This is a genomic window from Mesorhizobium sp. M0664 (genome assembly GCF_040320565.1).
In the GTDB taxonomy this organism is placed as follows: Bacteria; Pseudomonadota; Alphaproteobacteria; order Rhizobiales; family Rhizobiaceae; genus Mesorhizobium.
In genome coordinates this window covers 1-55,182 of record NZ_JAMYPW010000034.1, presented here as the reverse complement: position 1 = coordinate 55,182, position 55,182 = coordinate 1, and the positions used below count along the sequence as shown (strand labels likewise).

Annotated in this window: 58 protein-coding genes, 1 tRNA gene and 2 pseudogenes (1 of these 61 only partly in view); 39 read left to right on the top strand and 22 right to left on the bottom strand. The window is 61.7% G+C overall.

What is annotated here, in order from left to right; translation table 11 throughout:
• The 3 genes in view from pcsA to NKI39_RS24310 are tightly spaced (at most 35 nt apart) and all read right to left on the bottom strand, a layout consistent with a single transcriptional unit that may run on beyond the window.
• Positions 1-769, bottom strand: the 5' portion of a protein-coding gene (pcsA, locus tag NKI39_RS24320) for a phosphatidylcholine synthase (RefSeq protein ID WP_502893794.1). 8 nt of this gene lie to the left of the window's left edge; only the first 769 of its 777 coding nucleotides appear in the window; the start codon lies at positions 767-769; the stop codon falls past the left edge of the window.
• Positions 770-804: 35 nt separating this feature from the next.
• Positions 805-1,419, bottom strand: coding sequence for a DUF1326 domain-containing protein (locus NKI39_RS24315; protein WP_352502444.1), 615 nt, complete (start codon positions 1,417-1,419; stop codon positions 805-807).
• Between the two features lie 14 nt (positions 1,420-1,433).
• Positions 1,434-2,330: a DUF2182 domain-containing protein gene (locus NKI39_RS24310; RefSeq protein ID WP_352834944.1), complete on the bottom strand. Its 897-nt coding sequence runs from the start codon at positions 2,328-2,330 to the stop codon at positions 1,434-1,436.
• A gap of 103 nt (positions 2,331-2,433) precedes the next feature.
• Between NKI39_RS24310 and NKI39_RS24305 the strand changes: the two genes are divergently transcribed.
• Positions 2,434-3,642, top strand: coding sequence for a UbiH/UbiF family hydroxylase (locus NKI39_RS24305; RefSeq protein ID WP_352834942.1), 1,209 nt, complete (start codon positions 2,434-2,436; stop codon positions 3,640-3,642).
• Positions 3,643-3,863: 221 nt separating this feature from the next.
• Entirely contained in the window at positions 3,864-4,187 is a 324-nt protein-coding gene (hspQ, locus tag NKI39_RS24300) for a heat shock protein HspQ (RefSeq protein ID WP_023675043.1), read from the top strand.
• Between the two features lie 124 nt (positions 4,188-4,311).
• Here the strand turns inward: hspQ and NKI39_RS24295 are convergent, their stop codons facing one another.
• Positions 4,312-4,941 (bottom strand): invasion associated locus B family protein, encoded by a 630-nt coding sequence (locus NKI39_RS24295; RefSeq protein WP_352448908.1) that lies wholly within the window; start codon positions 4,939-4,941, stop codon positions 4,312-4,314.
• Positions 4,942-5,172: 231 nt separating this feature from the next.
• Between NKI39_RS24295 and NKI39_RS24290 the strand changes: the two genes are divergently transcribed.
• Complete coding sequence (locus tag NKI39_RS24290; protein WP_352834939.1) at positions 5,173-6,993, top strand: extracellular solute-binding protein; 1,821 nt, start codon at positions 5,173-5,175, stop codon at positions 6,991-6,993.
• A gap of 23 nt (positions 6,994-7,016) precedes the next feature.
• A complete protein-coding gene (locus NKI39_RS24285; RefSeq protein ID WP_352471875.1) occupies positions 7,017-7,694 on the top strand; it encodes a DsbA family oxidoreductase in 678 nt (225 codons plus the stop codon).
• A gap of 6 nt (positions 7,695-7,700) precedes the next feature.
• On the opposite strand, the gene NKI39_RS24280 is transcribed toward NKI39_RS24285, so the two are convergent.
• A complete protein-coding gene (locus NKI39_RS24280; protein WP_352613631.1) occupies positions 7,701-8,135 on the bottom strand; it encodes a hypothetical protein in 435 nt (144 codons plus the stop codon).
• A gap of 624 nt (positions 8,136-8,759) precedes the next feature.
• On the opposite strand from NKI39_RS24280, the gene NKI39_RS24275 reads away from it, so the two are divergent.
• Both NKI39_RS24275 and mgtE read left to right on the top strand, forming a co-directional pair.
• Positions 8,760-10,649, top strand: a complete 1,890-nt coding sequence (locus NKI39_RS24275; protein ID WP_352682747.1) for an ABC transporter ATP-binding protein/permease — start codon at positions 8,760-8,762, stop codon at positions 10,647-10,649.
• 268 nt (positions 10,650-10,917) lie between these two features.
• On the top strand, positions 10,918-12,282 hold the full coding sequence (mgtE, locus tag NKI39_RS24270) for a magnesium transporter (RefSeq protein ID WP_352682750.1): 1,365 nt from the start codon (positions 10,918-10,920) through the stop codon (positions 12,280-12,282).
• 57 nt (positions 12,283-12,339) lie between these two features.
• Here the strand turns inward: mgtE and gor are convergent, their stop codons facing one another.
• From gor to rpiA, 3 genes are all read right to left on the bottom strand, one after another.
• Positions 12,340-13,728, bottom strand: coding sequence for a glutathione-disulfide reductase (gene gor / locus NKI39_RS24265; protein ID WP_352682751.1), 1,389 nt, complete (start codon positions 13,726-13,728; stop codon positions 12,340-12,342).
• A 117-nt stretch (positions 13,729-13,845) separates the two neighbouring features.
• Positions 13,846-14,424 (bottom strand): DUF2059 domain-containing protein, encoded by a 579-nt coding sequence (locus NKI39_RS24260; protein WP_352448901.1) that lies wholly within the window; start codon positions 14,422-14,424, stop codon positions 13,846-13,848.
• Positions 14,411-15,142, bottom strand: coding sequence for a ribose-5-phosphate isomerase RpiA (gene rpiA, locus NKI39_RS24255; protein WP_023675034.1), 732 nt, complete (start codon positions 15,140-15,142; stop codon positions 14,411-14,413). Before rpiA ends, NKI39_RS24260 begins: the two co-directional genes overlap by 14 nt.
• Positions 15,143-15,286: 144 nt before the next feature.
• On the opposite strand from rpiA, the gene NKI39_RS24250 reads away from it, so the two are divergent.
• The 6 genes from NKI39_RS24250 to NKI39_RS24225 all read left to right on the top strand — a co-directional run bounded on the left by NKI39_RS24250 (position 15,287) and on the right by NKI39_RS24225 (position 19,836).
• Entirely contained in the window at positions 15,287-15,970 is a 684-nt protein-coding gene (locus NKI39_RS24250; RefSeq protein WP_352834936.1) for a phosphoglycolate phosphatase, read from the top strand.
• Positions 15,971-16,072: 102 nt separating this feature from the next.
• Positions 16,073-16,147, top strand: a tRNA-Val gene (locus tag NKI39_RS24245).
• Positions 16,148-16,213: 66 nt separating this feature from the next.
• Positions 16,214-16,540 carry a DUF6538 domain-containing protein gene (locus tag NKI39_RS24240; protein WP_352766595.1) on the top strand — a complete coding sequence of 109 codons (327 nt, stop codon included), beginning with the start codon at positions 16,214-16,216 and terminating at the stop codon, positions 16,538-16,540.
• 534 nt (positions 16,541-17,074) lie between these two features.
• Entirely contained in the window at positions 17,075-18,814 is a 1,740-nt protein-coding gene (locus NKI39_RS24235; protein WP_352834933.1) for an adenylate/guanylate cyclase domain-containing protein, read from the top strand.
• 167 nt (positions 18,815-18,981) lie between these two features.
• Positions 18,982-19,233 carry a PepSY domain-containing protein gene (locus tag NKI39_RS24230; RefSeq protein WP_352834930.1) on the top strand — a complete coding sequence of 84 codons (252 nt, stop codon included), beginning with the start codon at positions 18,982-18,984 and terminating at the stop codon, positions 19,231-19,233.
• A gap of 126 nt (positions 19,234-19,359) precedes the next feature.
• A complete protein-coding gene (locus tag NKI39_RS24225; protein ID WP_352724802.1) occupies positions 19,360-19,836 on the top strand; it encodes a hypothetical protein in 477 nt (158 codons plus the stop codon).
• Between the two features lie 11 nt (positions 19,837-19,847).
• Here NKI39_RS24225 and NKI39_RS24220 read toward each other — a convergent pair whose 3' ends face one another.
• Together NKI39_RS24220 and NKI39_RS24215 are read right to left on the bottom strand one after the other, a co-directional pair.
• Positions 19,848-21,740: a L,D-transpeptidase family protein gene (locus NKI39_RS24220; RefSeq protein WP_352834928.1), complete on the bottom strand. Its 1,893-nt coding sequence runs from the start codon at positions 21,738-21,740 to the stop codon at positions 19,848-19,850.
• A 219-nt stretch (positions 21,741-21,959) separates the two neighbouring features.
• A complete protein-coding gene (locus NKI39_RS24215) occupies positions 21,960-22,706 on the bottom strand; it encodes a 3-oxoacyl-ACP reductase family protein (RefSeq protein WP_352834926.1) in 747 nt (248 codons plus the stop codon).
• A 98-nt stretch (positions 22,707-22,804) separates the two neighbouring features.
• Here NKI39_RS24215 and NKI39_RS24210 point away from each other — a divergent pair, with 98 nt between their 5' ends.
• On the top strand, positions 22,805-23,419 hold the full coding sequence (locus tag NKI39_RS24210) for a TetR/AcrR family transcriptional regulator (protein ID WP_352471884.1): 615 nt from the start codon (positions 22,805-22,807) through the stop codon (positions 23,417-23,419).
• Between the two features lie 33 nt (positions 23,420-23,452).
• Here the strand turns inward: NKI39_RS24210 and NKI39_RS24205 are convergent, their stop codons facing one another.
• Positions 23,453-24,361: an alpha/beta hydrolase gene (locus NKI39_RS24205; protein ID WP_352766589.1), complete on the bottom strand. Its 909-nt coding sequence runs from the start codon at positions 24,359-24,361 to the stop codon at positions 23,453-23,455.
• Positions 24,362-24,408: 47 nt separating this feature from the next.
• Here NKI39_RS24205 and NKI39_RS24200 point away from each other — a divergent pair, with 47 nt between their 5' ends.
• Positions 24,409-24,861, top strand: coding sequence for a MarR family winged helix-turn-helix transcriptional regulator (locus tag NKI39_RS24200; protein ID WP_254817243.1), 453 nt, complete (start codon positions 24,409-24,411; stop codon positions 24,859-24,861).
• A 27-nt stretch (positions 24,862-24,888) separates the two neighbouring features.
• On the opposite strand, the gene NKI39_RS24195 is transcribed toward NKI39_RS24200, so the two are convergent.
• A complete protein-coding gene (locus NKI39_RS24195) occupies positions 24,889-25,500 on the bottom strand; it encodes a pyridoxamine 5'-phosphate oxidase family protein (protein ID WP_352766587.1) in 612 nt (203 codons plus the stop codon).
• A 159-nt stretch (positions 25,501-25,659) separates the two neighbouring features.
• Between NKI39_RS24195 and NKI39_RS24190 the strand changes: the two genes are divergently transcribed.
• A complete protein-coding gene (locus tag NKI39_RS24190) occupies positions 25,660-26,088 on the top strand; it encodes a nuclear transport factor 2 family protein (RefSeq protein WP_352766586.1) in 429 nt (142 codons plus the stop codon).
• A 24-nt stretch (positions 26,089-26,112) separates the two neighbouring features.
• Here NKI39_RS24190 and NKI39_RS24185 read toward each other — a convergent pair whose 3' ends face one another.
• Positions 26,113-26,466 (bottom strand): gamma-butyrobetaine hydroxylase family protein, encoded by a 354-nt coding sequence (locus tag NKI39_RS24185; protein ID WP_023717628.1) that lies wholly within the window; start codon positions 26,464-26,466, stop codon positions 26,113-26,115.
• Between the two features lie 199 nt (positions 26,467-26,665).
• Here NKI39_RS24185 and moaA point away from each other — a divergent pair, with 199 nt between their 5' ends.
• Together moaA and NKI39_RS24175 are read left to right on the top strand one after the other, a co-directional pair.
• Positions 26,666-27,661, top strand: a complete 996-nt coding sequence (gene moaA / locus NKI39_RS24180; RefSeq protein WP_352568644.1) for a GTP 3',8-cyclase MoaA — start codon at positions 26,666-26,668, stop codon at positions 27,659-27,661.
• A 55-nt stretch (positions 27,662-27,716) separates the two neighbouring features.
• A complete protein-coding gene (locus tag NKI39_RS24175; protein WP_352834924.1) occupies positions 27,717-28,190 on the top strand; it encodes a hypothetical protein in 474 nt (157 codons plus the stop codon).
• Between the two features lie 51 nt (positions 28,191-28,241).
• Here NKI39_RS24175 and NKI39_RS24170 read toward each other — a convergent pair whose 3' ends face one another.
• Both NKI39_RS24170 and NKI39_RS24165 read right to left on the bottom strand, forming a co-directional pair.
• Positions 28,242-28,649: a hypothetical protein gene (locus tag NKI39_RS24170; protein ID WP_352834921.1), complete on the bottom strand. Its 408-nt coding sequence runs from the start codon at positions 28,647-28,649 to the stop codon at positions 28,242-28,244.
• Between the two features lie 48 nt (positions 28,650-28,697).
• A complete protein-coding gene (locus NKI39_RS24165; protein WP_352834918.1) occupies positions 28,698-28,970 on the bottom strand; it encodes a hypothetical protein in 273 nt (90 codons plus the stop codon).
• Positions 28,971-29,166: 196 nt separating this feature from the next.
• Here NKI39_RS24165 and NKI39_RS24160 point away from each other — a divergent pair, with 196 nt between their 5' ends.
• The 11 genes from NKI39_RS24160 to NKI39_RS24110 all read left to right on the top strand — a co-directional run bounded on the left by NKI39_RS24160 (position 29,167) and on the right by NKI39_RS24110 (position 37,235).
• Positions 29,167-29,523, top strand: coding sequence for a hypothetical protein (locus NKI39_RS24160; RefSeq protein ID WP_352448884.1), 357 nt, complete (start codon positions 29,167-29,169; stop codon positions 29,521-29,523).
• 122 nt (positions 29,524-29,645) lie between these two features.
• Positions 29,646-30,566, top strand: a complete 921-nt coding sequence (locus tag NKI39_RS24155) for a DMT family transporter (protein WP_352613655.1) — start codon at positions 29,646-29,648, stop codon at positions 30,564-30,566.
• A gap of 58 nt (positions 30,567-30,624) precedes the next feature.
• Positions 30,625-31,254 carry a molybdenum cofactor guanylyltransferase MobA gene (gene mobA, locus NKI39_RS24150; protein ID WP_352834916.1) on the top strand — a complete coding sequence of 210 codons (630 nt, stop codon included), beginning with the start codon at positions 30,625-30,627 and terminating at the stop codon, positions 31,252-31,254.
• Entirely contained in the window at positions 31,251-31,760 is a 510-nt protein-coding gene (gene mobB, locus NKI39_RS24145; RefSeq protein ID WP_352471893.1) for a molybdopterin-guanine dinucleotide biosynthesis protein B, read from the top strand. Before mobA ends, mobB begins: the two co-directional genes overlap by 4 nt.
• Positions 31,761-31,972: 212 nt before the next feature.
• Positions 31,973-32,755: an ABC transporter substrate-binding protein gene (locus NKI39_RS24140; protein WP_352471894.1), complete on the top strand. Its 783-nt coding sequence runs from the start codon at positions 31,973-31,975 to the stop codon at positions 32,753-32,755.
• Between the two features lie 118 nt (positions 32,756-32,873).
• On the top strand, positions 32,874-33,587 hold the full coding sequence (locus NKI39_RS24135; RefSeq protein WP_352471895.1) for an ABC transporter permease: 714 nt from the start codon (positions 32,874-32,876) through the stop codon (positions 33,585-33,587).
• Positions 33,584-34,411, top strand: a complete 828-nt coding sequence (locus NKI39_RS24130) for an ABC transporter permease (protein ID WP_352471897.1) — start codon at positions 33,584-33,586, stop codon at positions 34,409-34,411. The genes NKI39_RS24135 and NKI39_RS24130 overlap by 4 nt, the downstream gene beginning before the upstream one ends.
• 64 nt (positions 34,412-34,475) lie before the next feature.
• Positions 34,476-35,345, top strand: coding sequence for an NAD(P)-dependent oxidoreductase (locus tag NKI39_RS24125; RefSeq protein WP_352834913.1), 870 nt, complete (start codon positions 34,476-34,478; stop codon positions 35,343-35,345).
• A 9-nt stretch (positions 35,346-35,354) separates the two neighbouring features.
• On the top strand, positions 35,355-36,059 hold the full coding sequence (locus tag NKI39_RS24120) for a DNA alkylation repair protein (protein WP_352502420.1): 705 nt from the start codon (positions 35,355-35,357) through the stop codon (positions 36,057-36,059).
• Positions 36,019-36,600: a GNAT family N-acetyltransferase gene (locus tag NKI39_RS24115; protein WP_352834911.1), complete on the top strand. Its 582-nt coding sequence runs from the start codon at positions 36,019-36,021 to the stop codon at positions 36,598-36,600. Before NKI39_RS24120 ends, NKI39_RS24115 begins: the two co-directional genes overlap by 41 nt.
• A 62-nt stretch (positions 36,601-36,662) precedes the next feature.
• On the top strand, positions 36,663-37,235 hold the full coding sequence (locus NKI39_RS24110) for a DUF3299 domain-containing protein (protein WP_352834908.1): 573 nt from the start codon (positions 36,663-36,665) through the stop codon (positions 37,233-37,235).
• 350 nt (positions 37,236-37,585) lie between these two features.
• Here the strand turns inward: NKI39_RS24110 and NKI39_RS24105 are convergent, their stop codons facing one another.
• The 4 genes and pseudogenes from NKI39_RS24105 to NKI39_RS24090 form a co-directional block, all read right to left on the bottom strand.
• Complete coding sequence (locus NKI39_RS24105) at positions 37,586-38,077, bottom strand: Lrp/AsnC family transcriptional regulator (RefSeq protein ID WP_023675006.1); 492 nt, start codon at positions 38,075-38,077, stop codon at positions 37,586-37,588.
• Positions 38,078-38,278: 201 nt separating this feature from the next.
• Positions 38,279-38,896: pseudogene (locus tag NKI39_RS24100) on the bottom strand (uracil-DNA glycosylase family protein); the annotation flags it as partial.
• Positions 38,897-38,909: 13 nt separating this feature from the next.
• A complete protein-coding gene (locus NKI39_RS24095; protein WP_352540524.1) occupies positions 38,910-39,521 on the bottom strand; it encodes a glutathione S-transferase in 612 nt (203 codons plus the stop codon).
• A 41-nt stretch (positions 39,522-39,562) separates the two neighbouring features.
• The gene (locus NKI39_RS24090) at positions 39,563-40,186 is read right to left on the bottom strand and encodes a thermonuclease family protein (RefSeq protein WP_352834905.1); all 624 of its coding nucleotides are present in this window, start codon (positions 40,184-40,186) and stop codon (positions 39,563-39,565) included.
• Positions 40,187-40,261: 75 nt separating this feature from the next.
• Between NKI39_RS24090 and NKI39_RS24085 the strand changes: the two genes are divergently transcribed.
• A complete protein-coding gene (locus tag NKI39_RS24085; RefSeq protein WP_352774127.1) occupies positions 40,262-41,776 on the top strand; it encodes a sensor histidine kinase in 1,515 nt (504 codons plus the stop codon).
• A 4-nt stretch (positions 41,777-41,780) separates the two neighbouring features.
• On the opposite strand, the gene NKI39_RS24080 is transcribed toward NKI39_RS24085, so the two are convergent.
• Positions 41,781-42,779: a nicotinate-nucleotide--dimethylbenzimidazole phosphoribosyltransferase gene (locus NKI39_RS24080; protein ID WP_352834958.1), complete on the bottom strand. Its 999-nt coding sequence runs from the start codon at positions 42,777-42,779 to the stop codon at positions 41,781-41,783.
• A 198-nt stretch (positions 42,780-42,977) separates the two neighbouring features.
• Between NKI39_RS24080 and NKI39_RS24075 the strand changes: the two genes are divergently transcribed.
• Both NKI39_RS24075 and NKI39_RS24070 read left to right on the top strand, forming a co-directional pair.
• Positions 42,978-43,211, top strand: coding sequence for a DUF1289 domain-containing protein (locus tag NKI39_RS24075; protein ID WP_352471906.1), 234 nt, complete (start codon positions 42,978-42,980; stop codon positions 43,209-43,211).
• Positions 43,212-43,224: 13 nt separating this feature from the next.
• The gene (locus NKI39_RS24070) at positions 43,225-43,929 is read left to right on the top strand and encodes a TIGR02281 family clan AA aspartic protease (RefSeq protein WP_352834903.1); all 705 of its coding nucleotides are present in this window, start codon (positions 43,225-43,227) and stop codon (positions 43,927-43,929) included.
• Between the two features lie 8 nt (positions 43,930-43,937).
• Here the strand turns inward: NKI39_RS24070 and dusA are convergent, their stop codons facing one another.
• Both dusA and NKI39_RS24060 read right to left on the bottom strand, forming a co-directional pair.
• Positions 43,938-44,930: a tRNA dihydrouridine(20/20a) synthase DusA gene (gene dusA / locus NKI39_RS24065; RefSeq protein ID WP_352471908.1), complete on the bottom strand. Its 993-nt coding sequence runs from the start codon at positions 44,928-44,930 to the stop codon at positions 43,938-43,940.
• Between the two features lie 163 nt (positions 44,931-45,093).
• Complete coding sequence (locus tag NKI39_RS24060) at positions 45,094-45,765, bottom strand: GntR family transcriptional regulator (protein ID WP_023674997.1); 672 nt, start codon at positions 45,763-45,765, stop codon at positions 45,094-45,096.
• Positions 45,766-45,905: 140 nt separating this feature from the next.
• On the opposite strand from NKI39_RS24060, the gene NKI39_RS24055 reads away from it, so the two are divergent.
• From NKI39_RS24055 to NKI39_RS24020, 8 genes and pseudogenes are all read left to right on the top strand, one after another.
• Positions 45,906-46,493, top strand: a complete 588-nt coding sequence (locus NKI39_RS24055) for an amino acid synthesis family protein (protein ID WP_352766565.1) — start codon at positions 45,906-45,908, stop codon at positions 46,491-46,493.
• Positions 46,486-48,285, top strand: coding sequence for an alpha/beta fold hydrolase (locus tag NKI39_RS24050; RefSeq protein ID WP_352834901.1), 1,800 nt, complete (start codon positions 46,486-46,488; stop codon positions 48,283-48,285). Before NKI39_RS24055 ends, NKI39_RS24050 begins: the two co-directional genes overlap by 8 nt.
• Before the next feature lie 5 nt (positions 48,286-48,290).
• Positions 48,291-49,349: an LLM class flavin-dependent oxidoreductase gene (locus NKI39_RS24045; protein WP_352834899.1), complete on the top strand. Its 1,059-nt coding sequence runs from the start codon at positions 48,291-48,293 to the stop codon at positions 49,347-49,349.
• A complete protein-coding gene (locus tag NKI39_RS24040; protein ID WP_352834897.1) occupies positions 49,346-50,821 on the top strand; it encodes an aldehyde dehydrogenase in 1,476 nt (491 codons plus the stop codon). Before NKI39_RS24045 ends, NKI39_RS24040 begins: the two co-directional genes overlap by 4 nt.
• An 83-nt stretch (positions 50,822-50,904) precedes the next feature.
• Entirely contained in the window at positions 50,905-51,924 is a 1,020-nt protein-coding gene (locus NKI39_RS24035) for an ABC transporter substrate-binding protein (protein ID WP_352471913.1), read from the top strand.
• A gap of 66 nt (positions 51,925-51,990) precedes the next feature.
• A pseudogene (locus NKI39_RS24030) lies at positions 51,991-52,852 on the top strand (ABC transporter permease).
• Position 52,853: 1 nt separating this feature from the next.
• The gene (locus tag NKI39_RS24025; RefSeq protein ID WP_352774140.1) at positions 52,854-53,654 is read left to right on the top strand and encodes an ABC transporter permease; all 801 of its coding nucleotides are present in this window, start codon (positions 52,854-52,856) and stop codon (positions 53,652-53,654) included.
• Positions 53,651-54,727 carry an ABC transporter ATP-binding protein gene (locus tag NKI39_RS24020; protein WP_352774142.1) on the top strand — a complete coding sequence of 359 codons (1,077 nt, stop codon included), beginning with the start codon at positions 53,651-53,653 and terminating at the stop codon, positions 54,725-54,727. The genes NKI39_RS24025 and NKI39_RS24020 overlap by 4 nt, the downstream gene beginning before the upstream one ends.
• The last annotated feature ends 455 nt before the right edge of the window (positions 54,728-55,182 follow it).

Genomic DNA, 55,182 nt, shown 5'->3' with positions numbered 1-55,182 from the left:
TCTTATCCGGCTTGGCGCCGAGATTTGGGAAGAACTGCATGATAGCGCCGATGCAAGCGAGGTAAAGCCCGGTGACCGTAATCCCGATCTTGATGAAATCGCTGACCTGCTCGCCCAGCACGCCGATCTGGTCGTAGAAGGAGGCAAGTGCGGCCTGCGCCAGCGCCAGCGCGCCGAAAGCGCACCAAAGCAGCGTCATACCGAGATTGATTGGCCGCAGCCGCTTCACCCGCACCGGATGGATGAAATTGATCGGCACGAAGGTGAGAATGCCGGCCACCACGACCACGGCGAAAGAAACCCATTGTCCGGGCTCGATGACGAACAGCGTGAACACCACCATGTTCCAGACGACCGGAAAGCCCTTGAAGAAATTCTCCTTCGTCTTCATGCCGGTATCGGCATAGTAGATTGCGCTCGACACCACGATGATCGCCGCCGACAGGAACGACAGGCGCTCGCCCATGAAGCCGCGCTGATAGAGCGCGAAGGCCGGAATCAACACGTAGGTCACGTAGTCGATGATGTTGTCGAGCAGTTCGCCCGACCAAGTCGGCAGGATTTCCTTGACATCGAGCTTCCTGGCGATCGGCCCGTCGATGCCGTCGACGAAAAGCGCCAGCCCCAGCCACCAGAACATCGCCGTCCAGCGCTGCTCGCTTGCTGCCACCAGCGACAGAAACGCCAGGAATGAGCCCGACGCGGTCAAGAGATGGACCGAGAACGCCCGCGCCTGAGGCCATGTGACTTTCTTCTTCGGCCGCGGAATCCGGTCGGCGATTTTCCTGGCCGTCGTCTTCTTGCTCACGGGCCCCGCCAGTCCAGCTTGCAGATTTCGGCCGAACGGCCAGCAAAGTTCCAGTTGCGGCCAAAGGCCCGCATTTTGCTCTTGTCGGATTTGGCGACGATGATTTCCGGCGCAATCCAGTATTCCGAATTGCTGATGACCGTATCCTTGTCGCGATCCTTGCCGGTGATTGGCGTCACCGCACCATCGATGATCTTCGGTATCTGAAAGATGCGTGTTTTCTCACGCGTCTCGTAGGTGATCGGCACCTGCTCGGCACCGAGGAACTGTCCGACCAGGATGGAGAGCAGCGATGTGGTTCCACCGGCCTTGCCGGTGAATATCTTCGTCAGTCCCTTCATAGCGTAAACCGAGGCGCGCTTGTCGATGAACAGGCCCGCCGTCCAGTTGCCGCGGCTCATATAACCGGGGATTTCCATGACCAGCCCAAGATTGAGGCCGGACAGGTCGACCTCGCCGAAATGGCCGGCATCGATCCGGAACCCCGCCCAGGTTTGGCAATAGCCTTCCGTGGGCGGATGATTGCCGAGCGACAGAACGCAAGGGCAAAAAACCGTGCAATTGCAGGAAAGGATGAGCTCTCCCTTCATTGCCCAGTTTTGATCTGTCATCGAATTCTCCCCCCTCATGCCGAGACTACTAGTAGCGCGGCTGCCCAGACAAGCAGTATCGCACCGCCCAACCGCGTCGGCAGATTGCCTGCCGTCTGTTTTTCGACCAGGCTGAACAAGCCGACCAGCGCCATCCAGAACACGTTCATCACACCGACGGCAAACATTACCAGCATCAGCGCCCAGCAGCATCCAAGGCACCACAGGCCCTGCTCTATACCGAGCCGGAAAATGCGAATGGGCCTGGCGCTCCAGTTGGCGAACAGGACCGAGAACGGATTTCTGCACTTCTCCAGACAGGCTTCCTTCAGCCAGCTGAACTGATAGAGACCAGCGATCGACAGCGCGGCTGCTCCGGCAATTCCAAGCAGCGGATCGAGCATCTGCCCGGATGACACGAATGCATGGACTGCGAGCGTCAGGGCAGCGAATATTGCCGAGGCGGCAAGCCAGACGCTCAAATATCCAGCGACAAGGATCAGCGGATGGGCAACGGGTTCCCCCTTGATCCGGGCGGTATCTGCGATCTCGCAATAAGTGCGGATCATCGGCGCCGCGGAGGGCAGCATGGTCGCGATGGCCATCAACAGCCACATCGCGGTGAGTGCCCCGCCTTGCGCGCCTACGCTTGCGCGAAGCGGCGCCGGCGCCAGGCAAAGGGCGAAGAAACGCGCAAGGAAATCCGGCAGCGGCAGTTGCGGCAGGTATTCCAGCGCGGCGTCGCCGGGTACATCGGCGCCCGGGAGCCGGCTCACCGCCCCCCGAACTGCCATTGCGCCGAGAAGGAGCCAGGCAACGGCGATGCCCATGCCGGCAATGACGCCCACCGTCAGTCGAGGGCTGCATGCAACGCTCGCCATCGCGCGGCCGGTGCCGTCGAGGTGGCTGAAATCGTCTTGTTGGCCGGTCATGGCAACCGAATGGGCCGAATCGCCGCGTTGATCAAGCCGCATCACCTGACCTATATGGACCAGCAGGTCGGACGGGCCTCACCTCGCAATCCGGAAGCCGAATTTGAACCATCGGGAAACAGCACGGATACTGGTCGCCGGCAGCGGCCCTGCGGGGCTGATCGCGGCGCTTGGCTTTGCCGAGGCGGGTTTTCCCGTGACGCTCGTCGGACCCGATGCAGCCGGCCCCGACGGCCGGACGACAGCCTTGATGAACCCTGCCCTGAAGATGTTCGAACGGCTAGGGATCTTCGACGGAATCAGGCCGCACGCAGCGCCGCTCAAGGTGATGCGTATCGTTGACGCAACCAACCGGCTGATCCGCAGCCCGACAGTGACCTTTCGCGCCAGCGAGATCAACGAAGAGCAATTCGGGCTGAACTTGCCCAACAGCGTTCTCAACCGCATGCTAGCCGAGGCTGTCGCGCATTCGGGCATCGAATGGCGAAAGTCGATGGTGGAGGCATGGCGCCTCGATGCCAACCATGCCCATGCCGTTCTCGCCGACGGCAGCGAGGTTGAGGCATCGTTGGCAGTTGCCGCCGATGGCCGTCAGTCGCCGGCCCGCGAGGCAGCCGGCATCCGCACCTCGATCCGATCCTATCCGCAGGCGGCGTTGGTGCTCAATTTCGGTCACCGCAGCGACCATGCCTTCACCTCGACCGAATTCCACACCGAGACCGGTCCGTTCACACAGGTTCCCCTGCCCGGCAACCGGTCCAGCCTTGTCTGGGTGCTCGAACCCGATATCGCCAAGGACCTTGCAGCACTCGACGACGCCGAGCTTTCGACGCGGGTCGAACAGCGAATGCAATCGATGTTGGGCCGCGTGTCGGTTGAGCCCGGCCGGCAGGTCTACCCACTTTCAGCGGTGAGCCCGTGGCGGTTTGCGCAGCGCCGCGTGGCACTTGTCGGTGAAGCCGCCCACGTGTTTCCCCCAATTGGCGCGCAAGGCCTCAATCTCGGCATCCGGGACATCGACGACCTGATTGGTGCCGCAAGCAGAAACCGCTCGGACCCGGGCGCCGCCAAGGCGCTTGCAGCCTATGATTTCAAGCGGCGGCCGGACATTCTGGCGCGCAGCAGCGCGGTCAACCTGCTCAACATGTCGCTGCTTTCCGACATGCTGCCGGCCCAGCTGGTGCGCAGCGCTGGCCTGGGCGCGCTTGAGGGGTTTGCGCCGTTACGGGCGTTTTTCATGCGCGAGGGTCTTCGACCCGGCAGCGGTTTTGCGGCGTTTTTTGGCGGATTGCGAAAACCGGCTGAGCGATAGCGATCTTGGCCACCGCCCTTGATCCGCATCTCGCGATGCTCAACCCGGCATCAAGGGGATCGGGATTGAATTGACGCCGCGTCTGCGCCAAATAATGACGATGTCGACCTTAAGGTCTGGGCCAATCTTTGCCGGACCGGTGCGTAAGAATCTAAAGTCCTGGAGCGTTCCTTGCGTGTTCCGAGATGCGTGGCGTTCAAGAAGTTCAAGTGGTGAGTGCGATGAAGACAGCCAAATTCTCGATCGGACAGGTGGTTCGGCACCGGCTGTTTCCGTTCCGCGGCGTCATTTTCGACGTCGATCCGCAATTCGCCAATACTGACGAATGGTACGAGGCGATCCCCGCTGACGTGCGGCCGCGCAAGGACCAGCCTTTCTATCATCTGCTCGCCGAGAATTCCGAAACGGAATACATCGCCTATGTGTCCGAGCAGAATTTACTCGAGGACCGGTCGGGCGAACCGGTCCGGCATCCGCAGATTGGTGAAATGTTCGACAAGAAGCCGGACGGGCGCTACGAGCCGAAGCACCAATTGAGACATTGACTTAGCCGGGATCTGGCTGGGCTGGGACTGGCTTGAGACTTGGCTGGACGCGACAAATGGCGGGTCCAAACGAAAAAAGCGGGGTATGAGCCCCCGCTTTTTTGTTGGTTCGAAAACCCGTCGATCAGTTGGCGGCCTTCGCCTTTTCCTGCTCTTCCTTGAGCTTCTTGGCAAAGTCCTGATTGTTCTTGGCGACGAACTCCTGGAGCTTCTTCTGCCGGTCCTCGATATCCGACTGCTGCAGCGGCGGGCCGTCGAAGGCGCCGCTGAAGCCGGTCAGCGCAATCTTGATCGGGTTCGGCTGGTTCTGGAAATTGACCGAGGTGAGCGTCAGCGCCGATCCCTTCTTGAAGGATGCGACAAGCTGATCGCTCAGCGGCACTTCCGCCACGCAGCGATCCGGAAAACAGATCACATAGTCGAGCTTCTGCGCCTTGCCGCCGTCGATCTGGAGGCCGATGCCGGGAGGAACGAGACGGCCGGTCGGAACCGTCACCTGGAACACCTTGCGGTTCACCTTGCCCTTCAATTCGATCAGGCTGACGCCGGTGATGAGCTGGCCGTTGCCGGCGGTGGTGATGTTCTGGACATTGCAGATGTCGACGTCTTCCTGTTTGGTGCAGGCCTTGAACCAGCCTTGCGGAATCTGCTGTTGCTGCTGCGCGGAAGCAGCGGGAATCCCGGCGCCCAGAATGCCGACCACGCCAGCGGCCATGACCGACAGGCGGTACGCGTTGCTGTTCAGGCTCGTCATGTCGTGCATTCCTCTCAAATGATCCCGGAACCGGCTTTTTTCATGCCGTGTGGTCCAGCTACCTGTTGCCGAAATGAGGCAACAGAATGACTTCGGACGGCGTGTTACACTGCAAGCGGTGCCGAATCCAGCCCGGGCCTCGCGAATCTTGGCCAAGGGATAGGCTCAAGGGGTTGGCCGGTGCACGACCGGCTCATGTATGCTGCGCATCGAATCGGGAAGGAGACGGTCATGGGCCGCGTTGTCGTTTGGCTGATCGCCGCAATCTTGTTTGTCGGCTTTTCCCTGCAGCCGGCCCTGTCGGAACCGGTGCACGCGCTTGCCATGCAGGGCGAGCCGGCGCTGCCGCCCGACTATGATCATTTCAACTACGTCAATCCCGACGCGCCGAAAGGCGGCAGCATTACCTATAGCGTCGTCGGCAGCTTCGACAATCTCAATCCGTTCATCCTGAGAAGCCTGCGCACCACCGCGCGCGGCATGATGGATCAAGCCTTTGGCAATCTTGTCTTCGAGCCGTTGATGCAGCGCAACTACGACGAGGCCTTCAGTCTCTACGGCCTGCTCGCCGATACCGCCGACATGGATCCCGAGCGCAAGAGCATCGAATTCCACCTCGATCCCAACGCCAAATGGTCGGACGGCGAGCCGGTGACGCCGGAAGACGTGTTGTTTACCTATGACGTCTTCACCGAGAAGGGCCGCCCACCTTACAGCCAGCGAATGAAAGCGATTGCCAAGCTCGAAAAGACCGGCGAGCGCAGTGTGCGCTTCACCTTCAACGAAAAGGCGGACCGCGAATTTCCCCTGATCACTGCGCTGACGCCGATCATCCCGAAACACGCCTTCAACAAGGACACCTTCGACAGGACGACGCTGAAGCCGGTGATCGGCAGCGGGCCTTATACCGTGGCGCAAGTCGTGCCCGGTCAGCGCATCGTGTTCAAGCGCAATCCGGACTATTGGGGCAAGGACGTGCCGTCCAAGCGCGGCTTCGACAATTACGACCAGATCACCATCGAATATTTCCTCAACGCCAACGCCAAGCAGGAAGCGTTCAAGAAAGGCATCTGCGCCATCGACGACGACAGCGACCCGGTCAAGCGCGAGCGCGATCTCGATTTTCCGGCCTTCCACAGGGGCGAGGTCATCGCCGAAAATTTCGATACCGGCATTCCGCCGGTGGTCAACGGGTTCCTGTTCAACACGCGGCTGCCGAAATTTTCCAATCCGGTCGTGCGGCGCGCGCTCGGCATGCTCTACGATTTCGAATGGGCCAACAAGAACCTGTTCGGCGGCAAATATACGCGCACGATGAGCTTTTGGCAGAATTCCGAACTGTCCGCGCTGGGCCACCCGGCCAGCGAAAAGGAAAAGGCCCTGCTGGCCCCCTACCCCGGCCGCGTGCCCGCAGATGTCATGGACGGCACCTACAGGCCGCCCGTTACCGACGGCTCCGGCCAGGATCGCAAGGTGCTGAAGGCGGCATTCGAGCTGCTGAAGAGCGCGGGCTATACGGTGCAGGACGGCGCAATGCTCGATCCCGAGGGAAAGCCGTTCGGTTTCGAGATCCTGACCGCCTCGCAGGACGAAGAGCGACTTGCCGCTATCTATCAGCGCACCCTTGAGAAGCTCGGCATCGATGTCGGCATCCGCAGCCTCGACGGTGATCAGATCCAGTCGCGCAAGCAGCGTTTCGATTTCGAGGTGCTGGTCGGCTCGACCGGTTTCAACAACTCGCTGTCGCCCGGTATCGAGCAAACCGGGCGCTGGGGATCCGCTGCCGCCAAGGCCGAAGGCTCGTTCAACCTGGCGGGTGTCGCCGACCCCGCAGTGGATGCGGCGATCGAGGCGATGCTGAGAGCTCGTTCGAAGGAGGACTATGTAGCGGCCGTCCGCGTTCTCGACCGGCTGCTGATCTCCGGCAATTACATGGTGCCGACGCAGCACAACAACCAGCAATGGCTCGCTTATTGGAACTATCTGGAACATCCGCAAAAGACGCCCATATACGGTTATCAGTTGCCGACCTGGTGGCGCAAACCGAAGTGACCTCTTCACAACAGGAGATCAAGGTGAACGACGAGAGCTCGATTACCGTCGATGTGGTCTCCGACGTCGTGTGTCCCTGGTGCTTTATCGGCCAGAAACGGCTCGACAAGGCGATTGCCGCCGTCGATATCGACGTTCACATACGCTGGCGGCCCTTCCAACTCGACCCAACAATCCCGCCCGAAGGCAAGAACCGCCGCGACTATATGGTGGCGAAATTCGGCAGCGAGCAACGCATCCGCGAAATCCATGCCCGGATCGAACCGCTGGGCGAGGCTGAAGGCATCTCCTTCGCATTCGACGCCATCAAGGTCGCGCCCAATACGCTGGATGCGCACCGTCTCATTCGCTGGGCCGGCACGGCCGGCGAGGCCATTCAGAACCGGCTGGTGCGCCGGCTGTTCCAGCTGAATTTCGAGGAAGGCGCCAATCTCGGCGATCATGCCGTGCTGATCGAAGCCGCCCGCGAGGCCGGCATGGATGCGTCCGTGGTCGAAACGCTTCTGCCGACCGACGCCGATGTAGAGGCCGTGCGCACCGAAATCGCCACCGCTTCGCGCATGGGCATATCGGGTGTGCCGTGCTTTCTGCTTGAAGGCAAATATGCGGTGATGGGTGCCCAGGACGCCGATACGCTCGCCGATGCACTCCGCCAGGTCGCCGCGGCCAAGGCACGCGGCGAACTGGAAACAGCGAACTGAGTCGGACTATTTCACGGTCACCTTGGCCTTGCTGACGAAAAAGCCATGGCCATGCTTGCCGGTGCAGGTCAATCCCTTGGTGGATGACTGGCAGGAAAATGGCCCCTTGCTCCAGCTGTTGCCGTAGGCCAGCCTGGTGACGCCGCCGCAGCAGCCTTGCTCGCCCGGATTCTTGATCAGCGTCGCCGGGCCTTTCGGGCCGAGGATGATCGTGACGTAGCTGGGCTCGACGCGCGAACAACTCAGTTCCGGTCCGCCATCCTGTGGCTCGTAGGTGCTGGTGCCGCCGTTCGGCGTGTAGATGCAGCCGATATTGCCGGACGGCGTGTTGAACTCGATCTGTCCCTCGGCATTTGCGGGAACGGTCTGGCTGCCGGCATATGTTTGCGGCAGCCAGAAAAATGTTGCGAGCGTCGCGACAAAAAATGTCCGTGCAAGCATGGCGAACTTCCCCCCGGTTCAAACCTGGATGCGTCCGGCAGGTTCAATCCGAAGCGCGTGTTTGTCAAACGCGGTTTGTGCGCGCTCTTAAAAAGGCACGGGCCAATTGATAGATCTTCATCCCGGACTGTGTCGGCAAAGTCATTGCTTGGCCGACTACGGGTCCTGACAAGGCGGCTTCAACCACGAATCATACGTCACGTTCTGGCCGCCGACGAGGCCGGACTGGCCGTGAAGGCGGTTCAGGCTGTGAAGATCGGCCGCTGGAAGGCGCTTCTATGTTCACAAAGCTGTGTGAAGACCTTCCCTTGGGGAAGATCTCTACTTGCTCGGGCGCAGGCAAGTAACTATTTGAAATTGCGTTGGTATTCCGCCCCTCGAAACGTGACGGCACAGCGCCGTGATCATTCATTCTGTTGCTCCACTGCAACGGCCGGCAAGCTAAGCCACCTGCGACTGGTGAAAAGCTAATGGAAAATGATCAATTGGTGTTACTGTCCGTAACAAAAGAAAAATCGTTTGGGCGGGATAGTGATTCGGGTCGATAGACCAACGCGACATTCAATATCGGAAAAATGGCTCCGCGGTGCCGCAAGGCAGTCGCCCCTGACGCCCGTATCGTCGATGCGCAGCTTCTGGGGGCTGATGCGGGTCTACTGGTTCTCGGACCGCTGGAGGGAAGCCTGGACGCTGACGCTGGTGATCGCGCTGATCATCGCGCTGTCCAGCAAAGCCGACGTCTGGTTTACGGTAGCTGGGGCTGAGCTGGCGACTTCGATCGCTTTTTTCCACGATGCCGCGAACACGACGCCACTCAAGACAATACTGACCAACGCCGGTTGGCTGGTGCTGCTGGTCCTGCTCAAGGACTTGGTTATTGCCGGCATTCACAACCTGGTTTCCAAGACATTGCATCGCAAATGGCGTGGCTGGCTGGACAGCCGATTCAACGAGGCCCTGCTCGACTCTAACCATACGCATTTCCATGCCCAGCATGGCTCTTCCGGGAATGCAGCTCCCGACAATATCGACCAGCGCGTGCAGGAATCCATCAAGGCCATGACTGGCGGAGCCATCGGGCTTGCTTCGGGTGTGCTAAGCGTCTTCGCTTCGTTCTACTTTCTCGGTGGCGAATTGCTGAAAAACTCTGTCGAGGTGAAGGGCCTGGAGTTTCTCGGCAGCTACGGCAGCGCCGTCCTTGCTCTCCTGGCAATCGCTGTGTATGTGCCGTTCAACACCTGGATCGCATTGAAACTCGGCCGAATGCTGGAGTGGCTAAACGTCAGAATGCAGCAGGCCGAAGGCAGTTACCGCAGCGAGTTGATCACATTCCTGCGCCGCAGTTTTCATGTCGCCGCATCGCAGGGCGAGAATGTGCAGAAGACTGTAAACAGCCAGCGTTATGCCGACATTGACCGTACCTGGGCCAGACTGAACATCGTCAATACTGGCTACGCCTCGTTCGAGCTGATCTATAATTTCATCGGTGCCAAGATTGTCGCTTTCGGGCCAGGGCTCGTGCCCTTCATCCACAACGGCCTCGACCTCAAGGGTTATCTGACAGCTTCCGGCCAGGTCGATAAGCTGATCAGCAACTGTTCGTGGTTCATCCATGTGATGCCGGACATCGCCACCTTGCGCGCCAACAGCCAGCGCGTCATCGAATTGGCGCAGGCAATCGAGAACGTGCAGCAGCCACAGGAATTCTATCAGCAGACCGGCCGGTCCGACTTCCGCTACGACCACCAGAACCCGGTTTTCGGACTGACCATCCAGAAGCTCGAACTGGCGCATCAGGGCGAGGACGCAACGCCCTTCCTGAGTGCCGCGAACTTGCGCTTCCGGCGTGGCGAGTGGACTTTCCTCAAGGGCGAATCCGGTTGCGGCAAGACCTCGCTCGTCAAGGCGATCAACGGCCTGTGGCCTTATGGCCGCGGCACCATCGTCTTCCCGGAAGGGGTCAGGAGTTTCTACGCCGCCCAGGAGGTGAAGCTGCAGCAGGTTTCGTTGAAGCAACTGGTCTGCCTGCCTGGTTCCGAGCATGATTACGCCGACATGCAGGTCGCATCCGCCCTGCACAAGGCCGGCCTCGGCGATTTCATCGAGCATTTGGCCGATGAGAGCCGTGAAGGAAAGATCTGGGATCAGGTTCTCTCGGGTGGGCAGAAACAGAAGCTGGTTGTCGCCCGCATCGTGCTGCAGCAGCCGGGATTGCTGTTCCTCGATGAAGCCACCGGCGCGCTCGACCCCGATGGACGGATCGCCTTCCACCAGGCGATCAAGGACAATTGCCCTGATGCAACCGTGATCTCGATCATGCATGAGGCGACGCCGCCGAGATCGCTCGCGGGCACCGAATTCTACCACAGCGTGGTTGCGATCGCCGACGGCGTCGCTACCAAGAAGCCGCTGGTTCCGAGCTTGCCGGTAGAGCTCACCACCATCCTCACGCAGCCGACACGGCCGGCCGAGGACAAGTGGCTGCGCTTTCCCCGCCGGCTGAAGCAGAGATAGCCGCGGCACCACTGCCGGCATCCAGCCACTGCCACGTAGCCCGATCACAGTCTCGCGATCCGCCGGTTTGCCGCCGTTTTAACCCGCTCTCGCGATTGACTCGGCAAGGCGCGCTCCTATGTTGCGCCGGCTTGCAGAATCTCAACTCGAACCCGCGAGCAGAAAGGTCACCGCGCCATGCCTGGCGACAGTCACAGTCGAACGCAACCGCCGTCCGCTTGACGTGACCTGACAGGCTCACGTCCTGCCGGACGGCAAGGAGTGAGCCATGAACGAGTTTTCCCCTGTCGCGGGCGGCGATGCCATCGCCATCGCTCGCGTACTTGCCAACGAACACGTCGCCGACATCGTCGAGGCCTTGAACCAGGAGCCCCGCGAGACGGCATCGGAGCTGCTTTGCGAAGTGCCGTTCGGGCGGCTGGTGGAGATCTTCGACCAGCCTGAACTCGACGGCGCATCCGAACTGGTCGAGGCGCTGCCCCGCATCAAGGCAGGCAGACTGCTTGCCGCCATGTCGGTCGATCGCGCCGCCGACATACTGCGCGATCTGAACGAGCCGGCTCGTTCCGAACTGCTTGGTGGCCTGGCGCCACCGCTGCGCGCGACGCTGCTTGCCATTCTCGGCTATCCCGAAGGCAGCGCCGCCTCGCTCATGACGACCGAATATGTCAGCGTGCCGCCGGACTGGAGCGTGGCCCGCACGCTGGATTATATCCGCAAGGTGGAGCGGACGCGCGAAACCGTCTACGCGATCTACATCGTCGATCCGCAAACGCATGTCCTGTTGCGCTCGACCAGCCTGCGTCGACTGATCGCTGGCGGGCCCGACGAGCTGATCATGGCAATCGCGCCGGATCGTGCGCCTGTCACCGTTTCACCGCTGACCGACAGTGAAAAGGTTGCTCAGCTGATCTCGAAATATGATCTGCTCGCCGTTCCGGTCGTGGACAACGGCAAACTGCTCGGCATCGTTACCATCGACGATATTATCGACACGATGATCGAGGAAACGACGGAGGATGTGCATCGTTTCGGCGGCATGGAGGCTCTCGACGAGCCGTATATGAAGATGGGCTTTCTGGCGATGATCCAGAAACGCGCCGGCTGGCTGTGCGCGCTGTTTATCAGCGAGATGCTGACCGCCAACGCGATGCAAAGTTACGAGGGCGAGATGGAAAAGGCGATCGTGCTGACGCTATTTATTCCATTGATCATGAGCTCCGGCGGCAATTCCGGCTCGCAGGCGACCTCGCTCGTCATCCGGGCGCTGGCACTGCGCGAGATCGGCCTTGGCGACTGGTGGCGGGTGGCATTGCGCGAGCTGCCCACCGGCCTGGTGCTTGGCTCGATTCTTGGCGTGGTCGGCGTCTGCCGCATCGCGCTCTGGCAGTATCTCGGCTTCTACGACTACGGCCCGCACTGGCCGCTGATCGCAATGACGATCGGCGCCACGCTGGTTGGCATCGTCACCTTCGGCTCGCTGTCTGGATCGATGCTGCCGTTCGCCCTGAAGCGCATGGGCTTCGACCCGGCCAGCGCATCGGCCCCGTTCGTCGCCACGCTGGTCGACGTCACCGGGCTGGTGATCTATTTTTCTGTGGCGCTGGTGATCCTGGGCGGAACGTTGCTGTAAGAAAACTCACGCTCTTCCATCGCGGCAATTTCGTTGCCGCGATGGGTTGTCGTCGCGTCAGACGCGCTCACCATCTCTCACCCGGTAAGTCGGCTTGTACATGGTGACGAGTTCTTCCGCGGCGGTCGGATGCACCGCCATGGTGCGATCGAAATCATCCTTGGTCAGGCCGGCCTTCAGCGGTATGCCGAGAAGCTGCGCCATTTCGCCGGCATCCGGCCCGAGAATGTGGGCGCCGAGGACCTTTTTCGAGGCGCCGTCGACGACCAGCTTCATCAGCATCTTTTCGTCGCGGCCGGAAAGTGTGTGCCGCATCGGCCGGAAGGTGGCGCGGTAGATTTCAACATCCGGAAAGCGCTTTGCCGCCTCATCCTCCGACAGACCGACCGTACCGATCTCGGGCTGCGAAAAGACTGCGGTAGCGATCGTGTCATGGTCGGGCGCCGTCGGCTTGTCCTTGAAGGCGGTCTCGACGAAGCACATCGCCTCGTGGATTGCCACCGGCGTCAATTGCACGCGATGGGTGACGTCACCGATTGCCCAGACGTTGTCGATGTTGGTGCGGGAGTATTCGTCGACGTGGATTGCCCCGGTTTTGGTCATCTCGATGCCGACGCCTTCCAGGCCCATGTTCTCGGTATTGGGAATGCGGCCGATGGCGAGCATGACCTGGTCGACCGTCAGCACCGTGCCACCGGTGACAAGCGCGTCGAGCCGGCCGTCAGGCCGCTTCCTGACCCACTCGGACACGGCGTGGCAGAGGATTTTTATCCCTTTCTTTTCCATCGTGTCGTGCAGCATGCGTCTGAGGTCCATGTCGAAACGGCTGAGGATCTCCTTGCCGCGGTAGACCAGCGTCGTGTCGACGCCGAGGCCGTGAAAGATGTTGGCGAATTCGACGGCGATATAGCCGCCGCCCTCGATCATGATTGCCTTCGGCAGTTCCTTGAGGTCGAAGGCCTCGTTGGAAAAGATGCAGTGCTCATGGCCGGGCAATGCCGGATGCGGTGCCGGTCGCCCGCCGGTAGCGATCAGGATCTGGTCGGCGGTAACGGTGCGATCCTCACCGAGAAGATGCACCACATGCCGATCGACCAGGGTGGCGCGCGAATGAAAGACCTCGCCGCCGGCGCCCTGCACGTTCTTCTTGTAGATGGCCTCCAGCCGGCTGATTTCGCGGTCCTTGTTGGCGACCAGCGTCTGCCAGTCGAAACGCGCCTCAGGCACCGTCCAGCCATAGCCGGCGGCATCGGCGAAATGCTCGGGGAATTGCGAGGCGTAGACGTAGAGCTTCTTCGGCACGCAGCCACGGATCACGCATGTGCCGCCATAGCGGTATTCCTCGGCAATGCCGACACGCTTGCCGAGTGCGGCCGCGACGCGCGCCGCCCTCACCCCGCCGGAGCCGCCGCCGATGACGAAAAGATCGTAGTCGTAACCGGCCATGGCTGAACTCCTTGCCCCTCAAACCCCGAGACAGGTAGGCTGCCGACTATCAAAAGAAAAGCCCGGACTTGCCGGGCTTTTGGTCCAGTGGCGGTCAGGCGGCTCGGAAGTCCGCAATCAATTCGGTGTAGCGTCCGCGGGAGCTGCGCCATCGGCCGGAGCGGTACCGTCGGCAGGTGCAGCCGGCGCCTTGGCATTCGCCGCTGCACCCAGGGTCTCGCCGACCTGCTGGGCGAGATCGCGAGCCAGGCCGTTCTGCCAGATCTCGGCAGCCTTCACCAGTTCGCGCGTCACGATCGGGCCGTTGTCGAGCAGCTTCTTGCCGGAATCGGAATTGTAGAACGCGGCGATTTCATTGAGTTCCTTTTCCGAGAATACCTTTGCATAGGCGAGCGCCGCTTCCTTTTCCAGGTCGGCGCGGCGCGATGCCAAGGCCATCGCCTTCTCGTTGATGGTCTTGGCGATCAGTTCCTGCATGTCCGGGTTCTTCTGGATCAGTTGCTGCTCCAGTGCCGCGGCCGCTTGCGGCAGGATGCTGTCGAACGTATCCGTCGCATGGATTGCCGCGACGGCGGCGCGCGCCGCCTTCAAATGCGCGTCGGTGACGTCCTGCGAGAATGCCGGCGACGAAAACGCGAAAACGGCCGAGGCCGCCAGAATGGCAAAAAAGCGGCCAACCCGGTTATGCAACATCATGATCGGTAAAACTCCCTGATTTTCGGGCGGCATGGACGGTTTGGATGCCGTCGCCGCCGGCTATGATGGCCGTTGATGCCAGCCCGATGAAAAGACCATGCTCGACCACGCCCGGAATGGCGTGGAGAGCATTCGAAAGCGCTCTTGTATCCGGAATGCGGCCAAAAGATGCATCGAGGATAAAATGGCCGCCGTCTGTAACAAATGGCTGGCTCCCCGTCATCCTCAATGTAACAGGGCCGGAAAGGCCAAGGTTTGCAGCTGCCGCGCCGACCGCAATTTCGGTGGCGCGCAGGCCAAACCGGTTGACTTCGATGGGCAGCGGAAAACGGCCGATCATCTCGACCATCTTGGAGCTGTCGGCGATGACGATCATGCGGGCGGAGGCCGCCGCGACGATCTTTTCGCGCAGCAGCGCACCGCCGCCGCCCTTGACCAACGTCAGCGCCGGATCGATCTCGTCGGCGCCGTCGATGGTGAGGTCGAGCTCGGGGGTTTGCTCGAGGGTGGACAGCGGCACACCAAGCTCGGTGCAAAGGACGGCGGTGCGCTCCGAGGTCGGCACGCCGATGACAGTCAGGCCGGTGGCGACCTTGTCTGCGAGCAGCCGCACGAACTCGTCCGCCGTCGTGCCGGTGCCGATGCCGAGCCGCATGCCATCCGTGACATGGGCAAGCGCTGCCCGCGCGGCCTCAACCTTCAATTGCCTCGCATCCATGCCGGGTCCCGAGATTTGTTTCGGCGCTCGTAGCATTTTTGCCGGGCTGGTCAAAGGACCTTGCCCGCGGTGGATAAGCCGTCTTGCCTGAACGGGCCGCAGCGGTTATCGCCTGCCGGCAATCAAATCGTCACAGGACAGGCCATGACCCGACCGATCATCGTGTTCGACCTCGACGGGACGCTGATCGACACGGCGCCGGACCTGCTCGACAGTCTCAACCACAGCCTTGCCGCCAGCCAGCTCGCGGCCGTCGACGAAGCCGGCTTCAAGCGCTTCGTCGGCCATGGCGGCCGGGTGATGATCGAGCGCGCTCACGCAGCGCAGCACAGGTCGCTGGCAGTGGAGGAGCACGACCGCCTGCTCAAGCTGTTTCTGGACCATTACACCGTTAACATCCCCGGCAAATCGCGCCCCTACCCTGGCGTCCCCGAGGCGATCGCACGGTTCGAGGCAGCCGGTTACCTGCTGGCCATTTGCACCAATAAATACGAGGCCAATTCGGTGGCGCTGATCGAGGCGCTCGGTATGACCAGGCATTTCGCGGCGATCTGCGGTCAGGATAGTTTTCCGTACCGCAAGCCCGACCCGCGCCATCTCACGCAGACCATCGCGCGCGCCGGCGGCGATCCGCACCGTGCACTGATGGTCGGTGATTCGCAGACCGACATCGACACGGCGAAAGCCGCCGGGATTCCGGTGGTGGCAGTCGATTTCGGCTACACCGATCGTCATGTGCGAGAGTTCGAACCGTCGGCGGTGATCTCGCATTTCGATTCGCTGACGCTCGATCTGGTACAAGGGCTGATGGCCGCGGCAGAGGGCTGAAGCCGGCCATAGTCCAGACCGCCAGATGACGGCTGACAAGTGGTTGACTTCACAGGCCGGCCTCCCTTATATCGCGGCGCGCTTGGCCTTCGGGCAACGAGCGGGCGATTAGCTCAGCGGGAGAGCACACCCTTCACACGGGTGGGGTCGCAGGTTCAATCCCTGCATCGCCCACCATTCTGTTTAAAGTCACTAGGTTAGCCTGCACGATCCTTTGGTGGGACATCCAAGGGGTACATCCCAGTGTTAAATCCTACGTACCTCGCACTTTCGCGAAACCAAATTTTCTATTTCCGTTGGCCGATCCCGAGACACACTCACCCCGCACGGAAGCCGTCCACCATCAAGGTTTCGCTCCGAACCCGCGACCCGAGGGAAGCCTTGCGCCTCGCCCGCTATCTCGGTTATGCCGCCCATGGTGTCGTTGTCCATGGAACAATGCACGGAATGCAGTACCAAGACATTAGAAACACCCTGCACCAGCACATGCATGGCTTGCATTCGGCTTGTACTGGTTCTTCCGACATAAGGTCCGACTACCAAGTGTACAGCCATGGCGGGGCATTATGATCGGTGCATTGTTTGTTGCGGCAGCCTGCTCAGTGATAGTCTCAGGCGCGGTACTAGCTAGCCTGAAAGGCGGCTATTGAGTCGGCTCTGGGAAGTTCAGGAGGGGCCGGTCGGTGCTGGGATCGGGCACGGGAGGAAAGCTCGATTTTACAGCCTTCTGAATGACGCTGGCGGCTCGACTGAGATAGGGAGCCTGCCGTCCTTCGAAGGCCTTTAGCGGCCTTCCCTGCCCCCGTGCAAGCGCATAGCCACCCGGAGCTAGTGGTGAAAGCCTAACGCTTGGTATCGGCAATGAACGGCAAGATCCGACCCTGTGCTGCCCTTAGATGCTTCTGCTGGAAGGTCGTGATTGAGCCCGAAGCCGACAATCAGAAGCGGAATTGCCTTTCAATAAGTTGTCCATGCCGGCAGCCGAAATTTCCGCAGCCATCAGGAACCTATCGTGTAATCATCTTCCCATTTCCGTCCGCGCAAGTTCGATGCTTCGGCGGTGCGGATGTGTTATCTAGTTGCTTGTAGGAGTGGGGAGCGCCGATGGAACAGAAACTCTCCGTCATCATGGCCACTGACGTAGTCGGCTACAGCCGGCTGATGGAAATTGACGAGAAAGGTACTTTGTCGGCCCTGAAGAAGCATCGTCAGGAACTATTGGACGTCAAGGTCGCATTGCGTCATGGCCGCATCATCAAGCTCATGGGCGATGGCATGTTGGTGGAGTTCCGCGCCGTCGAGGAAGCGGTTCTCTGCGCGGTCGAAATCCAACGGGAGATGCGGACGAGGAACACGAACGTCCATCGCGATCGGCAAATAGAATTTCGCATCGGCATTAATATCGGCGACATCCTGTTCGAAGACGAAGACGTCTATGGTGACGGCGTAAACGTGGCGGCGCGCATCGAGAGCATCGCCAGGCCTGGGGGCGTCGCGGTCTCGGCATCGGTGCGCGATACTGTGGGCAACCGCCTGTATATCAGCTTCGAAGATGCGGGCGAGCAGGCGTTGAAGAACATTGAACGTCCGCTCCGGATTTTCAATGTCATCATCGATGATGACACGCCATCCAAGCACACGCCCACCGCCCTCATGGCACCGCCGTCGCTCAACGTTCAGGATAATCCTGCTATCGCCTCGAACAGAACGCTTCTCTATGTCTCGAGGTTTGTGAATTTGAGCGGCGATCCCGACCAGGAGTATTTCGCCGCCGGCATAACCGAGGATATCGTTGCCGCATTGTCGCGCTTCTCCGGGTTAAACGTGATCGTTCGCTTGCCTCGTTCAGAGCCGCAACAGAATGCTCCGGCCACGCATTACACTCTTGAGGGCAGCGTGAGGCGGCTCGGCAAGCGCGTCCGGGTCAATGCCAATCTGACCAATGCGTTACACGAACACATCTGGGCGGAGAAATACGATTTCGACCTTGTCGATGTGTTCTACATCCAAGACGAGCTGTCCCAATCCATTCCGGCCGCCCTTAACATCAAGATCGAGGAGGCCGAGCGCCACCGTGTTCTCGGCAAACCGCTAACCGCACTGAGGGCATACGACTTTTACCTGCGCGGCAGGCATCTTGAGATGAGCTTGAATCCGGATGACGTCAGACTTGCCAGAGAGATGTTCGTCGCCGCGATCAACGACGATCCGGGCTACGCGCGCGGCTACCTGGGACTCGCCTGGCTCGAGATACACAGGCTGAAATGGAATGAGCGCGTCGATCTGGAAACCACGCTGGCAAGTGCATTCGCTTCGGCGAGCAAAGCCCTTGAACTCAGTCCCTACGACGCCAACGTCCACTGGGCGCTGGGCGTCGTTTACCTCTGGCGGGGGGAAGCTGAAAGAGCAATAGGCTGTTATGAACGCGGCCGCGAGCTTGCGCCCAACAATTGCGATCTCCTCGCCGAATATTGCGATGCCTTGGGCTATCTCGGGCGTCTCGAGGACGCGACCAGAATCGGAGAACTGGCTTTACGGCTCAATCCCAGCCGACCCGACTGGTACCTTTGGAACATTGCGGCCAGCAAATACCTTTCCGGAAACTACCTCGAAGCCCTGTCCCTTTTGGAAAAGATGGCGGACCTTGGTTCCGCCTACCGCTTGCTGGCGGCAACATATGCCCAACTTGGTCGCTTGGAGGACGCCCGTCGCGCCGCTAGCGAACTTCTCAAGCTCAATCCGGAATTCTCGATCGAGCGATACAGCTCCCGCGCGCCATATCGGGATAAGGCTCTCCTTGCCCGATACGTCGAAGGGTTGCGGCTCGCTGGCCTGCCGGAATGAAACGCTGGGCATTCGTAGGTAAATCACCGATTTTAAGCAGTCGTCTTGTTCTTTCGGCGGCCATAAATCAGGCATGGCCGGCGCCTCCTTGTAGCGCAACGCCCGGCGCTCCGGGAACAAACCTGCATGGAAACGAGTTTCTGCTCATCGAGATGTGAGGGAAAGCCATGTCCAGACTTTTTTTGGCGGCCGCCGTGCTGCTTGTCGGCGGATCGGCCTTTGCCGCGGACGAAAATCCGGTGCCGCCGCAGAATGCCAAGAAGCTGTCGGAAATCATCGCCAAGGTCGAGCAGCGGGACGACTTCCGCTACATCAAGGAAATCGATTGGGACAGCGATGGCTACACCGTCATTTATTACACGAGCGACAAGGCCAAAGTTGAAATCACCTATGATCCGGTGACAGCCGCGCCGAAATGAAGCTGGCCGCCAACGGTTCAGATTCTAATAATGGCGCGCCTCGAAGGCCCCCGGCCTTCGGCAGACGCCTGCGTAGATATGACTTTGATGGCGGACTGGGTGCTATCATTGCGCGCGGGGGTGGGCATGGCGACGGTAAAGCACGTATTGAAACGCTTTCTGATGATGCTCGCGGGTTATTTCATAGCGGTACTGGTTGGGCTGATCGCGGTGGCGGCGATCTATGGCGGGCTGAGTTCGCTGCCAAATGCGCCGAATTATTTCGACGTCATGGGTGTCACCCCCATTGCGGTGCTTCTGTTGCCGCCGCTCGGTATGTTCATCTATTTTCTGACGATCGTGCTGACCGGCCTGCAGACGCTGATCTTCGCACTGATTGCCGAGTTTTTCTCGCTGCGCAGTTTTTGGCTGCACATGGTCTTCGGCGCGGCGGCCGCGGTTGGCGGCTTCGCCTTGATCTGGCCCAGTGTACCGGATGACACGAACCCGGAGCGCTGGGCCGATATCGGCATCATTGCCGCCGCAGGCGTTGTCGCGGGCTTGGTCTATTGGCTCATCGCCGGACGCGATGCCGGTTTCCGGCGTCCACTGTTTCAGCGCTAGAACCGCATTCGTCAGCTTGCCGGCGAACGCACCGCTTCCGTGCTGTCGAGCGCCTGCTGCAGCCTTGTATCGCGGCCGTAGACGTCGTTGAAGTATTCGACCTTGCCGGACAGGTCCGGCCATGCGGTGAAATAGGCGACATAGACCGGGATCTTGCGTGTCACGTCCTCGGTCGAATGTCCGTGTTTCAGTTTGTCCTCGATGTAGTCGACCGAGGTGCCGAGCACGGCAGCGGCCATGCCGCGCGGATCCTGCAAGCGAACGCAGCCATGGCTGAGCGCACGCATGTCGCGCTGGAAAAACGACTTCTGCGGCGTATCGTGCATGTAGATTGCATGCTTGTTGGGGAACAGTATCTTCAGCTCGCCCAGCGCATTGGCCTCGCTTGGCAGCTGGCGCACGCCGTAGGGTATCTTTGCGCCGTAGGCGCCCCAATTGACCGAGGACGAGGGAATGCGCTTGCCGCGGGCATCGACCACCTCGTAGCCGGCGCGGTCGAGATAGCCAGGATCCCGGCGCAGCCGCGGCAGCATCTCGTTGACCAGGATCGACTGCGGCACGCCCCAATAGGGATGGAAGTCGACCTGCTCTATCTGGTCATAGAAGAAAGCAGTCTGGTTGGTGGGCCTGCCAACCACGGCGCGGGTCTTCAGCTTCTCCTCGCCATCATCGATATAGCTCGCGGTGAAAGCCGGCTGGTTGATGAAGACGCGCGGGCTGCCAAGGTCGGAAGGCAACCAGCGCAACTCTTCGAGCGCAACCCGAACCTTCTGAACTTTGTCGGCCTTGGACGTTCCGGCCAACGATGCAACGGTACGCGGGCCGATGACGCCGTCGCCTTTCATGCCGGCCCGTTTCTGCACCGCCTGGATCACCGGCACCAGCTCCGGATCGTAGACCTCGCTGGTAGCGAGCCTCGCCAGGACCTCGCCATAGGCGCCGCCCATCTCGTCATCGAGATTGCGCGCGATCTTTGTCAAAAGCTTCGGCAGCTCGGGGCTGGTCTGCCCCGGCTTCAACAGCAGATCGGGATCGATGGTGATTTCGTCTTCGGCGCTGGCCTGGAGCGCTTCCAGTTCGACGCGCAGCGCCTGATACTCGGAATTCTGTGGATGCCGTGACTCGAGATAAGTGCGCACTTGCTGGGTATGGGCCAGCGTCTTCAGCACCCCTTCCATGTCGAGCGGCTTCGGCGGAAAATCGTAGTAGCCGGTCATGCGGTTGGGATCGACGCGGCCGCTTTGTGCGTCACGGGCGTAGCGCAGGACACGCGCCGACAGCGCCATCTCGAAGCGGACCAGCTCTTTCAGGCGTTCATCGACATTGCCCGCCAATGTGCCTGCTGCCGGAACTTCGACGGTGTAGTCGGCGGGCGTCAGGCCGTAGCTCGCGGCCTCGCCCAGCACCCGCACGGCATCCTGGGCACGGCTGCTGGGACTGGTTCCCGTCACCCAGATGAAATCCGGATTGGCCGAGTAATAGGCGATCAGCGCCTTGGCGATGTCCTTCTCGGCGTAGAGGTCATAGCCGTCGAGGCCGGCAATGGCTTCGCGGAATGCAGCCCCAGTGGCCGCCGGCTCGAAAGCAGCGTCCTGAGGCGTTGCCGGTTCAGGCGCTGCCGACAGTGCCGAAAAATCGACGCGCACCAGCGGATCGCTCTTGTAGGTATAATAGGACGGGCCGCTGATTTGCGCACCACCACCGGAAGCGGCCGGCGCCTTGGGCTTCGGCTTGTATTTTGACGGTGGCGGCGGAAAGTCACCTTTCGGCGGTGCGTGTTTGACGCCGCCGCCGAAAAGCATGTCGAAGAACCCTTGCGCTTCAGCCTTCGGCGCCCCGAAGGCCAGCATTGCCGCGGCCACCGCAAACGGCAGCACGGTTGCTTTGTTTCCAAGGACTTTCATGGATCACCCGCTCCGGTTGAACCGGATCCCGTTCCGCACCGCTTTCACGGTCTCGCCCACCGCATGGCGGATGTAAGGCGTGACTACACTGATTCATACTGATTTCGTTAAGCTTTCATAAATTTCGGAACGTCTGTTGCAGAACGGTTTCACAAGATCGTGACGGGTCGAGTCAATCCGTCATCGCCCCCGATAATGATAGTGCCCGTGAGCCAAGCCTCAAGCGTTGGCGCCACCGTCGATGGTCAATGCCGTGCCTGTCACGAAGCGCCCTTCGGGACCGGCAAGCCAGGCGACCATGCCGGCGATCTCGTCGGCCGTGCCGAAGCGAGGCATCGCCATCTTCTGGCGCTGATGCTCGGCGTGCGGGCCGGCTGCCGGATTCATGTCGGTATCGGTCGACCCCGGATGGACGACATTGGCGGTGATGCCGCGCGGACCGAGATCGCGTGCAAAGGCCTTGGTCAGGCCAACCAAGGCAGCCTTGCTGGCCGAGTAGGCGCTCAGGCCGGCGTCCGTGGCACGCTCGGCCAGATTGCTGCCGATCGAGATGATCCGGCCACCCTCGCCCATATGCGCTGCTGCCGCCTTGGCGGCGACGAACGGGGCTCTGAGGTTGACCTCCATCGTCTCGTCGAAATCGGCAAGCGACAGGGCATCGATCGGCGCAGCGCGCCAGATGCCGGCGCTATTGACCAGGATGTCGAGCCGTCCGAAGGCTGTTGCTGCCTCATCGACTGCCGCCTCGATCGCCCCAGCATCGCGATTGTCGGCCTTGATGGCAAAGGCCCGGCCGCCGGCCGCCTCGATTTCCCTGACCACCGCACGCGCCCCTTCCGCGCCATTCACATAGGTGATCGCCACGCCTGCGCCGTCGGCCGCGAGCCTTCTTGCGATCGCCGCACCAATGCCGCGGCTGCCGCCGGTGACGAGGGCGGCCTTGCCGTTCAAGCTTCTGGATGACATCTGCTTCTCCATTTTGTAGTGATTGATACATAAATATCTGCCAGCCTTGCTGAACCACGTCAACCGAATTATGTATCGATCAATACAGAAAGAATGCCATGCCGGAACGAGGCCGCCCCCGCACCTTCGATCGAGCCGCCGCCTTGCGGCGCGCAATGGAAGTGTTTTGGGCCAAGGGTTATGAGGGCGCGTCGATAAGTGACCTGACCGCTGCAATGGGCATCAACTCACCCAGCCTCTATGCCGCCTTCGCCAGCAAGGAAGCGCTGTTTCTCGAGGCAACCGAGCTTTACACGCGGGTCGAGGGAACCGAGATCTGGTCCGCGCTGGAAAAGGCGCCGACCGCGCGCGAGGCCGTCGAACGGTTCCTGCGGCAGACTGCCAGGGCCTATTCACAGACCGGTCGTCCGCAAGGCTGCCTTATCACGCTCGGCGCATTGCACCAGGATTCAAGCCGCGGCGCCATCTGCGATGATCTGCGCCGTCGCCGCGCCGAAAACCGCGAAGCCTTGCTGAGACGCCTCGAGCGTGGCGTCGCCGAGGGAGAGTTGCCGGCCGATTTCGACTGCGGTACGGCCGCGACCTTCTACGCGACCGTGCAGCACGGCATGTCGATCCAGGCGCGCGACGGCGCGTCGCGCTCGGCTCTTCTGGCGACGGTGGCCGGGGCAATGGCGGCTTGGATAGCGATGGCCAGCACCGGGGCAGCGTGACGTCGAACCCGGCTGACAAGAACGATATTCAGGTCACTGCAGAGACGGCTCGAGCCTGCCGGCAACGAAGCCAACGGCACGCTCCGCCACACCCCTGTCGGCGAGAATGCGGCGGTGGCCGAGCCCGTCGGCCCAGTAAAGCCGCACATGGTCGCCGGCGCGCGTGTAGAGCCTTGCATGCTCGGCGGACACTTCGCGGTCGTCCGGCGCGTGGATCACCAGCGTCGGCAGCGGCGTGCTTGCGAGCTGGCGGTCACCGGTGAACTCGTGCAACGGCCGGCCGGCGATGCGCTCGACCCGGTCGGCCATGGCGGCCTGCGAGCGCGAGCCGACATTCAGCATGCGGCTGAAATCAGCGAAGATCGCCGGCAGCGAGCTCGGCGCGGCGATAAGCACCAGCCGCCCGGCCGCCAATCGCGGGATGTTCCTGATCGAACCGGCGACGGCGTTGGCGGCAACGGCCCCACCGAAGGAATGGCCGACAATGGCCGCAAACGGCCCGAACCATTCGCCGGCAACCCGTGCCGCATCGACCGCGCTGACCAGGGTAAGCCGGCGGCCCTGCGACCGGCCGTGGCCCGGCAGGTCGAGCGAGACCACCTTGTAGCCGGCATCGCGATAGGCTTCGATCAGCGTGCGCATGTATTCGGTGCGCGAACGCCAACCATGGATGACGAGCACGGTGCCGGCAGCCGCCCTGCCCGGCTCGGGCCGGAATTCATGCACCATGACGCAGCCGGTTCTGGTCTTTAGCCGATGATGGCGTGCCTGGGTCATGAAATCGGCGGCGCGGTCGATTGCGCGGCGTTCGCCTTCGCTCAGGTTCTTCTCGTGCGGCGTGCGGCAGAACAGCTCGAATGCAGCACGCCCGGTGAGTCGCGGTGCCACATGCTCAGCCACGCCGAACGTGCCGCGGATGACCTTCAGTCCAAATGATGCCATAGTGGCGATCCATTCATTGGTTCAAGCATGAACATAATAGTTCAAACATGAACATTAAGCAAGACCTGCCCTGGGACAACCCGCGTTTTCGCAACTGGGTCGCGGTGGCGCGCGCCTGCCATGTGCTGGAACGCACCCTGGCGGTGAAGCTTGCGCCGCTCGACCTGAAGCCGGCGCAGCTCGACGTGCTGATGAACCTCTACCGTCATCCCGGCATGTCGCAGCACGACCTCGCTCGCCGGCTGCTGGTCGGCCGCTCCAACATCACCATGCTTTTGCCGCAGCTGGAGACGCGCGGCCTGCTGCGCCGCGAGGGCGATGAGAAGGACAAGCGCGTGCTGCGGCTGACGTTGACCGAGGCCGGCGAGGCACTGCTGATGCAGGCGCTGAAGGTCCATATGGCGCTGATCGAGAAGGCGATGAGCCAGTCGACACCGGAACAATGCGACATGATCGGCGAACAGATGCGTAGGGTTGCCGAGGTTTTGAAGACCGCCTGACAGCCCAGTGCTCCACCACCAAATGCTTCACCACATCGATTTTTTCGCGCGCTCGGGCCATTCCTTGTCGTAGACCTCGCCGTCAATGTTCTTGCGGCTGGTGATTTCCAGGATTTGGCCGGGAGTCGGCAGCGATCTCGGGTCGACATGCCTTGCCGGGTTCCACAGTTCCGATCGGTGGATGGCGCGGGCGCACTGGAAATAAACCGCATCGATCTCGATGATCGTCACCGAGCGCGCCGGCTTGCCCTCGACGGCGAACGAGGCGCAGAGCCCGGTATCGGTGGTGATGTGGGCGCGGCCATTGACGCGCAGCGTCGTGCCGGAACCCGGCACCAGGAACAGGAGCGCGACGCGCGGATCGCGAAGGATGTTCCTTAGCGAATCGGCACGGTTGTTGCCGCGCCGGTCCGGCATCATCAGCGTTTTCGGATCATGGATGCGGACGAAGCCGGCGAGATCGCCGCGCGGCGAGCAGTCCAGCCCTTCTGGCCCGCAGGTTGCGAGCGCGGCAAACGGCGAAGCCTCGATGATAGCTGCGTATTCGCGAATCAGCTGGTCGAGTTCCTTGACCACTGACGCTTCACCAGGCAGGCCATAGAGCGCTTCGAGCTGTTCGACGCTGGTGATTATCGACATGTGTTCGTCTCCAAAGCTTTGCCGGCGCTACTCCAGATGCATGACGTTTTCACGACAAATGCCCGTTTGCCGGTCATCAGGAAACGGGTGTCGAGGCAACGCAAACAAGGGCAAACCGCTTTACCTGCATGATCGTGCCAAGGGATACGGAGGTCAAAAATGGATAAACCGCTCGACCGGCGACGCACCGCCATGGAACTTATTGAAAACATGTTCAATGTTGAAATGCGTTTCCTGCAATCAGGGTCGGAGAGCCTCGATGTGCTTGCCTGCGCATTTCATGCCGAGATTGTCGTGCATGAGCCGCGCTCCCTGCCCTATGCCGGTGACTGGAACGGCCTCGACGGCGTTGGCGCCCTTTTCCGCAAAATGCGGGAAATCTGGAGCGACGTGGCGGTGGAGGACCTTCAGGTCGCCCAAAACGATGACACGGTGTTCATGAGCTGCTCGCTTTCGCTTTCATCGCGGGCCAATGGCGCAACCATCAAACAGCCGTTTGCCGAAGTGTTGCGCTTCAAGGATGACCGGCTGATCGAAGGCACGCCGTTTTATTACGACACCAGCGAGATACTGGCGATCTTGCGTTGACCTGAGAGTCCTGCGGGATCCATTTCAGCGGTCGCGGCTCAGCCCCTTCTCTTCCAGCTCGGCGAGATAGGCGGCCCAGCGTGCATCCTTCTCATGACCCAGCGTATGCAGGTAATTCCAGGTGAAGATACCGGTGTCGTGGAAATCATCGAAGGTGATGCGCACGGCATAATTGCCGACTGGCTCGATCTTCAGGATCGCCACGTTGCGCTTGCCGGGAACGGTGACGCGCTGTTCGGGCGAATGGCCCTGCACCTCGGCCGATGGCGAGGCGACGCGCAGCAGCTCGGCCGGCAATTCGAACGGCTGATGGCCAGGAAAGGTGACGGAAAGCAGCTTGCGGTCCTTCGAGACCCTGAGTTCCTTGGGCGCTGTCATGGTGGTGGATCCTGCGGAGAACCGCCCTTCCCTACGCCGCTTCGCGTCGAGGGAAAAGGCCGCATGGAAAGTTCCGACATGATCTGTCGGCGTCGGAATGTTACCGATGATCGCGAGCTTCTATCTTGAATGGCAAGTTGGCTCGTATCACATAGCCATATATAACGAAGCCGTTCACGGCCACGGAAAGCGCATACGCATGGATATGATCGATCCTTTCGGTCGCACGATTACCTACCTGCGCGTGTCGGTCACCGACCGCTGCGATTTCCGCTGCACCTATTGCATGGCCGAGGACATGACGTTCCTGCCCAAGAAGGACCTGCTGTCGCTGGAAGAGCTCGACCGGCTCTGCACGGTCTTCATCGAAAAGGGCGTGCGCAAGCTCCGCCTCACCGGCGGTGAGCCGCTTGTGCGCAAGAACATCATGCACCTGGTACGCCAGCTTTCGCGGCATCTCGAGAGTGGTGCACTGGAAGAGCTGACGCTGACCACCAACGGATCGCAGCTTTCCCGCTTTGCCGCCGAGCTCGCCGACTGCGGCGTCAAGCGCATTAACGTCTCGCTCGATACCCTCGATGCCGACAAATTCCGCCAGATCACCCGCTGGGGCAATCTGGACAAGGTCATGGACGGCATCGACGCCGCGCAGGCGGCCGGGCTAAAGGTAAAGCTCAATGCCGTGGCGTTGAAGGACTTCAATGACGCCGAATTGCCTGAAATGCTGCGCTGGGCGCATGGCCGCGGCATGGATCTGACGGTCATCGAAACCATGCCGATGGGCGAGATCGATGCCGACCGCACCGACCAGTATTTGCCGCTGTCGCTGCTGCGCGCGGCTCTCGAACGCCAGTTCACGCTAAGCGACATTCCCTACAAGACCGGTGGCCCGGCCCGCTATGTCCAAGTCGCCGAGACCGGCGGGCGGCTGGGCTTCATCACACCGATGACGCATAATTTCTGCGAAAGCTGCAACCGGGTCCGGCTGACCTGCACCGGCACCCTTTACATGTGCCTCGGCCAGGAAGATGCGGCCGACCTGCGCGCGCCGCTGCGTGCGTCGGAAGGCAACGAGCTGGTCGCCGACGCCATCGACGAAGCAATCGGCCGCAAGCCCAAAGGCCACGACTTCATCATCGATCGCCGCACCAACCGTCCGTCGGTGTCGCGGCATATGAGCGTCACCGGCGGCTGATTTTTCGCCGATTTCGTGCAAGAATAATCGCCTTGGTATCGGCGCGAGGCAAGGCGTGCAGCGGTTTTTTGCAGTCCTGACGTTTTTCGGAGTGATGGCGGGGACCACGGCAGTTGCCGCGCCATTTACCTATACGAACGAGCGCTTCGGTACCATCTGCACCTTTCCGGATGAAATCTTCACTCTTCGCCAGTCTGAGCCGGACAATGGCGATGGACAACAATGGCTCACTGCCGATGGCGCCAGCCTGATCTGTTCGGGTATCCTCAACATCGATGATGACACCCCGACAGCCTTGGTCTCCGCCGAGAGGGCCGGCAAGGAACCTGGCTACAGGATCACCTACAGCAAGACCGGCAAGGACTGGGCGGTGCTGTCGGGCATCAAAGGCGAGAACATCTTCTACGAACGCCGCCTGTTCGGAAAAGACGGTGTCATCCGCACGGTCTGGATCGACTACCCGCCAGCCCTGAAATCGAAATACGACCCGCTCGTCGATGCGATCGCCGGCAGCCTCAGGGGACCGTGAGCATCCGGCGACGTCAGAACTTATTGGCAGCCTATTGTTTTTGCTAGCGAGTCACGGTTGTTGGCGCGTGTAGTCATATCGTACGGCAAGCCATTTTTTGCCGCTGCCATTGGCCTGGAGGAAATGTTGCTCGGCCACTTCGTGATTGTCGCCGTCCCTGGAAATGACGAAATCGGAGGCCGTGAACCGCCCTTCGACCTCGGGGCCGAAGCCGACGAAACCAAGCGGCTGGAACAGGAGTGAAATCTTGCCGTCCTCCTCACCACCAAAACTCCAGGCGGGCATGATCCCTGCCGGGAAACGGGTGTCCATGGAGACATACTTCCAGCGGCCCTCCACCCGGTCATAGCTCAAATAGGCTATCCGCTGGAAGTCCGGCATTTTCGACCCGGGCGCCGGGCGCATCACCTCCTGCATGAAGGGACCGATCATCGTGCGCTCGGCCACCAGCCCGGTCATGACGATCGGCTGCGCACCGGGCGTTGGCCAGATCGTGTTGACGACGGATCATTTCCCGACGCGGCGAGCGAGCTCATCCGCTTCGTGACCCGGCGTGGACATCCGTTCGACTGCCGACGCCGAAGCGCCGTTCTCGGCGAACGCAGGCGCTATCGCCATGAGGATGACGGCCAGGGCAGAAGAGAACCGGAAAGCCGACGAAACATGCCGCCTGCTGCCTGTGCCAAGCCAGTCCGCATTGCCTCGTGCATTCATCATGGACCATCTCCCCAACACGATCAGAAGCTTACAATGACCAATTTGGTGAATCTTGCCGAGCAAATTTGATCTCGTCGAAATATTTCCTCGAGCCGCAATGTGATAAATTTGCCCTCCGGACCTATCCTTTAGAACGGCACCTTTTTTGGGTCACACCCAGAAAAGGTCTCGTCCGCAAACGGTCACCGGATTTACCGCAAGCCCATTCGGGCCTAGCCTCTGCTCTGGAGCGGTTCTTCGCCCAGTGGGGGAATACGATATGCGCAAACTCATTCTTTCTCTTGCATTGCTCAGCCTCGCGGCCCTGCCCGCGGCGGCTCAGTCGATCGGCGGCACCTATGCCGTGGCCGGCACCAATTTCGATGGGTCGTCCTATGGTGGCGACGCGACGATCACTCTGACCAGCGAGACGACCTGCACGATCCATTGGGAGACAGGCGGCTCGTCCTCGGACGGTATCTGCATGCGCAATGATGATGCCTTCTCCGCCGGTTATGTCATGGGCAAGGCGGTCGGTCTTGTCGTCTACAAGGTGCAGGACGACGGCTCGCTGCGTGGCCTGTGGACGATTGCCGGCAAGGAAGGCAACGGCACCGAGGTACTGACGCCCAAATAAGCCCTGCCGCTCTTGCGCGACAGACGTTACGGGCCATAGAAAGGCTGTGGCCCAGCCCTTTGACGTTGCTGTTTTGCGGGTGCCTGCTAGACGCTTGCTGCAGGACTCACCCGGTAATCGCCTTGCCTCTTTCGCCAAACCTGCGCGGCGCGTTGTTCATGATGGTGGCCATGGCTGGTTTCACCCTCAACGACGCTATCACCAAATTCTCGTCGGAATCGATGAACATGGCGCAGGTCATGCTGATCCGCGGCGCCTTTGCTTCGCTTTTCGTTGGCCTGCTTGCGTGGCAACGCGGCGCGCTTGCCCGGCCAGGTTCGATGCTGCAGCCGACCGTTGCGCTGCGCGTCGCCGGCGAGGCCGGCGCCACGGTGTCCTTCCTGGTTGCTCTGGCGCATCTTCCGATCGCCAATGTCTCCGCCGTGCTGCAGGCGCTGCCGCTGGCGGTGACGATGGGCGCAGCGCTTGTGTTCAACGAGGGCGTCGGCTGGCGGCGCTGGCTGGCTATTGCCGTCGGTTTTGCCGGCGTGCTGATCATCGTACGGCCGGGCTTCGAAGGGTTCAGCGTCTTTTCTCTGCTGGCGCTGGCCAGCGTGGCATGCTGTGCAGTGCGCGATCTCGCCACGAAGCGGATACCGCAGGCAATTCCGACATTGCTGGTGTCGAGCGCCACCGCCCTTGCCATGACGTTTCTGGGCGCGGCATTGCTTTCACCGATGGGCGGTTGGACACCGATGACAGGACAAAGCACGGCGTTCCTGGCGCTGGCGGCGGTGCTCGTGCTCATCGGCTACCACTTCATCATCACGGCGATGCGGGTGGGCGATATCTCCTTCATCGCGCCGTTCCGCTACACCGCCCTGCTCTGGTCGATCCTGCTTGGCTTCACGATCTTCGGCGATGTCCCGGATCTGCCGATGATCCTCGGTGCCACGATCATCATCGGCTCAGGCCTCTATGCACTCTACCGCGAACGGATCGTCGGCCGGCGAAAAACAGCCGCCGAAAGCACTGGACCGGACATGGCGCCGGACGGCATATAGAGTGACTGTCGACGACTGTCTGATTTGAAAACTGGATTTTGGGTCTGGGCAGCAAACGATGGGCCGACATATCGCAGGGATCATTCTGGCCGGCGGCCGGTCGAGCCGGATGGGCGGCGGCGACAAGACGCTGCTTGCGCTTGGCGACGGTACCCTGCTCGACCGTGTCGTTTCGCGCCTTGGCCCGCAGGTCGGTCCGCTTGCGCTAAACGCCAATGGCGATCCGACACGGTTTGCCGCGACGGGGCTTCCGGTGCTTGCCGACACCGTCAAAGGTTATGCCGGGCCGCTTGCCGGGATACTGACCGGCCTCGAATGGGCTTCCGACACGACTTGTCAGGCGCTGGTCACGGCTGCCGGCGATACGCCTTTCCTGCCCAAGGATATGGTCGAGCGGCTGCTCGCGGCAGCCTATGCGCGCCCGGGCTCTATCGCGGTCTCCTGTTCCGGCGGCAAACGGCATCCGACCTTTGCACTCTGGCCGCCAGGGTTAGATCAGGCCTTGCGACAATTTCTCGTCGAGGAAGACAACCGGCGCGTTGCGGCGTTCATCGACCGGCACGGTTTTGTCGAGGTAGAATTTCCCATCCTGAAATCCGGCGGGGCCGAGATCGATCCGTTCTTCAACATCAACACCCCCGACGACCTTGCCCAGGCCGCGCATCTGTTGCGGAGCATCGAGCCATGAAAAGACGTGTCTTCGGCATCACCGGCTGGAAGAACTCCGGCAAGACGACATTGACCGAAAAGCTGGTGGCCGAGTTCGTCCGGCGCGGCTGGAAAGTGTCGACGGTAAAACACGCCCATCATGATTTCGACATCGACAAACCCGGAGCGGACAGCTTTCGCCACCGGCAGGCGGGAGCAGTGGAGGTCGCGGTCGTGTCGGGCAGGCGCTGGGCGCTGATGCACGAATTGCGCGGCGAGGACGAGCCGACGCTGGACGCGATCCTGTCACGGCTGGCACCCTCCGATATCGTGCTGGTCGAGGGTTACAAGCGCGAGGCGCACAAGAAAATCGAGACGCGACGGCTCGAGGCCAAGGACCGGACACCGCTCTCGGCAGGCGATCCACACATTGTCGCCATCGCGTCCGACTTCCACATTGTCGGCGAAGACCTGCCGGCCTTCGATCTCGACGACACGAATTCGATAGCTGACTTCATCGAGCGCGCCACCGGCCTGACGCGCTGAGATCGCGGCCGCAGGGGGCTTCCGGCCACTTTCTCTCCATTCAGGCGTTTGACCCAGCGTCACCGTTTTCTGAACATGACCTTCCCTCAAGCGACGGTTTTGCAGTTGCTTTTTCTTGGGAAAGAATGGGAGTATCGCGCCAGCGGGCGGTCAAAAGCACCGCCCACAGAGCCGTTCGGGAACGACGGCCGGGACCAACAGAGAGGACCATTATGCGTATTGCACTGCGTATCGCGCTCGCCGCTTCGGCTGCGCTGCTGACGCTTGGCGTTGCCCAGGCGCAGGAAAAAACCTTGAGGATCGGCACCGAGGGAGCGTATCCGCCATTCAACAACCTCACCGCCGACGGCCAACTCGTGGGCTTCGATATCGACATCGCCAAGGCGCTTTGCGACGAGATGAAGGTGAAGTGCACCTTCGTCGCGCAGGACTGGGACGGCATCATTCCAGCCCTTCAGGCAGGCAAGTTCGACGCCATCGTCGCGTCGATGTCGATCACGCCGGAACGCGCCGAGAAGGTCGACTTCACCCACAAATATTACAATACGCCGCCGGCGATCGCCGCGCCCAAGGACACCGACATCAAGGGTGTCACCAAGGAAGATTTGGCCGGCAAGACGATCGGCGTGCAGGCGTCCACCACGCATTTCAACTATTCGACCAAGACTTATACCGACAGCACCGTCAAGCCGTACCCGACCGCACAGGAATACCAGCTCGATCTGGCCAATGGCCGGCTCGATGCCGCCAACGACGACGTCGTCGTGCTGCAGCAATGGCTGGATTCGCCGGACGGCGCCTGCTGCAAGCTGGTCGGCACAATCAAGCCGGTTATCGAAATCCACGGTCCGGGCGCCGGCATTGCCGTGCGCAAGGGCGAGACCGATCTGGTCAACCAGTTCAATGCGGCGATCGACGCCATCCGCGCAAACGGAAAGTACAAGGAAATCAACGACAAATACTTCAAATATGACGTTTATGGCGGCGAGTCCTGATCGACCGACATAGGAGGACGTGAACGGCGGGAGATTCCCGCCGTTCTTATAAGGACGCCGCGCACGAGGGGTGATGCGGTAAGGGTCTCGAAGAGCCTCAAGGAGAACAGGCAGGCGGATGCAGAGCGCACTGACGCTTCTCAGTTGGGGACCCGAAGGCTGGCTCGACGACATCGCCGCGGGTGTATTTGTCACGGTATGTCTTGCGCTGGCCACTCTGCCCTTCGGGCTGACGCTCGGCTTTTTCGTGGCGCTGGCCAAACAATCGGAAGAGCCGTCGCTGAGACTGGCCGGGAACATCTACACCACGATTTTTCGCGGAATACCCGAGCTGCTCACCCTATTTCTCATCTTCTTCGGCATCCCATTGATCCTGCAGTACATTGTCCGGCTGGTGAGCCCTGGCACCTCCGCCGACGTCAACAGCTTCGTCGCCGGCATGATCGCGCTGTGCTTCATTTTCTCCTCTTATTCCAGCGAGGTGTTTTTATCCGCCTTCCGCGCCATTCCAAAAGGGCAATATGAGGGAGGCTATTCGGTTGGCCTGTCCAGCGGCCAGACGATGCGGCTGATCGTGTTGCCGCAGTTGATCCGCATCGCGTTGCCCGGACTTGCCAATCTCTGGCTTATCCTGCTCAAGGACACCGCGCTCGTCTCGGCCGTCGGGCTCAACGAGATCCTCCGGCAGAGCGGGGTTGCCGCTCGCGTCACCAAGCATGCCTTCCTGTTTTACGGTTTTGCCGGCCTGATCTATCTCCTGCTGGCGATCGTCTCCTCCTTCGGCATCAATGCGATCGAACGAGCGGTCGGCAGCAGCGAGGTCAAAAGATGAGCCTGGCCACCGACACGCTGAAGGTCGACCGGCCGCCGCCGCCCGCACGCGGCTGGTCGCGCCAACGCATCCTCGGCCATGTCCTGGTCGGCCTGTGGATCGCTCTCGGCATCGGCATGGTCGTCTACCTGGTCGCTGCGTGGAACCCGGAGTTCTTCCAGAAATATGCACCCGGCTACATATCCGGCCTCGGCATCACCCTGTTGCTGGTTGCCATCTCGATTGTGCTTGGCGCGATCCTGTCGGTGCCGATCGCCTATGCACGTATGTCGAAGAACCCGATCCTCTCGGGGTTTGCCTATGCCTATGTCTATTTTTTTCGCGGCACGCCGCTGTTGGCGCAGACCTTCCTGGTCTACTACGGATTGGGCTCCTTCCGGCCGGAACTCGAGATGGTCGGCCTGTGGGGTTTCTTCCGCGAGGCGTTCAACTGCGCGATCTTCGCCTTTTCGCTGAATACGGCCGCGTACCAGGCCGAGATTTTGCGTGGCGCGATCGAGAGCGTACCGAGGGGTCAATGGGAAGGTGCCGCCTCGCTCGGCCTGCACAAAGTGCAAATCCTACGGAAAATTATCCTGCCGCAGGCGCTGATCGTGGCGCTCCGCCCGTATGGCAACGAGATCATCCTGATGATCAAGGGCTCGGCGATCGTCGCCATCATCACCGTCTATGATCTGATGGGCATCACGAAGCTCACCTATGCGCGCACTTTCGACTTCCAGTCCTTTATATGGGCGGCGATCATCTATCTGATCATTGTCGAGATCCTGCGTCACGCGGTCGAATGGATCGAACGGCGCATCACCATCCACCTGCACCGCTGACTCCCATCGCCTTGCCTGATCCGGTAAGAAGACCGCAAAGCAGGCTTCTAGGGGATTCGAAAACATGGCTTCGGTGGCATTTCTTGGTCTTGGCGTCATGGGTTATCCGATGGCCGGACATCTCAAGAACAAGGGCGGTTACGATGTCACCGTCTACAATCGTACCAGCGCCAAGGCCGAGCAGTGGGTTGCCCAGCACGGCGGCAGCTTCGCTGCGACGCCAGCGGAGGCGGCGGAGGGCAAGGACTTCGTCTTTTCCTGCGTCGGCAATGACGACGATCTGCGCTCGGTGACGACCGGTGCCGAGGGCGCCTTCAATTCCATGAAGAAAGGCGCGATCTTCATCGACAACACAACGGCATCGGCCGAGGTCGCGCGCGAACTGGCGCAGCACGCGCAAGCGCTCGGGTTTGCGTTCCTCGACGCCCCGGTCTCCGGCGGTCAGGCAGGCGCCGAGAACGGCATGCTGACCGTGATGGTCGGCGGCGAGCCTGACGCCTTCGACAGGGCCAAGCCAGTCATAGATGCTTATGCCCGCATGGTCGGGTTGATGGGACCGGCAGGGGCTGGCCAGCTCACCAAGATGATCAACCAGATCTGCATCGCCGGCCTCGTTCAGGGACTGGCCGAAGGTATCCACTTCGGCAAGCAGGCCGGGCTCGACATCGAAAAGGTAATCGAGGTTATCTCCAAGGGCGCCGCCGGTTCCTGGCAGATGGAGAACCGCCACAAGACGATGAATGCCGGCAAATATGATTTCGGCTTCGCCGTCGACTGGATGCGCAAGGATCTTGGCATCTGCCTCGCCGAGGCCGACCGCAACGGCGCCAAACTGCCGGTGACGGCACTTGTCGACCAGTTCTACAAGGACGTGCAGGCGATGGGCGGCAAGCGCTGGGACACGTCCTCGCTGCTGGCGCGGCTGGAGAAATAGGATTTCACCGTGGCCGAGCTTTCGCCTCAATCCAGCGCCGATGAAATCGTCGCTCATCTGCGCTCGATCGCCTCAGAGGAAAATCGGCTTGGCATGCTGCGCTACGGCATCAAGATCGAACGTGCGCTCGGTATCTCGCATGGCGTGCAGCGGCATATTGCCAAGAAAATCAAGCGCAACCATGAGCGTGCCTTCGAGCTTTGGCAGACAGGCATCATGGAGGCGCAGTTCATCGCTTCCGTGACAGCCGATCCGGAGCGGTTCTCCGCCGCGGATGCAAGACGATGGGCGGCGACTTTCGATTCCTGGGATATTGTCGACGGGGTCTCCGATCTCTTTGTCGATACGGATTGCTGGAGGGAATTGATCGCCGAATTCGCGGTCGACGAACGGGAATTCGTTCGACGCACGGCTTTTGCGATGATGGCCTGGTCGGTGGTCCACCGAAAGAAGGAACCCGAGACGACCTTCCTCGAATTTCTGCCGATCATCGAAGCGCATGCGACCGACGCCCGCAATTTTGTGAAGAAGGCCGTGAACTGGGCGCTTCGTTCGATCGGCAAGCGATCGATGAATTTGCACGGCCCTGCCCTTGCCGTGGCGCTAAAACTGGCGGCCTCGACAGACAGGACCGCACGCTGGATCGGCAAGGACGCCGTGAAGGAACTTTCCGATGCCAAGACGCTCGAGCGGCTCGCCGCCAGAAAAGCTTGACCTGAGCGAAGTGCGCTTCACGGAGGTGAAGCAATCGACGCGCGCCGATTTCGAAAACCTGTTCGAGCAACCCGGCGGGCCGAAATACTGCTGGTGTATGGCTTGGCGCAATCTCGACCGCCGCGAGCTTGTCGAGAACGACGAGAAGAAACGCGCGATGATGACGCTGATCGATGCCGGCACGCCGGTCGGCATTGTCGCCCAGATCGATGGCCGGACCGTCGGCTGGTGCTCGATTGCGCCGCGCGAGACCTACCGCAAGCTGTCACGGCAGCAGGACGATAGCGAGATGGGCATCTGGTCGATCGTCTGCTTCTTTGTGCCGAGAGCGTTGCGCGGCGGCGGGCTGGCAAGCGCATTGCTCGACGCGGTCATCGATCACGCCTTTGCCAAAGGCGCCAGGACGATCGAAGCCTATCCCGTCGACCAGGCTTCGCCGAGCTACAGCTTCATGGGTTTTCGCGACATGTTCGTCGCCCGCGGCTTTCGCGAGATCGGCATGACCGGCTCACGCCGGCATGTGATGCGGCTTGAGCGTTGACCTGTGAGGCAGCGGCAGCTTTACTTGATGTCCGCAGATCAAGGCTCAACGGCGGAGCAGCGATGAGCAACCGTTTTAAATCAGGCACGATCATGGCAACTGCCTTGTTGGCGTCCGCGATCGCGGCAAGCGCTTCCACTGGGACCACGCACATTTTCTGGAAGGATCTGCGCCCGGCTACCCAGGCAGCCGCCGAAGGCGTCGGACTGCCGATGATCGCGGCCAAAATGCCGGATCGTGGCGAGACGCTCTCACTCGACTTGCAGGACAAGACCGTGCAACTCGCAGGCTATGCGCTGCCGGTCGACCGCGATGGTGATCTCGTCTACCAATTCCTGCTGGTGCCGTGGACGGGAGCCTGCAGCCACATGCCGACGCCGCCGCCCAACCAGATCGTCCTCGTCACGCCTGCACAGCCTTACAGGATGTCCGAGGCCTACCAGCCGGTTTCGGTGACCGGCGCATTACGGCCGGGCATGGAGAAGAGCCAGCTTTTCATCCTCGACGGCGTCAGTGTCATCCAGTCGGGCTACACCGTGCGCAAGGCCGAGGTGGTTAACGTCGACGCCGTGCCGGACACGATCACGCTGCCGGTCAACTCGCCCTGGAGTTTCCTCAACAAAAAGAAGAACTAAACGGGGCTAACTCAAGGAATGGACGGAACTGGGATAAGCATGGAGTTCGTGCAATCCGTTCCATCGATGGATACCATCGCGCGGCACCCCTCCCAAAGCCATATCACAAACGTGCCCTGAGTATGCTGGCTGTCTATCCTGCCTGGCCTCGTGAAAAATATCGATATTTCAGCTGCAGATTCTCTTGGGATGTCAAATTCTTCCGCCCACGGCTCGACTATCAAACGAACACTGTCGGTGCCGTCGTTGCGAAAACCGAATATTAGAGTTTGCTCCGTCAACCGTCGTCTCTGCAGCAGGCTGGGTGGCTCTAGATCCGGTTGCGCCCGACCTCACAAATCGATAGGGCTTCAGGCGGCGTTGGCGCCGGACTCCTTGTCGAGCATCATGTAATCCAGCGGCATCTCGGTCGTGTATTTGATCTGCTCCATGGCGAAGGAAGACGACACGTCGCGGATCTCGATCTTGGCGATCAGCCGCTTGTAGAAGGCGTCGTAGGCGGCGATATCGGGCACCACGACGCGCAAGAGATAGTCGACGTCGCCGCTCATGCGATAGAATTCGACCACTTCCGGGAATTCCTGGATGACCTCCGAAAAGCGCCGCAGCCATTCATGGCTGTGCGAATTGGTGCGGATCGAGACGAACACCGTTACCCGCACATTGACCTTTTCATGGTCGAGGATGGCGACGCGCCGCTTGATGACGCCCTCTTCCTCGAGCTTCTGGATGCGCCGCCAGCACGGCGTCGTCGACAGGCCGACCTTCTTGGCGACGTCGGCGACTGCAAGCGTCGCATCCTCCTGTAGGAGGCGGAGAATTTTTCTATCAAGGCGGTCCATTGGGTGCTCCCCTGATGCAAGTCGTCCAAGTGCGCAGCGGCCTTGGCACAACGACATGCATAAAAACAAGAATTTAACGCGCGTCCCCTCATGCGCGACGCGCTTCGAGGAATGGATTACCATAATCCCTCTTGCTCGAGCCTATTACAAGAAAGAAATTCTGCCGCATAGTGCGAAAGCGAGTGATTTCTTGCTGAATGCCTAGCCGAGGCGATAGCGGATTTCCGATCTCAGAAAGGGCAGCAAATCCATTTCAAACCATGGATTGCGCTTCAGCCAGCCGGTGTTGCGCCAGGACGGGTGCGGCAGCGGCAGGACTTTCGGGTCGGTTGCCGCCGCCCAGATGGCACGCCAATCCATGACCGTTTCCGTCAGCGAGGGACGGCGCGCTGCGCCCATATGCCAGCTTTGCGCGTAGATGCCGATCGTCAGCACCATATCGACTTGCGGCATCAGCGCCATCAGCGATGTGCGCCAGGCCGGCGCACATTCGCGGCGCGGCGGCAGGTCGGCGCCCCCGGCGTCCTGACCGGGAAAGCAAAAGCCCATCGGCACGATGGCGAATTTGTCCGTGTCGTAAAATTCCTCGCTGCCGACGCCCAGCCAGCTTCGCAGCCGGTCGCCGGAGGCGTCGGTGAACGGCATCCCTGTAATGTGAACCTTGGTACCCGGCGCCTGGCTGGCGATCAGGATACGCGCACTCGACGATGGCCTGAGCACCGGACGCGGCTGGTGCGGCAACGGCCTGCCGGCCGGGTTATCGACGCAGGTGCGGCAGGCGCGTACCCTCGCCGCCAAGGCTTCCAGCTCTTCGCTCATTCGGAACTCGTTGTCAGGCGGCGGCACTCGGCCGGCTGGAGATTTCCCGATGCCAGCGCAGCACGTTCGTGCACTCTTCGGGTACCTTGATGCGAGCCGGCTTCATGAAGTCGATGGCGACCAGCCCGGTGATGTCGGCGATCGAATAGGCATCGCCGGCGACGAATTCCCTGCCGGCGAGCTCAGTGTCCAGAAATCTCAGGAATTCGATCGCCTTCGGCTTGTTGGCCTCGCCCCATTCGGGGATTTGCGGGATCTCCCATTCCCTCATTGCGGGGTGGATGTGCCGGAACGCCGCGGCGACGCAGCCGAACAGATTGAACTCCACACGTCTTTGCCACATCTCGACGATCGCCTTGCCGAGCGCGCCACGCCCGAACAAAGCCGGCTCGGGGTGCAGTTCCTCGAAGTAACGACAGATTGCGACGGATTCGGTGATGACTGTGCCGTCGTCGAGCTCGAGCACCGGCAGACGCTTCAGCGGATTGCGCGAGCTGACCGGCTGCTCTTTGTGCTCCAGCGCGCCCATGTCGACGGGCACCAGCGGAACCTGAAGTCCCTTTTCGGCCAGAAAAATCCGAACCCGGCGTGGATTGGGCGCGCGCCCGCCGTCGAACAGCTTCATCTCTATCCTCCTCGTCCGTCTCGACGAACTATAGGCACAGCTCACCAGAAGCGAAAAATTTCGCGCAAGGCGTCGCCGATCGACGCCAAGGTACCGTGCTTTCTTTCAACCAGCTCATGGCCGTGGCTCTCGCGCCAGTTCTTCGGCTCGTCGAAAGTTCCGGCCCAGATGCCGGCTTTGCCCGCGCGCGCAGCAGCTTCCTCGGTCTCGAAATCGCCAAAGGCGACCGCCCAGCCGGCCTCGACCTGCGCGCGGTTGAGATCCTTGCCGCCGGCCTTGCAGTCGCCGAGCAGCCTGCCGTAGCGGTCGCGCTGCCAGCCGCTGCAGGAGACGGCTTTGCCGGCGATCAACCGCACCAGGGACTGCCGCGCGAGCTTGCCGCAAGGATAGTCGGCACCGTCCTTGCGGCAGATTTGCGAATATTCCGGCGCGTCGATGCCACGCATGCGGATGCGCTCGCCGCCGAGCGTGATGCTATCGCCGTCATTGACGGTGGCCGCGCCCTCCGTCTTGCGCGTCTCGATCCGGTCGAGGCGCGCCGCCAGGAGGATCGCCAGGCCGAGCACGATGAGTGTCAGCCCATAGTCCATTAGTCGGCGCCACAGGCTTCGCGGACGTGGCGCATAGTATCGCTGGCGAGGCCATTGCGACCACGAACGGCTCATATGGCAAACCGTTGGTTAATCATTCGAACGTAGCTTAACGATTTGAAATTGCTGCCCGCGTAAATTGAAGACTTCATGCCCCTGCAACGCTCGACCATGGCAGACAAGTTTATTGTGGACCGCAGGAAACGCCATCGCAACAGCGATGTCGCGCGCGCGGTGCGCAAGACGCGCGACCGTCTTTCGCAGCAAGCCGGAAATCCCGACTTCGACCGCGAGCTGTTGAAGCTCCACGCGCTTTCGATGACCGGCGGCGTGATCGTCATTCCGCTGCTCATCCTGGCAACGGCCGCGGCAGGCTTGTTCGCGGGCATCGGCAAGGAGATCGGCGTCTGGGCGCTGTTCACATTCATCTGCTATACCATCGTTGCATTCATGGCCAGACGCGTCACTCAAGCGTCCGAGCTCAACCCGCTGGAAACGCATAGGGATTTCCTGATCGGCCATTTTCTGTGCGGGCTTGGCTGGGCCTGGTTCGCATGGCTCGGCTGCGAAGCTTGCCAAATGGATCAGTTCCAGGTCGCCAAGGCGGTGGTGCTGCTGCTCGCCATGTCGGCAACCGCGATCCTGGCCTCGTCCCTGCGCGGTGCGCTGTTGGCGACCTTCGCCCTCCCGGTCGCCATCTATGCTTATGCCAGTGCGAAATTATGGATGCCGGTCGAGGCGATCATGGCAGGCTTGCTGATCTCCTCGTTGCCTTTCTTCGCCTATGTAGCGCGCCAGCTCAACCGTTCCTCGCTGATGCTGCTGTCGTTCCGCTCCGAAAAGGATGCGCTGATCGCCGAACTGGAGACGGCGAAATCGATGTCGGACGAGGCACGGCGGCGGGCGGAAGACGCCAATCTGGCGAAATCGCGTTTCCTGGCCTCGATGAGCCACGAACTGCGCACACCGCTCAACGCCATTCTCGGCTTTTCCGAAGTGATGGCCAACGAGGTGCTCGGCCCGATGAGCAACCCGACCTATCGCGACTATGCCCGTGACGTGCACGACTCCGGACAGCATCTGCTCGACCTGATCAACGAAATCCTCGATTTGTCGCGCATCGAAGCGGGCCGCTACCAGCTCAACGAGGAGCCGATGATGCTGCTCTCCGTCGTCGAGGATTGCTGCCACATGATGGAGCTGAAGGCGCGCAACAAGGACATCCGCATCGTCCAGGATTTCGAAAACGCCTTGCCGCGCTTGTTCGCCGACGAACGCGCGGTGCGGCAGATTGCGCTCAACCTGTTGTCCAATGCCATAAAGTTCACCGCCACCGGCGGCGAAATCCGTGTGCGCGTCGGCTGGACGGCGGGCGGCGGGCAATATCTCTCCGTCAAGGACAATGGGCCGGGCATACCGGAAGACGAGATTCCGATCGTGCTTTCGGCCTTCGGCCAGGGCTCGATCGCCATCAAGAGCGCCGAACAGGGCACCGGGCTTGGCCTGCCGATCGTGCAAGGCTTGCTGGCCATGCATGGCGGCGAATTCCAGCTCCATTCCAGGCTGCGCGAAGGCACCGAGGCGATCGCCATCTTCCCGCTGAGCCGGGTGATGGAGGAACTGCCGGCGCTGCCGACCAAGGCGGTTGCCTCGCGCCGGCGCTGAATGCTTAACCGCGGACCGCCGCTGCCATGCCGGAGCTGGTCAGCGCGGCCGCCTTGACCAGGCCGGCGGCAAGAGCCGCCCCTACCGCCTCGCCTTGACTGACGCCCAGATCGAGCAGCGGGCGAAGGCCGAGGCGCTCGGCGGCCTTGGCGTGACCAGGCTCCGGCGACAGGCTTGCGAGGAGACAATGATCGAGCGCGGCGGGGTTGGCGGCATGTAGGACACCAGCGGCGGCAGTCACCGCAAACCCATCGAGCAGCACCGGGATCTTCTGCATCCGCGCCGCCAGAATGGCGCCGCAGATCGCGGCGAATTCCCGCCCGCCGACCCGGCGCAGCGCTTCCAGCGGGTCCTTGAGGCTCGCGCCGTGAAACGCGACCGCGGCATCGACCACCTCCGCCTTGCGCCTCTGCATCGCCGCGTCTGCCCCTGATCCAGGGCCGATCCAGTCGGCGCCGGTGCCGCCGAACAGTGCCGTGCAAAGGGCCGCGGCGACAGTCGAATTGCCGACGCCGAGGTCGCCAAGGCAAAGCAGGTCGGTGCCGCCGGCAATCGCTTCCATGCCGAAGGCCATGGTAGCGGCACAACCGCGCTCGTCCAGTGCCGCATCCTCGGTAATGTCGGTTGTCGGGATGTGCAGAGCCAGATCGAACACCTTCAAGCCGAGATCGTTGGCGATGCAGATCTGGTTGATTGCTGCACCGCCGGCGGCGCAGAGCTCGACTGCATTTGCCGTGGCGGCAGCGGGGCGCGGCGAAATGCCGTGGCGGGTGACGCCATGATTGCCGGCAAAGATCGCCACCAATGGCCGCGTCACCGCCGGCGGCGCGCGGCCGCTCCAGCCGGCGAGCCAGGCGGCGATATCCTCGATGCGACCAAGCGAGCCTTCGGGCTTGTCTGCCTTGGCAAACAACTGGCGCACGCGGGCCTTGGCCGCCATATCTCCCGGCGGCAGGCTCACCAGGAGGTCGCGAAAATCGTCGAAAGGCAGCGCGCTGGTCATGTCAATGGCAATCGTCCGTGTGAATTGGTGAGCGGCATAGCCGCCTTGGCCAGCCGGCACAAGCTCAGGCCGGCACAAGCTCCAGGCCTGGTGCAACTTCGAGGTATTGACGCGAAAAGCACCCATTGGCGGCGTTTCCCGGAGGGCTTGCATTGACTTTGTCGTTGCACCATGTGGAGGCTAGCCAAGGAAATCCTTATGACGGCCATTGAATCCCCGTGCATCCTGGTCTGCTCGATCGATATGAAAACCGGCTTCTGTTTCGGTTGCGGGCGCACGCGCGCGGAAATCGCCGCCTGGATCGACATGACCCCGCAAACCCGCCGCAGCGTCATGGCCGAGCTGCCGGCAAGGCTGGAAACGGTCGAGCGACGCCCCCGCCGGGAAACCCGTCGCAGCCGCATGGCACGCGAACGCGACGCCCTCTCGTGAACCGGCCGCAGAGATGAACCGACTGCTGTGGATTCTGATCGTCGCGATCGGGGCAGGTGTACTCCTGCTCATGCTCAACGATTCCGTCGGCAGTACATTCGGCATTGAGAATTACGATTTCAGCCAGCTGATCTGGCTTGGCGCTTTAGCGGCGCTCGTCGGCGCCGGCCTGCTCAGATCGGGCAGGCCGTTAGGCACCATGGCCCGCAGCCTCGGCGCCTGGGGCGCAATCGTGCTGGCGCTGATCGCCGGCTATCAGTACCGCTATGAGTTGCAGGATTTCGCCAGCCGCGTCACCGCCGGCCTTGTTCCCGGCAGTCCGCTGGCGCTGGGCGTGGAAGAAGGCCATGCCACCGTCACCCTGGACAAGGCCGGCAGCGGCCATTTCGAAGCGCGCGTCACGATCAACGGCACGCCGATCCTGACGGTTGTCGATACCGGCGCGACCAGCACCGTTCTGACCGCCGAGGACGCGCTGGCGGTCGGGTTCAATTCGGCGGCTCTCCGCTTCACCATACCAATCTCTACCGCCAACGGCATGACACGCGCGGCGGCGGTGCGAACCGACGAACTGTCGATCGGCGGCATCGTGCGCAAGGACATGCCCATCATGATCGCCGCACCCGGCACGCTCGGCCAGAGCCTGCTCGGCATGAATTTCATCGGCTCGCTATCGGGCTTCGACGTACGTGGCGATCGCATGATTTTGCGGGATTGAGTTTTTCCTCAGGCCGCCTCTGCGGTCCGGCCGAAATCGACCTCTGCAAAAGCCGCCTTGAGCACCTGCGGTCCGGCACCCGGCCTTGTCGCATCGGTGGACAGGATCTGCCGATAGCGGCGTGCACCGGGCAGGCCGTGAAACAGCCCGACCATGTGCCGGGTGACATGCCCGAGGCGTCCGCCCTGCTCGATATGGCGTGACGCGTAATCCGCCATGGCATCGATCAGTGCGACAAAATCGAACGACTCAGCTGTGCTGCCGTAAAACGCGGCATCGATGCCGGTGAGTATCCCTGGCGTGTGATAGGCGGCGCGGCCGAGCATGGCGCCATCGACATGGTCGAGATGCGTCAGCGCCTCTGCGAGAGATTGAATACCGCCATTGATGCCGATGAATTTGTTTTGTTTTCTGGCTTTCAGCCGATAGACGCGGCCATAGTCGAGCGGCGGGATGTCGCGATTTTCCTTTGGGCTCAGTCCTTCCAGCCAGGCCTTGCGGGCGTGCACCCACAGCGCGTCGGCGCCGGCCGCGAAAACACCATCGGCCAACGCATCGAGTGCCGGTTCCGGATCCTGCTCATCGACGCCGATACGGCACTTGACGGTGACCGGTATTTTCACCGCCGCCTTCATTGCCGCGACGCAATCCGCGACGAGCACGGGCGTCTTCATCAGGCACGCGCCGAAGGTGCCCGACTGGACGCGGTCGGACGGGCAGCCGACATTGAGGTTGATTTCATCATAGCCGAAGGCTTCGCCGATGCGCGCCGCCTCGGCCAGCTTTCCCGGATCGGCGCCGCCGAGTTGCAGCGCCAACGGATGTTCGCTGTCGTCGAAGCCAAGCAGCCGCTCGCGTGCGCCGTGGATGACCGCATCGGCCACCACCATCTCGGTATAGAGCAGCGCCTCGCGCGTCAGCTGGCGATGGAAGAACCGGCAGTGCCGGTCCGTCCAATCCATCATCGGCGCCACGGCAACTTTGTGGCGTAACATGTTCATTTTACTACTTTTCTGTCTCAGTCCGTTCGAAAGATGCACACCTAACTGACCCGATATACGATTTTGCCGCCGCAACTGAAAGCAAATTGGCATGTCACACATGTCACTGTACGCACCAGTTAGATGCCTGCCGTGGAACGATGGACCGCCGGCGGCATACCAGTCAGCCAAGGCGAAGCGTGTTGCGGGCGATCTGCCACGCGGATTCGACATGCCGCCGCGCCGCCTCCTCCGCCTCGTCCGGCTTGCGCGAGCGGATTGCATCCATGATTTCGGTCATTTCGGCGATCGCCGGCTCGCGGCGGTTCTCCGACGCGATCGTCATTGAGCGGAGCTGGTTGATGCGGACATTCAGCCCCGTCACGATTTCCCAGGCAATGCGCTTGTCCGCCGCCTCGAACAGCGTTTCGTAGAACTTGGTCGTTGCCCGCATCACCTCGACAGGCGCACCGGACGCCCACGCCTCAAGCAGGTTCGTCAAGGCGGCATCGAGCGAGGCGATCTGCGCGTCCGTGGCTGTCAGGGCGCAAGCCCGCGCCGCGATGCCCTCGAGCAGCGCCCGCAATTCATAGATTTCGTCGGTGCGGCCGAGATCCGGCTTGGCCACGGCGGGTCCGTGGCCCGGTATCATCTGCACCAGGCCTTCCGCCTCCAGCTGCCGCAGCACCTCGCGCACGACGGAACGGCTTACCCCGAGCTGATCGCATAGCGGCCGCTCGACCAGCCTTTCGCCAGGCTGGAAATGGAAGCCCATGATCGCCTCACGCATGCGCTCCAGCGCCAGCGTCCTCAGCGTCTTGGCAGAGCGGTCGATCCGCAGCGTATCGCCTGACATTTTCTCTCCCTACCCCGATCCGGCCACAAAACAGATTCCATAGCCGATTGACAAGGCTTCTGGTGCTCCATACTATGGTATACCATAAGATGATGTAAAGATTTCGGCGTTGCACAGCGCCGCGGCGACCGAGGACTTTCATGAAACCAGCCATTCGAAAGATCGTCACCTACATCGAGAACACGCTAATCGAGGGCGGCAAGGAAGCCCCAAAACCGCTGCGCCTGATCGGTGTCGCCGCTGTGCTGACAAATCCTTGGGCCGGCCGCGGTTTCACCGACGACCTGTCGCCGGAGATCCGCGCCATTGCTCCCGTCCTCGGTGAACTGCTGACCCGCGAGATTATCGCGGTTGCCGGTTCCGGCGAGGCGATAGAGGGCTACGGCAAGGCCGCGGTCTGCGGCACGGAGGGCGAGATCGAGCATGCATCGGCGCTGATCCATACGCTGCATTTCGGCAACCATTACCGTCGCGCGGTCGGCGCCAAGACCTATCTCGCCTTCACCAATCTGCGCGGAGGGCCGAACACCCCGATCATGATCCCGCTGATGGACAAGAACGACGAAGGCCGCCGCTCCCACTATCTGACCGTACATTTCCAGATCGGCGACGCGCCCGCGCCCGACGAGCTGGTGGTGGCGCTTGGCGCTTCGATTGGCGGCCGCCCGCACCATCGTATCGGCGACCGCTATCAGGACCTCAAGGAGGTCGGAGACCTGCATGGCTGACGTCGCTGCCACCGCATGGGTCCGGGACACGGCTCCGGACGGCACCGGCTTCATCCGCGCCGGCTCCGGCGCGCCGGTTCTGCTCATTCACGGTGTCGGCATGAACGCCGCAATCTGGCACGATCAGATCGTGGCGATGAAACACCATCATGACCTGATCGCCATCGACATGCTCGGCCACGGCGTTTCACCGCTGCCGCCGGAAGAAGCCAGCCTGTCGGATTTCGCCGATCAGGCGGTTCGCCTTCTCGACCATCTCGGCGTGGCGTCGGTGTCGATCGTTGGCCATTCGATGGGCGCGCTGGTCGCTCTGGAGATCGCCCTTCGCACCCCATCGCGCGTTCGCTCCATCGTCTGTCTCAATGCGGTATTCCGCCGCCCCGCGGCCTTGGCGCAGGCCGTACGCGAGCGTGCGGCCGCGCTCGGCACCCATGGCAACCCTTCCGCCATTGCGGCTACGCTTGCCCGCTGGTTCGGCGACCCGCTGCCGGCGAATCTTATCGGGGCGGCCTCTACCGCGCGCGCCGCCCTTGAAAGGGTCGACCCCGAAGGCTACGCGCGCACCTATCGCCTCTTTGCCCATGCCGATGCCGAGCATGCTGATGCTCTCCCCGGTCTTGCCCCGCCGGCCCTGTTCATGACCGGGTCGCAGGACAGCAATTCGACCCCGGCCATGTCGGCGGCGATGGCGAGGCTTGCGCCGCACGGCCAATGCCTCGTGCTCAATGGAGAAAGGCATATGATGGCAATGGCTTCACCTGAAAAAGTGACCAAACACATCATGGATTTTCTCGACACGGCAGGAGACGCTGGCGTGAAGCCGGAGACGGATGCAGTCTTTGACAGCGGCGAATTCCGGCGCGCGCTCGGCTCGTTCCTGACCGGTGTCACCATCGTCACAACGATCGGAGCGGAAGGCGAACCGCGCGGCTTCACCGCCAACTCCTTCACCTCGGTCTCGCTCGAGCCGCCGCTGGTGCTTGTCTGCATCGCCAAGAGGGCCCTGGGGCACAGTGCTTTTTCGACATCGAGAGGTTTCGCCATCAACATCCTGTCGGAGGACCAGAAGGCCCATTCCGGCATCTTCGCTTCCAAAGCAGCGGACAAGTTCGCGGCCGTGGCCTGGCAGCCGGGCCGGACCGGCAATCCGCTGATCGACGGCTCCGTTGCGGTGTTCGATTGCGGCATGGAGCAGCTGGTCGATGCTGGCGATCACTCGATCCTCATCGGCCGCGTCCACGACTTCAGCCACAACGGAGCCCAGCCCCTCGGTTATTGCAGAGGCACCTACGTCACGCCCGGCCTCAGCCAGGAGGCGCTGGCGGCGGCGCCCCCCAATACGGAGGTCGGCGCCATTCTCGAGAACGAGGGCCGTGTGCTGTTCTTCGCAACGGCCGACGGGTTTCATGAATTGCCTGCGGGGCGCGGACTGGGCACGCCCAACGATGCGCGCGGCCTCAAGGGGCGCCTTGCCGCCAGGGCCATAGACGCCCAGCTCGGCTTCCTTTTCGCGGTGTGGGACGATGCCGCCGAACCCTGGCGCACGCATGTTTATTATCGCGGAACGGCCGAGGGGTCCTATTCCGACGATCGCCAGATGCGGCTTGTCGACATCGAGCAGATCGCCGATCTGGAGATCGCCGATCCCGCGGTGCGTTCGATGCTTGCCCGCTATGCGCGCGAACGCACGGAAGATGCATTCGGCGTCTATGTCGGCAACGAGGTCGAAGGCGAAGTCCGGCCGCTCGCCAAGTCCTCGCCTTCTCAAATTTCTCTTTCCGGCCGCGGGTGAAGCCGATGAAATTTTCGCTTTTCGTCCACATGGAGCGATCGGATCCGGCCAAGCCGCATTCCGAGCTTGTCGGCGAGCTGGAGGACCTGGTTGTCCAGGCCGAAGAGGCAGGGTTCGAGACTGCCTGGATCGGCGAGCATCACGGGATGGAATTCACCATCTCGCCGAACCCGTTCATCAACATCGCCTGGCTCGCCGCCAAAACCAGGCGCATCCGGCTCGGAACAGGAACCATCGTCGCGCCGTTCTGGCACCCGATCAAGCTTGCCGGCGAAGCAGCGATGGCCGACGTCGTCACCGGCGGCCGTCTCGACATCGGCATTGCGCGCGGCGCCTACGCTTACGAATACCAGCGACTTTTCCCAGGCCTCGAGGCCTGGGTCGCCGGGCAGCGTATGCGCGAGATGGTGCCGGCGATCCGGGGCCTTTGGGATGGTGATTTCGAACTCGCCGGCGAGTTCTGGTCGTTTCCTTCAACCACCTCGTCGCCCAAGCCGCTGCAAAAGCCTTATCCGCCGATCTGGGTGGCCGCACGCGATCCGAACTCGCACGACTTTGCGGTTTCCAGCAAATGCAACGTCCAGGTGACGCCGCTTGCCTCCGGCGATGGCGAAGTGGCCAGCCTGATGGAGCGTTTCAACGCGGCGTGCAATGCCCACCCTGACGTACCAAGGCCGGAGATTATGCTGCTGATGCATACTTTCGTCGCCGAGGATGCAGCGGAGGCTGACCGGCTCGCGCAGGATCTGTCGCAGTTCTACTGCCAGTTCGGCGCCTGGTTCCAGAACAAGAAGCCGGTGCACCAGGGCATAATGGAAGCGCTGACCGAAGACGAGATCGCGGCCATGCCGCAATATGCGCCTGACAAGATCAGGCAGAACCTGGTCATTGGCGAAGCCGACGAGGTGATCGCCAGGCTGAAGGCCTACGAAGCGCTCGGCTACGATCACTATTCGATCTGGATCGACAGCGGCCTTTCCCATCGGCGCAAGAAGAAATCGCTGCAGCTCTTCATCGACAGGGTGATGCCGGCCTTTTCCGAACCGAAAGCCGGATTGCGATGAGCACCACTCAATTCAGGAACTATATTGACGGCAGCTTCGTCGAAGTGGCGGCGACCTTCGACAGCATCGATCCCTCGACGGGCGCGCCATGGGCGAAGATGCCCGCTGCATCGTCTGATGACGTCGACCGCGCCGTCGAAGCTGCACACCGGGCGCTTGGCTCCGGCACGTGGCCGGCAATGACGGCAACGGCACGCGGCAAGCTTCTGGTGCGGCTCGGCGATCTGGTGGTCGCCAATGCCGACCGGCTGGCGGAACTCGAGACGCGCGATACCGGCAAGATCATCCGCGAGACCCGCGCCCAGATCGCCTATGTCGGCAACTATTACCGCTATTATGGCGGGCTGGCCGACAAGCACGAGGGCTCGTTTGTTCCCATCGACAAGGCCGACATGGAAGTGACCATCCGGCCGGAGCCAATCGGCGTCGTAGCCGCCATTGTGCCGTGGAACTCGCAGCTCTTCCTGTCCGCCGTCAAGCTCGGGCCGGCGCTGGCGGCCGGCTGCACCATCGTTCTGAAAGCATCGGAAGACGGCCCTGCCCCGTTGCTGGCCTTCGCTGAACTCGTCCATGAGGCGGGATTTCCCGCCGGGACCGTGAACATCCTGACCGGCTTCGGCCACGATTGCGGTCACCGGCTGACCAGTCATCCGCTCGTCGCCCGCGTCGCCTTCACCGGCGGTCCCTCGACCGCTCGGCAGATCGTCAGGAATACGGCGGAAAACCTCGCCTTCACGACACTCGAGCTCGGCGGCAAAAGCCCGGTCGTGGTGTTTGCCGATGCCGATCTGGACAGCGCCGCCAACGCGGTCGTTGCCGGCATCTTCGCTGCCACCGGCCAGAGCTGCGTCGCCGGCTCGCGGCTGCTGGTCCAGCGCTCCGTGAAGGACGAATTCCTCGACCGGCTCAAGCGCAAGGCCGAGGCGATCAGGATTGGCGATCCGCAGGATCCCGCGATCGAAATGGGACCGCTCGCCACCTCGCGCCAGCGCGAATGGATAGAGAAGATCATTGCTGAAAGCCTGGCCGCGGGCGGGCAACTGGTCACCGGCGGCATCCGCCCCGCGGGCATGGCGGACGGCTTCTATTACGCGCCGACGATTATCGACGCGCCTGATCAGACGCTTGCCTGCGTGCGCGAAGAGCTCTTCGGCCCGGTGCTCTGTGTGCTAGCCTTCGACAGCGAAGCTGAAGCGCTTTCGCTCGCCAACGACACGAAGTTCGGCCTGGCGTCCGGCGTGTTCACCACCAATCTGGCAAAAGCCCACCGCATGGCGCGCGGCATCCATGCCGGCGTGGTCTGGATCAACACCTATCGGGCGGTCTCGCCGCTGGTTCCGTTTGGCGGCTACGGCCAATCCGGGCTCGGCCGCGAGGGCGGCCTCGATGCGATCCGCGACTACACGCGTTCGAAATCGGTGTGGATACGCACCTCCGACGACCCAATTCCCGATCCTTTTGTCATGCGGTAGCCGCCGCTGGCCGGAGATGCGCGATCAAGGCGAAAACGACCGATCGCGAACAGACACCAACGAAAACAACAGAGGAGAACGACATGAAACTGATCATCACCGGCTTCCTTGCCGGATTTATTGCAACGACAGTTCTGGCAACGACGGCCGCAAAGGCCGAGGACATGGTCTTCACCAGCTGGGGCGGGACGACCCAGGAAGCGCAGACCAAATCCTGGGCCGAGCCGTTCACCGCTGCATCCGGCATCAAGGTCATGCAGGACGGCCCGACCGACTACGGCAAGCTGAAGGCGATGGTCGACAGCGGCAGTGTCAACTGGGACGTCGTCGACGTCGAGATGGATTTCGCCATCAAGGCGGCCAAGGACGGTCTGCTCGAGCCGATCGACTTCAAGGCCGTGCCGAAGGCCGACCTCGATCCGCGCTTCACCACCGATCATGCCGTCGGCAGTTTCTACTATTCCTTCGTGCTCGCCTGGAACAAGGGCGCCGTTTCGGGTGAACCGGCCGGCTGGGCCGACATGTTCGACCTGACGAAGTTCCCGGGCAAGCGGACCTTCTACAAATGGTCGGCGCCCGGTGTCATCGAGATCGCGCTGCTGGCCGATGGTGTTCCGGCGGACAAGCTCTATCCGCTGGATCTCGATCGCGCCTTCAAGAAACTCGACACCATCAAGTCGGACATCGTCTGGTGGGGCGGCGGGGCGGAGTCGCAGCAATTGATCGCATCCGGCGAAGCAACGTTCGGCCAGCTGTGGAACGGCCGCGTCTTCGCACTGGACAAGGAAGGCGCCGATGTCGGCGTCTCCTGGAACCAGAACCTGACCGCAGCCGACGTTCTGGTGGTACCGAAGGGTGCCAAGAACAAGGATACGGCGATGAAATTCCTCGCCGCGGCGAGCAGCCCCGCCGGCCAGGCCAAATTTGCCGAAGCCAGCGGCTATGCGCCGATCAACACCAAGGCCAAGGCAGAGATGCCGGCCGATGCCGTGAAATCGCTGCCGGACGCTCATGTCGACGGACAGATCAATCTCGACATGAACTACTGGGCCGCCAATCGCGACACCATCGCCGCGCGCTGGTATGCCTGGCAGGCGAAATAAGCCCGCCCCTGAACCGCAATGGACGAGACGGTTCGCGCCGTCTCGTCCCGTAGCCGGGTCGCTGTCATGTCGGTCGAAACACGCCGGAACTTTGGAACGGTGCGGGTGCCGGCAGGTCTCAATGGCCTGCTGCCGGCCCTGATTCTGATTATGCTGTTCTTCGTCGTCCCCGTGCTGGCGCTGCTTTTGCGCAGTGTCACGGAGCCCGAGCCAGGCTTGCAGAACTATGCTGCCCTGCTTGGTGACGGCACCTATGCGCGGGTGTTCTTCAACACATTCTTGGTCGCGGCGTTGGTCACCATCGTCACGGTCCTTGTCGCCTTTCCGGTCGCCTGGATGCTGGCGATCATGCCTTCGGGACTGGCCTCGATCATCTTCGGCATCATCATTCTGTCGATGTGGACGAACCTGCTCACCCGCACCTATGCCTGGATGGTGCTCCTGCAGCGTACCGGCGTGATCAACCGGACGCTGATGACCATCGGCGTCATCGACCAGCCGCTGCCGCTCATCAACAATCTCACCGGCGTCACTATCGGCATGGTCTATATCATGCTGCCCTTCATGATTCTGCCGCTGGTCGGCACGTTACGGGCGATCGATCCGATGACGCTGCGTGCGGCGTCGCTGTGCGGCGCAAGCCCTTTCCAGGCGTTCCGCCGCATCCTCGTGCCGCTGTCGCTGCCCGGTGTCGCGGCCGGCGGCCTGATGGTCTTCGTCATGTCGCTCGGCTACTTCGTAACGCCGGCACTGCTCGGCGGCACGTCGAACATGATGCTTGCCGAAATGATCGCGCAGATGGTCCAGTCGCTGCTCAACTGGGGGCTCGGCAGCGCCGCTGCCTTCATCCTGCTTGTCGTTCACCATGGTTCTCTACGCGCTGCAACTCCGCCTTGTCGGTGCCAGGCGCATGAGCGGAGGCATCTGAGATGCTGCTCGACTATGACCGCATAGGTTGGCTACGGGTTGCCCTGCTCGGCTTCACCGCGCTGGTCGCTGGCTTTCTTCTGTTGCCGGTGGTCTTCATTGTCCTGCTCTCCTTCGGCTCGTCGCGCTGGCTGGCTTTTCCGCCGCCCGGCTGGACGCTCAAATGGTACCAGGAGCTTTTTGCCGATCCGGCCTGGCTCGACGCCGCGCTGACCAGCGCTCGGATCGCCACCATGACGGCGATCCTGGCAGTAGCGATCGGCCTGCTCGCCTCCTTTGCCCTGGTTCGCGGAAGGTTTGCCGGACGTGAGATCCTGCGCGGCCTGCTGCTGACGCCGATGGTGCTGCCCGTCGTTGTCTTCGCCATCGCCATCTACGCCTTCTTCCTTCGCCTTGGCCTCGGCGGCACCACCATCGGCTTCGTCATCGCCCACACCGTGCTGGCGCTGCCCTTCGCCATCATTCCGATCGCCACCGCGCTCGAAGGGTTCGACAAGTCGATCGAGGACGCGGCAATCGTCTGCGGGGCAAGCCCGCTCGAGGCCAGGCTCAGGATCACCTTGCCGTCAATCCGGATCGGCATCTTCTCCGCCGCGATCTTTTCCTTCCTCGCGTCGTGGGACGAAGTCGTGGTGGCGATCTTCATGGCCAGCCCGAGCTTGCAAACCTTGCCCGTCAAGATCTGGGGCAGTCTGCGGTCGGACCTCAGTCCGGTGATCGCCGCTGCCTCCAGCCTGCTGGTCGGGCTGACGCTTGCCCTGATGGTGATGACGGCGCTGCTGCAGCGAAAGTTCCGGACATGACCCACCCTTTCCTCTCCATCTGCAATCTGCGCAAGGCGTTCGGGGCGATCGTCGCCGTGCACGACGTCACGCTGGACATTCCCAGGGGCGAGTTCCTGACCTTCCTCGGGCCCTCCGGTTCGGGAAAATCGACGACGCTCTACGCGATCGCCGGCTTTCAGGACCCGACTTCCGGCGATGTCTTGCTGGAAGGAAAGTCGCTGCTTGCGGTGCCCCCGCACAAGCGCAACATCGGCATGGTCTTCCAGCGCTACACGCTGTTTCCGCATCTGACGGTGGCCGAAAACGTCGCTTTTCCGCTGCGGGTTCGCCGCCGGCCGGACGCCGAGGTGAAGAAAAAGGTCGCCGACATGCTGGCCCTGGTGCGGCTCGAAAGCTTTGCCGGACGCTTACCCGGTGCGCTGTCGGGCGGCCAGCAGCAGCGGGTCGCGCTGGCGCGGGCGCTGGCCTACGATCCTCCGATCCTTTTGATGGACGAGCCATTGTCGGCGCTCGACAAGAAGCTGCGCGAGGAAATCCAGGGCGAAATCCGCCGCATCCATCGCCAGACCGGCGTCACCATTCTCTACGTCACCCACGATCAGGAAGAGGCGCTGCATCTGTCGGACCGAATCGCCCTGTTCAAGGATGGCCGCATCGAGCAGACCGGCACCGGCGAGGATCTCTATCTCAGGCCGGCGACCGATTTCGTCGCCGGCTTCATCGGCAATTCGAATTTCCTCGCCGCCGAACATCTCGGCACCACCAACGGCACGACAACGATCCGCATGACAGACGGTTCGGTCATATCCGGAGTCAGGGCCAACGGCACGTTCGGCAAAGGCCAGAAGACCAGGCTGATGATCCGGCCCGAAGCCTTTAGCATGGAGCGGAGCCCGGCGAGCGCGGAACTGAATGTCGAGATCGTCGACATCGCATTTTACGGCGAGCGCCGGCGGATCGTCGCGCGCATCGCCGCTGGACAGGAGGTTGACATCAGGCCGACCTCCGCCGCCATGCAATCGCAGGATGTGTGGCCCTGCAGCCGGCAGGTTTTTTTCGATCCCGCTGCTGCATTCCTGTTTCCGGCCTGACTAAGCCGCGGTGGATCGCCGCCCTTCAACGCTTCGCAGCTGATTGGATGGCGGGCGCAACTCCCGTACCCATTGACAGTCGTCATGCTCGGTTGGAAGATGAAGAAGGTCCGCGGCGATAGCCATACGGGAAGGCAATGGTCCAACCGCCAGATACCGGACACCATCCTGGCAGCGTCGTCGCGGTCATCGTCATTTGTTTGATCATCGTTGCTTTGTTCTTCATAGGCTTCAGATACTCAAGGCCAGGCCAGGGTACCCTCGTAATTCCCGGCGGTACGCTGCAGCAACCGTGAATCCGACCCCTTGGCGCTGACGCGAAGCCGTTCTCAAGTTGTGTGCGTCAAGTTCTGCAAAATGGCGTGGCATCGCGGTGACGTCGGCGTGTCCGCCGCGCAGCCCCCGTGTTTAGCGGAGCGGCGGACACATGACGGTGCTCAGGCGGCCAAGGCCCT

Bases quoted from the DNA above. Each gene is read 5' to 3' on its own strand.
- mobA (WP_352834916.1), top strand. From the start codon at position 30,625: ATGGGCCGACATATCGCAGGGATCATTCTGGCCGGCGGCCGGTCGAGC.
- NKI39_RS24090 (WP_352834905.1), bottom strand. From the start codon at position 40,186: ATGAGCCGTTCGTGGTCGCAATGGCCTCGCCAGCGATACTATGCGCCA.
- NKI39_RS24080 (WP_352834958.1), bottom strand. From the start codon at position 42,779: ATGACCAGCGCGCTGCCTTTCGACGATTTTCGCGACCTCCTGGTGAGC.
- NKI39_RS24195 (WP_352766587.1), bottom strand. From the start codon at position 25,500: ATGTCGATAATCACCAGCGTCGAACAGCTCGAAGCGCTCTATGGCCTG.
- NKI39_RS24070 (WP_352834903.1), top strand. From the start codon at position 43,225: ATGAACCGACTGCTGTGGATTCTGATCGTCGCGATCGGGGCAGGTGTA.
- NKI39_RS24035 (WP_352471913.1), top strand. From the start codon at position 50,905: ATGAAACTGATCATCACCGGCTTCCTTGCCGGATTTATTGCAACGACA.
- mgtE (WP_352682750.1), top strand. From the start codon at position 10,918: ATGAACGAGTTTTCCCCTGTCGCGGGCGGCGATGCCATCGCCATCGCT.
- NKI39_RS24020 (WP_352774142.1), top strand. From the start codon at position 53,651: ATGACCCACCCTTTCCTCTCCATCTGCAATCTGCGCAAGGCGTTCGGG.
- NKI39_RS24110 (WP_352834908.1), top strand. From the start codon at position 36,663: ATGAGCAACCGTTTTAAATCAGGCACGATCATGGCAACTGCCTTGTTG.
- NKI39_RS24200 (WP_254817243.1), top strand. From the start codon at position 24,409: ATGAACATTAAGCAAGACCTGCCCTGGGACAACCCGCGTTTTCGCAAC.
- hspQ (WP_023675043.1), top strand. From the start codon at position 3,864: ATGAAGACAGCCAAATTCTCGATCGGACAGGTGGTTCGGCACCGGCTG.
- NKI39_RS24055 (WP_352766565.1), top strand. From the start codon at position 45,906: ATGAAACCAGCCATTCGAAAGATCGTCACCTACATCGAGAACACGCTA.
- NKI39_RS24215 (WP_352834926.1), bottom strand. From the start codon at position 22,706: ATGTCATCCAGAAGCTTGAACGGCAAGGCCGCCCTCGTCACCGGCGGC.
- NKI39_RS24225 (WP_352724802.1), top strand. From the start codon at position 19,360: ATGGCGACGGTAAAGCACGTATTGAAACGCTTTCTGATGATGCTCGCG.
- NKI39_RS24210 (WP_352471884.1), top strand. From the start codon at position 22,805: ATGCCGGAACGAGGCCGCCCCCGCACCTTCGATCGAGCCGCCGCCTTG.
- NKI39_RS24235 (WP_352834933.1), top strand. From the start codon at position 17,075: ATGGAACAGAAACTCTCCGTCATCATGGCCACTGACGTAGTCGGCTAC.
- NKI39_RS24085 (WP_352774127.1), top strand. From the start codon at position 40,262: ATGCCCCTGCAACGCTCGACCATGGCAGACAAGTTTATTGTGGACCGC.
- NKI39_RS24185 (WP_023717628.1), bottom strand. From the start codon at position 26,466: ATGACAGCGCCCAAGGAACTCAGGGTCTCGAAGGACCGCAAGCTGCTT.
- NKI39_RS24205 (WP_352766589.1), bottom strand. From the start codon at position 24,361: ATGGCATCATTTGGACTGAAGGTCATCCGCGGCACGTTCGGCGTGGCT.
- NKI39_RS24315 (WP_352502444.1), bottom strand. From the start codon at position 1,419: ATGACAGATCAAAACTGGGCAATGAAGGGAGAGCTCATCCTTTCCTGC.
- NKI39_RS24160 (WP_352448884.1), top strand. From the start codon at position 29,167: ATGCGCAAACTCATTCTTTCTCTTGCATTGCTCAGCCTCGCGGCCCTG.
- NKI39_RS24135 (WP_352471895.1), top strand. From the start codon at position 32,874: ATGCAGAGCGCACTGACGCTTCTCAGTTGGGGACCCGAAGGCTGGCTC.
- NKI39_RS24310 (WP_352834944.1), bottom strand. From the start codon at position 2,330: ATGACCGGCCAACAAGACGATTTCAGCCACCTCGACGGCACCGGCCGC.
- NKI39_RS24220 (WP_352834928.1), bottom strand. From the start codon at position 21,740: ATGAAAGTCCTTGGAAACAAAGCAACCGTGCTGCCGTTTGCGGTGGCC.
- NKI39_RS24295 (WP_352448908.1), bottom strand. From the start codon at position 4,941: ATGACGAGCCTGAACAGCAACGCGTACCGCCTGTCGGTCATGGCCGCT.
- NKI39_RS24045 (WP_352834899.1), top strand. From the start codon at position 48,291: ATGAAATTTTCGCTTTTCGTCCACATGGAGCGATCGGATCCGGCCAAG.
- NKI39_RS24125 (WP_352834913.1), top strand. From the start codon at position 34,476: ATGGCTTCGGTGGCATTTCTTGGTCTTGGCGTCATGGGTTATCCGATG.
- NKI39_RS24040 (WP_352834897.1), top strand. From the start codon at position 49,346: ATGAGCACCACTCAATTCAGGAACTATATTGACGGCAGCTTCGTCGAA.
- moaA (WP_352568644.1), top strand. From the start codon at position 26,666: ATGGATATGATCGATCCTTTCGGTCGCACGATTACCTACCTGCGCGTG.
- NKI39_RS24280 (WP_352613631.1), bottom strand. From the start codon at position 8,135: ATGCTTGCACGGACATTTTTTGTCGCGACGCTCGCAACATTTTTCTGG.
- NKI39_RS24260 (WP_352448901.1), bottom strand. From the start codon at position 14,424: ATGATGTTGCATAACCGGGTTGGCCGCTTTTTTGCCATTCTGGCGGCC.
- NKI39_RS24170 (WP_352834921.1), bottom strand. From the start codon at position 28,649: ATGACCGGGCTGGTGGCCGAGCGCACGATGATCGGTCCCTTCATGCAG.
- NKI39_RS24290 (WP_352834939.1), top strand. From the start codon at position 5,173: ATGGGCCGCGTTGTCGTTTGGCTGATCGCCGCAATCTTGTTTGTCGGC.
- NKI39_RS24250 (WP_352834936.1), top strand. From the start codon at position 15,287: ATGACCCGACCGATCATCGTGTTCGACCTCGACGGGACGCTGATCGAC.
- NKI39_RS24230 (WP_352834930.1), top strand. From the start codon at position 18,982: ATGTCCAGACTTTTTTTGGCGGCCGCCGTGCTGCTTGTCGGCGGATCG.
- NKI39_RS24095 (WP_352540524.1), bottom strand. From the start codon at position 39,521: ATGAAGCTGTTCGACGGCGGGCGCGCGCCCAATCCACGCCGGGTTCGG.
- NKI39_RS24105 (WP_023675006.1), bottom strand. From the start codon at position 38,077: ATGGACCGCCTTGATAGAAAAATTCTCCGCCTCCTACAGGAGGATGCG.
- gor (WP_352682751.1), bottom strand. From the start codon at position 13,728: ATGGCCGGTTACGACTACGATCTTTTCGTCATCGGCGGCGGCTCCGGC.
- NKI39_RS24060 (WP_023674997.1), bottom strand. From the start codon at position 45,765: ATGTCAGGCGATACGCTGCGGATCGACCGCTCTGCCAAGACGCTGAGG.
- NKI39_RS24075 (WP_352471906.1), top strand. From the start codon at position 42,978: ATGACGGCCATTGAATCCCCGTGCATCCTGGTCTGCTCGATCGATATG.
- NKI39_RS24190 (WP_352766586.1), top strand. From the start codon at position 25,660: ATGGATAAACCGCTCGACCGGCGACGCACCGCCATGGAACTTATTGAA.
- NKI39_RS24275 (WP_352682747.1), top strand. From the start codon at position 8,760: ATGCGCAGCTTCTGGGGGCTGATGCGGGTCTACTGGTTCTCGGACCGC.
- NKI39_RS24050 (WP_352834901.1), top strand. From the start codon at position 46,486: ATGGCTGACGTCGCTGCCACCGCATGGGTCCGGGACACGGCTCCGGAC.
- NKI39_RS24025 (WP_352774140.1), top strand. From the start codon at position 52,854: ATGCTGCTCGACTATGACCGCATAGGTTGGCTACGGGTTGCCCTGCTC.
- rpiA (WP_023675034.1), bottom strand. From the start codon at position 15,142: ATGGATGCGAGGCAATTGAAGGTTGAGGCCGCGCGGGCAGCGCTTGCC.
- NKI39_RS24115 (WP_352834911.1), top strand. From the start codon at position 36,019: ATGCCAAGACGCTCGAGCGGCTCGCCGCCAGAAAAGCTTGACCTGAGC.
- NKI39_RS24130 (WP_352471897.1), top strand. From the start codon at position 33,584: ATGAGCCTGGCCACCGACACGCTGAAGGTCGACCGGCCGCCGCCGCCC.
- NKI39_RS24140 (WP_352471894.1), top strand. From the start codon at position 31,973: ATGCGTATTGCACTGCGTATCGCGCTCGCCGCTTCGGCTGCGCTGCTG.
- mobB (WP_352471893.1), top strand. From the start codon at position 31,251: ATGAAAAGACGTGTCTTCGGCATCACCGGCTGGAAGAACTCCGGCAAG.
- dusA (WP_352471908.1), bottom strand. From the start codon at position 44,930: ATGAACATGTTACGCCACAAAGTTGCCGTGGCGCCGATGATGGATTGG.